At 64.5% G+C, this 54,988-nt stretch carries 55 protein-coding genes and 1 pseudogene (1 of these 56 only partly in view); 20 read left to right on the forward strand and 36 right to left on the reverse strand.

Annotated features, from left to right (window positions below; translation table 11 throughout):
• The 4 genes from ABIB99_RS16495 to ABIB99_RS16510 form a co-directional block, all read left to right on the forward strand.
• Positions 1–652, forward strand: partial view of a type III PLP-dependent enzyme gene (locus ABIB99_RS16495; RefSeq protein WP_354176625.1) — the 3' portion only. The gene continues 491 nt to the left of window position 1, outside the view; only the last 652 of its 1,143 coding nucleotides appear in the window; its start codon lies off the left edge, out of view; the stop codon is at positions 650–652.
• Positions 653–784: 132 nt separating this feature from the next.
• A complete protein-coding gene (locus ABIB99_RS16500) occupies positions 785–1,372 on the forward strand; it encodes a GNAT family N-acetyltransferase (RefSeq protein ID WP_354176626.1) in 588 nt (195 codons plus the stop codon).
• 135 nt (positions 1,373–1,507) lie between these two features.
• Positions 1,508–1,897: a RidA family protein gene (locus ABIB99_RS16505; protein WP_354176628.1), complete on the forward strand. Its 390-nt coding sequence runs from the start codon at positions 1,508–1,510 to the stop codon at positions 1,895–1,897.
• Positions 1,898–1,945: 48 nt separating this feature from the next.
• The gene (locus ABIB99_RS16510; RefSeq protein ID WP_354176629.1) at positions 1,946–3,388 is read left to right on the forward strand and encodes a homospermidine synthase; all 1,443 of its coding nucleotides are present in this window, start codon (positions 1,946–1,948) and stop codon (positions 3,386–3,388) included.
• A 63-nt stretch (positions 3,389–3,451) separates the two neighbouring features.
• Here the strand turns inward: ABIB99_RS16510 and ABIB99_RS16515 are convergent, their stop codons facing one another.
• From ABIB99_RS16515 to ABIB99_RS16575, 13 genes are all read right to left on the reverse strand, one after another.
• On the reverse strand, positions 3,452–4,192 hold the full coding sequence (locus ABIB99_RS16515; RefSeq protein ID WP_063985719.1) for an acetoacetate decarboxylase: 741 nt from the start codon (positions 4,190–4,192) through the stop codon (positions 3,452–3,454).
• 94 nt (positions 4,193–4,286) lie between these two features.
• On the reverse strand, positions 4,287–4,619 hold the full coding sequence (locus ABIB99_RS16520) for a hypothetical protein (RefSeq protein WP_354176630.1): 333 nt from the start codon (positions 4,617–4,619) through the stop codon (positions 4,287–4,289).
• 101 nt (positions 4,620–4,720) lie between these two features.
• On the reverse strand, positions 4,721–5,437 hold the full coding sequence (locus ABIB99_RS16525; RefSeq protein WP_354176632.1) for an MgtC/SapB family protein: 717 nt from the start codon (positions 5,435–5,437) through the stop codon (positions 4,721–4,723).
• A gap of 108 nt (positions 5,438–5,545) precedes the next feature.
• Positions 5,546–8,695, reverse strand: coding sequence for a beta strand repeat-containing protein (locus ABIB99_RS16530; RefSeq protein WP_354176634.1), 3,150 nt, complete (start codon positions 8,693–8,695; stop codon positions 5,546–5,548).
• 321 nt (positions 8,696–9,016) lie between these two features.
• Positions 9,017–12,559 carry an FG-GAP-like repeat-containing protein gene (locus ABIB99_RS16535; RefSeq protein WP_354176635.1) on the reverse strand — a complete coding sequence of 1,181 codons (3,543 nt, stop codon included), beginning with the start codon at positions 12,557–12,559 and terminating at the stop codon, positions 9,017–9,019.
• A gap of 211 nt (positions 12,560–12,770) precedes the next feature.
• Positions 12,771–13,790, reverse strand: a complete 1,020-nt coding sequence (locus tag ABIB99_RS16540; protein WP_354176636.1) for a WD40 repeat domain-containing protein — start codon at positions 13,788–13,790, stop codon at positions 12,771–12,773.
• Positions 13,790–14,833, reverse strand: a complete 1,044-nt coding sequence (locus ABIB99_RS16545; RefSeq protein WP_354176638.1) for a CobW family GTP-binding protein — start codon at positions 14,831–14,833, stop codon at positions 13,790–13,792. Before ABIB99_RS16545 ends, ABIB99_RS16540 begins: the two co-directional genes overlap by 1 nt.
• Positions 14,834–14,887: 54 nt before the next feature.
• Entirely contained in the window at positions 14,888–15,751 is an 864-nt protein-coding gene (locus tag ABIB99_RS16550; protein ID WP_354176639.1) for a metal ABC transporter solute-binding protein, Zn/Mn family, read from the reverse strand.
• A gap of 2 nt (positions 15,752–15,753) precedes the next feature.
• Positions 15,754–16,623, reverse strand: a complete 870-nt coding sequence (locus tag ABIB99_RS16555; protein WP_354176640.1) for a metal ABC transporter permease — start codon at positions 16,621–16,623, stop codon at positions 15,754–15,756.
• Between the two features lie 6 nt (positions 16,624–16,629).
• Positions 16,630–17,382, reverse strand: coding sequence for a metal ABC transporter ATP-binding protein (locus ABIB99_RS16560; RefSeq protein WP_071909401.1), 753 nt, complete (start codon positions 17,380–17,382; stop codon positions 16,630–16,632).
• Between the two features lie 2 nt (positions 17,383–17,384).
• Positions 17,385–17,633, reverse strand: coding sequence for a hypothetical protein (locus tag ABIB99_RS16565; RefSeq protein WP_063985728.1), 249 nt, complete (start codon positions 17,631–17,633; stop codon positions 17,385–17,387).
• A 44-nt stretch (positions 17,634–17,677) separates the two neighbouring features.
• Positions 17,678–18,178 carry a hypothetical protein gene (locus tag ABIB99_RS16570; protein ID WP_008138982.1) on the reverse strand — a complete coding sequence of 167 codons (501 nt, stop codon included), beginning with the start codon at positions 18,176–18,178 and terminating at the stop codon, positions 17,678–17,680.
• Positions 18,175–18,786 carry a permease gene (locus ABIB99_RS16575; protein ID WP_354176643.1) on the reverse strand — a complete coding sequence of 204 codons (612 nt, stop codon included), beginning with the start codon at positions 18,784–18,786 and terminating at the stop codon, positions 18,175–18,177. The genes ABIB99_RS16570 and ABIB99_RS16575 overlap by 4 nt, the downstream gene beginning before the upstream one ends.
• 70 nt (positions 18,787–18,856) lie before the next feature.
• Between ABIB99_RS16575 and ABIB99_RS16580 the strand changes: the two genes are divergently transcribed.
• The gene (locus ABIB99_RS16580; RefSeq protein WP_354176644.1) at positions 18,857–18,997 is read left to right on the forward strand and encodes a hypothetical protein; all 141 of its coding nucleotides are present in this window, start codon (positions 18,857–18,859) and stop codon (positions 18,995–18,997) included.
• 4 nt (positions 18,998–19,001) lie between these two features.
• Here ABIB99_RS16580 and ABIB99_RS16585 read toward each other — a convergent pair whose 3' ends face one another.
• Positions 19,002–19,598 carry a superoxide dismutase gene (locus ABIB99_RS16585; RefSeq protein ID WP_063985730.1) on the reverse strand — a complete coding sequence of 199 codons (597 nt, stop codon included), beginning with the start codon at positions 19,596–19,598 and terminating at the stop codon, positions 19,002–19,004.
• Between the two features lie 232 nt (positions 19,599–19,830).
• Between ABIB99_RS16585 and ABIB99_RS16590 the strand changes: the two genes are divergently transcribed.
• From ABIB99_RS16590 to ABIB99_RS16600, 3 genes are all read left to right on the forward strand, one after another.
• On the forward strand, positions 19,831–20,358 hold the full coding sequence (locus tag ABIB99_RS16590) for a GNAT family N-acetyltransferase (protein ID WP_354176646.1): 528 nt from the start codon (positions 19,831–19,833) through the stop codon (positions 20,356–20,358).
• An 82-nt stretch (positions 20,359–20,440) separates the two neighbouring features.
• Entirely contained in the window at positions 20,441–21,826 is a 1,386-nt protein-coding gene (locus ABIB99_RS16595; protein WP_354176647.1) for an MATE family efflux transporter, read from the forward strand.
• Positions 21,827–21,922: 96 nt separating this feature from the next.
• Complete coding sequence (locus tag ABIB99_RS16600; RefSeq protein WP_354176648.1) at positions 21,923–22,357, forward strand: DUF2147 domain-containing protein; 435 nt, start codon at positions 21,923–21,925, stop codon at positions 22,355–22,357.
• Here ABIB99_RS16600 and ABIB99_RS16605 read toward each other — a convergent pair.
• Positions 22,354–23,508, reverse strand: a complete 1,155-nt coding sequence (locus ABIB99_RS16605; RefSeq protein WP_354176650.1) for a DUF3095 domain-containing protein — start codon at positions 23,506–23,508, stop codon at positions 22,354–22,356. The two genes, ABIB99_RS16600 and ABIB99_RS16605, sit on opposite strands and share 4 nt — an antisense overlap.
• A gap of 225 nt (positions 23,509–23,733) precedes the next feature.
• Between ABIB99_RS16605 and ABIB99_RS16610 the strand changes: the two genes are divergently transcribed.
• Positions 23,734–24,111: a hypothetical protein gene (locus ABIB99_RS16610; RefSeq protein WP_354176652.1), complete on the forward strand. Its 378-nt coding sequence runs from the start codon at positions 23,734–23,736 to the stop codon at positions 24,109–24,111.
• 4 nt (positions 24,112–24,115) lie between these two features.
• On the opposite strand, the pseudogene ABIB99_RS16615 reads toward ABIB99_RS16610, so the two are convergent.
• The 5 genes and pseudogenes from ABIB99_RS16615 to ABIB99_RS16635 all read right to left on the reverse strand — a co-directional run bounded on the left by ABIB99_RS16615 (position 24,116) and on the right by ABIB99_RS16635 (position 28,838).
• A pseudogene (locus ABIB99_RS16615) lies at positions 24,116–24,327 on the reverse strand (hypothetical protein).
• Positions 24,328–24,453: 126 nt separating this feature from the next.
• Positions 24,454–25,176, reverse strand: coding sequence for an SDR family NAD(P)-dependent oxidoreductase (locus ABIB99_RS16620; protein WP_354176653.1), 723 nt, complete (start codon positions 25,174–25,176; stop codon positions 24,454–24,456).
• Entirely contained in the window at positions 25,169–26,551 is a 1,383-nt protein-coding gene (locus ABIB99_RS16625; RefSeq protein ID WP_354176655.1) for a class I adenylate-forming enzyme family protein, read from the reverse strand. The genes ABIB99_RS16620 and ABIB99_RS16625 overlap by 8 nt, the downstream gene beginning before the upstream one ends.
• The gene (locus ABIB99_RS16630; RefSeq protein ID WP_014491754.1) at positions 26,538–26,783 is read right to left on the reverse strand and encodes an acyl carrier protein; all 246 of its coding nucleotides are present in this window, start codon (positions 26,781–26,783) and stop codon (positions 26,538–26,540) included. The genes ABIB99_RS16625 and ABIB99_RS16630 overlap by 14 nt, the downstream gene beginning before the upstream one ends.
• Positions 26,784–27,023: 240 nt before the next feature.
• On the reverse strand, positions 27,024–28,838 hold the full coding sequence (locus ABIB99_RS16635) for a long-chain-acyl-CoA synthetase (protein WP_354176656.1): 1,815 nt from the start codon (positions 28,836–28,838) through the stop codon (positions 27,024–27,026).
• A gap of 286 nt (positions 28,839–29,124) precedes the next feature.
• On the opposite strand from ABIB99_RS16635, the gene ABIB99_RS16640 reads away from it, so the two are divergent.
• Positions 29,125–29,829: an SGNH/GDSL hydrolase family protein gene (locus ABIB99_RS16640; protein WP_354176657.1), complete on the forward strand. Its 705-nt coding sequence runs from the start codon at positions 29,125–29,127 to the stop codon at positions 29,827–29,829.
• 44 nt (positions 29,830–29,873) lie between these two features.
• Here ABIB99_RS16640 and ABIB99_RS16645 read toward each other — a convergent pair whose 3' ends face one another.
• The 5 genes from ABIB99_RS16645 to ABIB99_RS16665 form a co-directional block, all read right to left on the reverse strand.
• Complete coding sequence (locus ABIB99_RS16645) at positions 29,874–30,143, reverse strand: DUF3551 domain-containing protein (RefSeq protein ID WP_085398975.1); 270 nt, start codon at positions 30,141–30,143, stop codon at positions 29,874–29,876.
• 33 nt (positions 30,144–30,176) lie between these two features.
• On the reverse strand, positions 30,177–30,455 hold the full coding sequence (locus tag ABIB99_RS16650; protein ID WP_063985742.1) for a DUF3551 domain-containing protein: 279 nt from the start codon (positions 30,453–30,455) through the stop codon (positions 30,177–30,179).
• A 127-nt stretch (positions 30,456–30,582) separates the two neighbouring features.
• The gene (gene htpG / locus ABIB99_RS16655) at positions 30,583–32,460 is read right to left on the reverse strand and encodes a molecular chaperone HtpG (RefSeq protein ID WP_354176660.1); all 1,878 of its coding nucleotides are present in this window, start codon (positions 32,458–32,460) and stop codon (positions 30,583–30,585) included.
• A 135-nt stretch (positions 32,461–32,595) separates the two neighbouring features.
• Positions 32,596–33,021 carry a hypothetical protein gene (locus ABIB99_RS16660; RefSeq protein ID WP_071909388.1) on the reverse strand — a complete coding sequence of 142 codons (426 nt, stop codon included), beginning with the start codon at positions 33,019–33,021 and terminating at the stop codon, positions 32,596–32,598.
• A 264-nt stretch (positions 33,022–33,285) separates the two neighbouring features.
• A complete protein-coding gene (locus tag ABIB99_RS16665; RefSeq protein WP_354176662.1) occupies positions 33,286–33,900 on the reverse strand; it encodes a nuclear transport factor 2 family protein in 615 nt (204 codons plus the stop codon).
• A 185-nt stretch (positions 33,901–34,085) separates the two neighbouring features.
• Between ABIB99_RS16665 and ABIB99_RS16670 the strand changes: the two genes are divergently transcribed.
• The gene (locus ABIB99_RS16670) at positions 34,086–34,589 is read left to right on the forward strand and encodes an energy transducer TonB family protein (RefSeq protein WP_354176664.1); all 504 of its coding nucleotides are present in this window, start codon (positions 34,086–34,088) and stop codon (positions 34,587–34,589) included.
• A 26-nt stretch (positions 34,590–34,615) separates the two neighbouring features.
• Positions 34,616–35,119, forward strand: coding sequence for an energy transducer TonB family protein (locus ABIB99_RS16675; RefSeq protein ID WP_354176665.1), 504 nt, complete (start codon positions 34,616–34,618; stop codon positions 35,117–35,119).
• A gap of 82 nt (positions 35,120–35,201) precedes the next feature.
• Here ABIB99_RS16675 and ABIB99_RS16680 read toward each other — a convergent pair whose 3' ends face one another.
• The gene (locus ABIB99_RS16680; RefSeq protein ID WP_014491706.1) at positions 35,202–36,008 is read right to left on the reverse strand and encodes a response regulator; all 807 of its coding nucleotides are present in this window, start codon (positions 36,006–36,008) and stop codon (positions 35,202–35,204) included.
• Positions 36,009–36,229: 221 nt separating this feature from the next.
• Here ABIB99_RS16680 and ABIB99_RS16685 point away from each other — a divergent pair, with 221 nt between their 5' ends.
• Together ABIB99_RS16685 and ABIB99_RS16690 are read left to right on the forward strand one after the other, a co-directional pair.
• The gene (locus tag ABIB99_RS16685) at positions 36,230–36,460 is read left to right on the forward strand and encodes a NepR family anti-sigma factor (RefSeq protein ID WP_063986724.1); all 231 of its coding nucleotides are present in this window, start codon (positions 36,230–36,232) and stop codon (positions 36,458–36,460) included.
• Complete coding sequence (locus ABIB99_RS16690) at positions 36,460–37,008, forward strand: sigma-70 family RNA polymerase sigma factor (protein WP_014491704.1); 549 nt, start codon at positions 36,460–36,462, stop codon at positions 37,006–37,008. Before ABIB99_RS16685 ends, ABIB99_RS16690 begins: the two co-directional genes overlap by 1 nt.
• Before the next feature lie 97 nt (positions 37,009–37,105).
• Here the strand turns inward: ABIB99_RS16690 and ABIB99_RS16695 are convergent, their stop codons facing one another.
• The 8 genes from ABIB99_RS16695 to ABIB99_RS16730 form a co-directional block, all read right to left on the reverse strand.
• Complete coding sequence (locus tag ABIB99_RS16695) at positions 37,106–37,807, reverse strand: nitroreductase (RefSeq protein WP_354176667.1); 702 nt, start codon at positions 37,805–37,807, stop codon at positions 37,106–37,108.
• Positions 37,808–37,943: 136 nt separating this feature from the next.
• The gene (locus ABIB99_RS16700) at positions 37,944–39,188 is read right to left on the reverse strand and encodes an acyl-CoA dehydrogenase (RefSeq protein ID WP_354176669.1); all 1,245 of its coding nucleotides are present in this window, start codon (positions 39,186–39,188) and stop codon (positions 37,944–37,946) included.
• 123 nt (positions 39,189–39,311) lie between these two features.
• A complete protein-coding gene (locus tag ABIB99_RS16705) occupies positions 39,312–40,556 on the reverse strand; it encodes an acyl-CoA dehydrogenase (protein ID WP_354176670.1) in 1,245 nt (414 codons plus the stop codon).
• A gap of 119 nt (positions 40,557–40,675) precedes the next feature.
• Complete coding sequence (locus tag ABIB99_RS16710; RefSeq protein WP_231143662.1) at positions 40,676–41,803, reverse strand: acyl-CoA dehydrogenase family protein; 1,128 nt, start codon at positions 41,801–41,803, stop codon at positions 40,676–40,678.
• A 152-nt stretch (positions 41,804–41,955) separates the two neighbouring features.
• Positions 41,956–43,827: an AMP-binding protein gene (locus tag ABIB99_RS16715; protein WP_063985751.1), complete on the reverse strand. Its 1,872-nt coding sequence runs from the start codon at positions 43,825–43,827 to the stop codon at positions 41,956–41,958.
• Positions 43,828–43,871: 44 nt separating this feature from the next.
• Positions 43,872–44,678 carry an enoyl-CoA hydratase/isomerase family protein gene (locus ABIB99_RS16720; protein WP_063985752.1) on the reverse strand — a complete coding sequence of 269 codons (807 nt, stop codon included), beginning with the start codon at positions 44,676–44,678 and terminating at the stop codon, positions 43,872–43,874.
• A gap of 185 nt (positions 44,679–44,863) precedes the next feature.
• Complete coding sequence (locus ABIB99_RS16725; protein WP_063985753.1) at positions 44,864–45,622, reverse strand: SDR family NAD(P)-dependent oxidoreductase; 759 nt, start codon at positions 45,620–45,622, stop codon at positions 44,864–44,866.
• 55 nt (positions 45,623–45,677) lie between these two features.
• On the reverse strand, positions 45,678–46,256 hold the full coding sequence (locus tag ABIB99_RS16730; RefSeq protein WP_231143663.1) for a TetR family transcriptional regulator: 579 nt from the start codon (positions 46,254–46,256) through the stop codon (positions 45,678–45,680).
• A gap of 238 nt (positions 46,257–46,494) precedes the next feature.
• Here ABIB99_RS16730 and ABIB99_RS16735 point away from each other — a divergent pair, with 238 nt between their 5' ends.
• Both ABIB99_RS16735 and ABIB99_RS16740 read left to right on the forward strand, forming a co-directional pair.
• Positions 46,495–47,667: an acetyl-CoA C-acetyltransferase gene (locus tag ABIB99_RS16735; RefSeq protein WP_063985755.1), complete on the forward strand. Its 1,173-nt coding sequence runs from the start codon at positions 46,495–46,497 to the stop codon at positions 47,665–47,667.
• Between the two features lie 177 nt (positions 47,668–47,844).
• The gene (locus tag ABIB99_RS16740; protein WP_063985756.1) at positions 47,845–49,389 is read left to right on the forward strand and encodes an acyl-CoA synthetase; all 1,545 of its coding nucleotides are present in this window, start codon (positions 47,845–47,847) and stop codon (positions 49,387–49,389) included.
• Between the two features lie 173 nt (positions 49,390–49,562).
• Here ABIB99_RS16740 and ABIB99_RS16745 read toward each other — a convergent pair whose 3' ends face one another.
• Positions 49,563–50,105, reverse strand: coding sequence for a methylated-DNA--[protein]-cysteine S-methyltransferase (locus ABIB99_RS16745; RefSeq protein ID WP_063985757.1), 543 nt, complete (start codon positions 50,103–50,105; stop codon positions 49,563–49,565).
• A gap of 138 nt (positions 50,106–50,243) precedes the next feature.
• On the opposite strand from ABIB99_RS16745, the gene ABIB99_RS16750 reads away from it, so the two are divergent.
• Positions 50,244–51,062, forward strand: a complete 819-nt coding sequence (locus tag ABIB99_RS16750) for an alpha/beta fold hydrolase (RefSeq protein ID WP_063985758.1) — start codon at positions 50,244–50,246, stop codon at positions 51,060–51,062.
• A 2-nt stretch (positions 51,063–51,064) separates the two neighbouring features.
• Positions 51,065–51,877: an alpha/beta fold hydrolase gene (locus ABIB99_RS16755; protein WP_063985759.1), complete on the forward strand. Its 813-nt coding sequence runs from the start codon at positions 51,065–51,067 to the stop codon at positions 51,875–51,877.
• Between the two features lie 167 nt (positions 51,878–52,044).
• Here the strand turns inward: ABIB99_RS16755 and ABIB99_RS16760 are convergent, their stop codons facing one another.
• Complete coding sequence (locus ABIB99_RS16760) at positions 52,045–52,500, reverse strand: carboxymuconolactone decarboxylase family protein (protein WP_063986725.1); 456 nt, start codon at positions 52,498–52,500, stop codon at positions 52,045–52,047.
• Between the two features lie 99 nt (positions 52,501–52,599).
• Here ABIB99_RS16760 and ABIB99_RS16765 point away from each other — a divergent pair, with 99 nt between their 5' ends.
• Together ABIB99_RS16765 and ABIB99_RS16770 are read left to right on the forward strand one after the other, a co-directional pair.
• Positions 52,600–53,469 carry a sigma-70 family RNA polymerase sigma factor gene (locus ABIB99_RS16765; RefSeq protein ID WP_063985760.1) on the forward strand — a complete coding sequence of 290 codons (870 nt, stop codon included), beginning with the start codon at positions 52,600–52,602 and terminating at the stop codon, positions 53,467–53,469.
• An 83-nt stretch (positions 53,470–53,552) separates the two neighbouring features.
• The gene (locus ABIB99_RS16770; RefSeq protein WP_354176672.1) at positions 53,553–54,809 is read left to right on the forward strand and encodes a M20/M25/M40 family metallo-hydrolase; all 1,257 of its coding nucleotides are present in this window, start codon (positions 53,553–53,555) and stop codon (positions 54,807–54,809) included.
• The last annotated feature ends 179 nt before the right edge of the window (positions 54,810–54,988 follow it).

A 54,988-nucleotide genomic window follows, 5' to 3' on the forward strand; every position in this document is an offset into this window, starting at 1 on the left:
CGTTGCCAAGCGCCTGGGCCTGGAGCCGTGCGGCATCTCCTTCCATGTCGGCTCGCAGCAGCGCAAGGTGAAGGCGTGGGACCGTGCGCTGGCGATGGCCTCGCAGGTGTTCCGCGACTGCGCCGAGCGCGGCATCAACCTCTCCATGGTCAACATGGGCGGCGGCTTCCCGACCAAGTACCTGAAGGACGTGCCGCCGGTGGTCACCTACGGCCGCTCGATCTTCCGCGCGCTGCGCAAGCACTTCGGCAACCAGATTCCGGAGACCATCATCGAGCCGGGTCGCGGCATGGTGGGCAATGCCGGCATCATCGAATCCGAAGTCGTGCTCATCTCGAAGAAGAGCGACGAGGACGAGGTGCGCTGGGTATACCTGGACATCGGCAAGTTCGGCGGTCTCGCCGAGACGATGGACGAGTCGATCCGCTACGCCATCCGCACCCCGCATGACGGCGCGGACATGACCCCGTGTGTGCTCGCCGGCCCGACCTGCGACAGCGCCGACGTGCTGTACGAGAAGAGCCCGTATCCGCTTCCCGTCACGCTCGAGATCGGCGACAAGCTGCTGATCGAAGGCACCGGGGCCTATACGTCGACCTACTCGGCGGTGGCGTTCAACGGCATCCCGCCGCTGAAGACCTACCACATCTAAACAGCCTCTCTTTTCCGAGGCCTGACGAACCCGGGAGCCGGCTTGCCGGCTCCTTCCCTGACATTGCCATTCTGACGACGCCTTGGACCGGCGTGCCGCGCGCACGTCGGCTCAAGCGGGGACTGACGCGCCATGACTGCTTTTCGGAAGCCACAAGTCGCCCTCACTTCGAAAGCCGCTCCGTTCGCGATCCGTGCGGAACGTGCTGCCGACGTCGCCGCCCGTGAAGCGCTGCTGGATGCAAGCTTTGGCGAGAACCGCCATGATCGCACCTGCCAGCGCCTGCGCGACGGACGTGCACCTGCCGCAGGCCTTGCCCTGTCGGCTGTGCGCGAGAGGACACTCGTGGGAACCGTGCGGCTGTGGCACGTCAGCGCCGGAGGCAGACCCGCTTTGGTCCTCGGACCGCTGGCGGTGGACCCTGCCTTCCGCGAGCTCGGGATCGGCGCCGCGCTGATGCATCAAGCGCTGGCCGCCGCCCGGGCACGCGGGCATGCCGCCGTGATCCTGCTCGGCGATGCCCCCTACTACGCCCGCTTCGGCTTCTCACCCGAGAAGACCGGCGCATTGATGCTGCCCGGCCCGTTCGAGCGCGATCGCCTGCTGGCGATCGAATTCCAGGCCGGTGCGCTGGATGGCGTTGAGGGGATGATCGTCCCGACCGGCGCGGCCCTGCCCAAACGGAGGGTAGTTCGCGCCCTCCAGGCGCACGCGGCCTAAGGGATTGCCATGATGGCGACGACTTAAGCCGCATTCCGCGGCGACGCCCGCGCGTGCCCATTCCTTTAGGGTTGCGCGAGCCTGAGAAACGCCCTTTAACCCGCCAAACACCCCCTTCAGTCGAGGCCCACGACCATGTCCCGTCGCCTGATCTCCACCGGCTCTCCCCTCGAGAAGACCGTCGGCTACAGCCGCGCCGTGATCGACGGCGAGTTCGCCTTCGTCGCCGGAACCACCGGCTATGACTACACGACGATGACGATGCAATCAGATGTCACGAGCCAGTCACGCAACTGCTTCAAGACCATCGAAGCCGCCCTGAAGGAGGGCGGATTCGAGATGGCCGATATCGTCCGTGCGACCTACTACGTCACCGACGCCAGCTACATCGATGCCCACTTCGCCGTCTGCGGCGAGGTTCTCGGCGACATCAGGCCGGCTGCGACGCTGCTTGTCGTCTCCGCCCTCGCCAAGCCCGAGATGAAGGTCGAGATCGAAGTCACCGCCAAGCGCCGCAGCGCCTGATCCACCCCCCACCCTTTGTCTGCCAGCACGTTCCGGAGAAACCATCCCATGAGCCACCCCTCGCAGATCTACGCGAAGATCACTGGTCCCATCGTCATGGTCGGCTTCGGCTCCATCGGCAAAGGCACGCTGCCGATGATCGAGCGGCATCTCGATTATGACAAGTCGCGCGTCACCGTGATCGATCCCAAGGACGAGGGCCGCAAGGCGCATTGCGAGAAGCAGAACGTCCGCTTCATCCAGAAGGCCGTGACCCGGGACAATTACCGGGAGTTGCTGACCCCGCTGCTCACCGAAGGCGGCGGCCAGGGTTTTTGCGTCAATCTCTCGGTCGATACCGGCTCGACCGACATCATGGAGCTCTGCAACGAGCTCGGCGCTCTCTATATCGACACCGTCAACGAGCCCTGGCTCGGCTTCTATTTCGATTCCTCGAAGGGCCCGGAAGCGCGTTCCAACTACGCGCTTCGCGAAGTGACGCTGGCCGCCAAGAAGGCGCGCCCGGCGGGCTCGACGACGGCCGTCTCCTGCTGTGGCGCCAATCCCGGCATGGTCTCCTTTTTCGTCAAGCAGGCGCTGCTCAACGTCGCCGCCGATCTGAAGCTCAATGCCCCCAAGCCGAAGACCAAGGCCGAGTGGGCGGACCTGATGCGGCAGGCCGGCATCAAGGGCATCCACATCGCCGAACGCGACACCCAGCGCTCCAAGTCGCCGAAAGAGCCTGACGTCTTCGTCAACACCTGGTCGGTGGAAGGTTTCCTGTCGGAAGGCGTGCAGCCGTCCGAACTCGGCTGGGGCACCCATGAAAAATGGATGCCCGAGAATGCGCGGACCCACGAAGCCGGCTGCGGCGCAGCCATCTATCTGATGCAGCCCGGTGCCAACACGCGCGTGCGCACCTGGTGCCCGACCCGCGGCGCGCAGTACGGCTTCCTCGTCACCCACAACGAGTCGATCTCGATCTCCGATTACTTCACGGTGCGCGACGCATCGGGCACGTCGGTCTACCGGCCGACCTGCCACTACGCCTACCATCCGGCCGACGATGCCGTGCTGTCGCTGCACGAAATGTTCGGCCGTGCCGCGAAGATGCAGGAAAAGCACCACATCCTCGATGAGAACGAGATCGTCGACGGCATCGACGAGCTCGGCGTGCTGCTGTTCGGCCACGACAACAATGCCTATTGGTACGGCTCGCAGCTCTCCATCGAAGAGACCCGCCAACTCGCGCCCTATCAGAACGCCACCGGCCTGCAGGTGACCTCCGCCGTGCTCGGCGGCATGGTGTGGGCGCTGGAAAACCCGAACGAAGGCATCGTCGAAGCCGACGAGATGGATTTCGATCGTCTGCTGGAGATCCAGCTGCCGTATCTCGGCCCGGTGAAGGGTTTCTACACCGACTGGACGCCGCTGACGGATCGTCCGGGACTGTTCCCGGAAGACATCGACACGAGCGATCCCTGGCAGTTCCGGAATGTCCTGGTGCGTTGACCTCTCAGCGCTTCCAGTTGATAGCGATGCCCGGCCTTGTGCCGGGCATTTCTTTTTGCCGACCTATTTCGCCAAGTAATCGAACGCCACGCTACCGAGCCCGAGCGTCAGGTCCGCTTTGAAATGCAGCGCCGAGACCACCTCGCGCACCGGAAGGCGGGCGACGTCGCAGAGTGCGTGGGGAAACAGGCCGAGCGCGGCAGGGCCGGTCCAAGCTTCCTTCAGCACGACGTCGTCGAGATGAAACCGCACCAGCTCGCAGATCCGCGGGCTGCCGTCGACATGCGGGATGATCTTCAGGATGAAGTTCGGCGCCGCCATCGATTTCAGCACCATGTCGTGGTCGACCTTGCGGTGCTTGTAACCCATCGTGGCCGAAGCACAGAGGACCGAGCCGTAATGCAGCGAACCGACCAGGACGTCGCTCTCGATCTCGATCTTGGGCCTTGCGAGCTTCTTCGGAAAGCCCCACAGCTCGCGGCCACCGGCGATCGGGGCCTCGTCGTCCAGATACATCGCGTGGGTGTAGCCGCCCTCCTCGCCCTTGAAGCGAACCGGAATCACCTGCCCGGTTTCGGTGTAATCGCCGAATCCGGTCGAGTCGGGCATGCGAATGAATTCGTATTTCACCACCGGCTCCGCCACCTCGAGCGGCTCGGGCACGATGGCGGCGAGGGCTTCGGGATCGGTCCTGTAGGTGATGATGAAATATTCGCGGTCGAAGAAGCGATATGGCCCCGGCGGGAATGCCGGGTTGGTAAGCGGCATCGAATAAGCGGTGCGGCGGACGTCTTCGATCTTCATGGGAGGCCCCATCTGTCGTTGGCGCGACAGATTATGGATCGGGCCGTCTGCCGAGGCGAGATCAAATGCGCGTCACAATGCGCCGGCCGCCGGGCTACCTCTCCTTGATCGGCGGCGCGATCTTCTCCGCGGGCGCCGCCGGCAGTGCCGGCTTGGTCGCCGCGCCCTGAGTCTGCGGGTCGGGGCGCGCGGGCTCGGGGGCCGGCGTGGTCGGCCGGTCGCCGCCGGGCTTGGCTTCCGCGGGCGTCTTGTCCTGATCGCCGGATGGCGTGCCTTGGAGCGGTTGCGTCGCCTGCGCCGTCTGCGTCCGGCTCTCGGCCCGGATCTGCGCCAGCGAGAGGCCTGACACCACGACGCCTGCTGCGAACAGCGAGCAGGCGATCATCAGGTCGCGTTTCAGTCTGCGCTTGTCATTTGGGCCGGGCATGTCGATCACCGCCTTTATCCGCGGGATCAACGAACTTGCCCGACTGCGGTTCCGTGCCGGACGAGGCGGGAACCGTGCCTTCGCACGCCAAAACGCCGCGCTCAGTCTGAGGTGTTAACCTCCCAGGTGGCGTGGCGCACGCCCGGCAGGTGCTGGAGATCGGTCGCCACCGCGTTCAGCTCGTTCGGATCGACCGCGGTCGCAACCAGCTTTGTGACGACCTCGAGAATATCATCCCCGATCTCAACCACGTCGATATCGGCCACCGGATATTTCGCGGCCTCCAGCTTTTCAACGAGCCGGTCGCGCATGTCGGGCAAGGCGTCGGCCGCGACGGCGAGCTTGAAATAGTAGGTCGCCTCCGAGGCCTTCTCGTTCAGCGGAATGCGGTTGATGGCGTTGACCAGCGGGCGCAGCATGGTGTTGCCGGCGATGACGAACACGGTCAGCGCGGCCGCCTGCGCGACCATGTCGGCGCCGGCACAGGAGCCGACCGCGGCGGAGGCCCACAGCGTCGCCGCGGTGTTGAGCCCGCGCACGTCCATGCCCTGCTTCATGATGACGCCGGCGCCGAGGAAGCCGATGCCGGATACGACATAGGAGATCACGCGGACTGCGCCGTCGGCGCCGGTCAGATGCATGGCGAGATCGACGAAGGCGGCGGCGCCGACCGCGACCAGCACGTTGGTGCGCAGGCCCGCGGTGCGCTGGCGGTACTGCCGCTCGGCGCCGATCAGCGTGCCCAGCACGAAGGCCGTGAACAGGCTGACCAGCGTGTCCGCGAAGTCAGCAATCTGGAAGGTCGTCAAAAACCGCATGGTCCCTCGCACGGGTTGGCAAACGATCTATGCGAGAGTGCCGACGAGGTCAATTTGAACGGGCACCGGCTGTGGAAGCCGATGCCCGGTCGTCTTGTTTTCTCCGCCTTAGTGAGCGGCCGCGAGCAACGTCTGCTGGGGCGGCGCATAGCTCAGCACGGTGCCGCCATTGCCGTCGGCGGAGAGCGCGAAGGACGAGGCCGAGTATTGCGCCAGCAGAGCCCAGGAGTAGCTCTGGCCGCCGTCGGTCGTGACCGTCAGATTGTTCGCGCTATCGACATCGAGGCTGCTGATCACAGTGTTGCGGAAGTCGATGGTGTCATCGGCGCCGAAATTGGCGATCGAGCCGGCCAGGCCCGCCGGCATGTCCAGCACCAGCGTCGCGCCGTCGGAGCCGCCGAAATCGACGTTCGGGAGCAGGCCGCCAGCGTAGACATGCTCGCTGCCGCCATCCAGATGCGCGTTCGAGACGTTGCCGCCCGCCCCCACTTCCTGCTCGCCACCACCGCTGACGGTCGTTGCGGTCGCAGCACCTGCGACGAACTGGTAGCCGCCATTGATCGTCGCGCTGCCGTCGGTGGCGCCGGCGTCCACGTACTGGAAGCCGCCGGCTGCGATCGTCGTGCCCGTTGTCGCGCCACCGGAGCCGACATATTGCCGCCCGCCGGCATTGATGACGGTGCCGGCAGCGTGGCCATTGCCGAGCACCTGCTGATTGCCGTCGAGCACGGTGTCGGTGACGGTACCTTGATAAACATCCTGGTAGCCACCCGCCGCAACCGTCGTTCCGGCGGCGCTACCGCCCTGATAGACGTGCTGGGAGCCGCCACTCGCGACGAGGACGCCGTTCGCCGTGCCGTAGTCGTATTGATTGCCGCCGGCGCCCACCGTCGTACCCGTCGCCGTTCCGCTCAGATATTGCGTTCCGCCGTCGATCGTCGAGTTGATGTCGCGGCCGCCGGCGGCAACGGACTGCTGTCCGCCAGCCTTGATCGTGGTGTGGGCCGAGGTGCCGTTAGCGTAGACCTGCCCGAAACCGTACAACAGGGTATCTGTCGCACGCCCACCAGCGCGGATGTCCTGATAGCCGCCGGCTTCGATCGTCGCGCCGGTCGTGCCGGTGCCAAAAACATGCTGCTGGCCGCCGTTCTTGACCACCGATCCGGTCGAGATGCCGTAGTCTTCTTCGATTCCGTTGCGCAAGACGGTCGCCCCGACCGAGGTGCCGCGGACAACAAGGCTCGAGTTGAAGGACGAGGAGGCCGCCGCGACGATCGCGTTCTCAAGTGAGGCGCCGCTCGCTAGCGTGTAGCCAAAGGCGAGAGGGATCGATTGCGACACGCCGGTATTGCCGGCGGCGTCGCGCAGACGGGCCGTCACATAGGAAAGTCCGGTTGCCGGAGACAGATTGTCCAGCCGCCAGGTGCCGTCGGCGGCGCTGGTGACTGCGTGATCCGTTGGACCAAACGACAAGGTGAGCGCGGAGGTCGCGTCAGCCAGGTCGAGCGTGCCCCGGACGGTGATCGAAAAGGGCGTTGCATCGGAATTTTCGATGCTCGTGATCGCGAGGACGGGGGCGGTCGCATCGACCGTAAAGGTGAATGCGGGCCCGGGGTTGCTATGGTTGCCCAGGCTATCCGTGGCGGTCGCGGCGTAGCTATAGGTCGAGCCGTCCTGGAGGCCGGACACGCCGAGGCTCCAGCTGCCGTCGCTGCCAACCGTGGTGACGCCAACGACGGAATTGTCGCCGGCATTCGTGACCGTGACGGTGTCTCCGGCATTGCCGGAGCCGGACAGGGTCGTCATCCCGCCATGGAAGTGCGCCGCGTTGATGTAATTGTTGCCGTCCGCACCCGGCGTCACGTCCGCATCGACGATGGTCAGAGCCGGAGGCGTGCGGCTGATCGTGTATTGCGTGGTGGTCACATTGGGCGCGGTGAGGAGGACATCCTCGCCGGTCGAGGAGTTGCTCGTTGACCACTCCACCACAACGTCGGCTTTTCCGTCTCCATTGAGGTCACCGACGGTGATTCCGTTGACGCCCGTGTCGAGCGGCAACGTCAGCGCCGGACCGAACGTGCCGTCACCGCGACTGTAAAAGGTCGAAAGCGTGTTGTTGCTGCTAGCGACCACGGCGAGGTCTGTTTTACCGTCGCCATTGAAGTCCGCGGCCGCCAAGTTCCAGATGGGCGCCGGTGTCAGGAAGGTCTGTGGCGACGCGAAGGTGCCGTCGCCGTTGCCGAGCAGGATCGCAATCGAGTTGTTGGTTCCGAGTGCAAGATCAAGCTTGCCGTCGCCGTTGAAGTCGCCGCTGATCGTTCTGGATGAGGTGCCGGCCGTGATCGGGGATTGGAACGTGCCATCCCCGTTGCCAAGCCGCACGGCAACCGGCGAACTTGACGAGTCCTGCACAAGCAGATCGATCTTTCCATCGCCGTTGAAATCTCCGCTCGCGAAGGCGTTGGAGGCATTCGTGGCAATGGGCGATCCGAAAGAACCATCGCCGTTACCGAGCAGCAGCGACGTGCCGATGTTGTTCGACATGATCACGTCGGCCCTGCCGTCGCCGTTGAAGTCGGCAAACGCCCTGATATTGCCGCCAGTGCTGCCACCCGTCGCATACTTCGTCGCCGCCGCGAACGTGCCGTCGCCATTGCCCAGCCTGACGTCCAGGGTCCCGGTGAAGATGTTGCCCATCAGGACGTCCAGCTTGCCGTCGCCGTTGACGTCGCCGAGTCGAATCGACGATTCCAGCTCCGAGGCGCCGGTCAGCGAGGTTTGCGTGAACTGGCCCGTGCCGTCATTGGTCCTGACATCAAGAAAGTATGCGGAAGCGCTGACGGTTCGGATGTACACCATATCCTGCTTGCCATCGCCGTTGACGTCGCCGACCGCCGCCGTGTTGATGATGCTGAAGCGCGGACCGCTCATCTGCGTTTCGGACTGGAACGGCCCGACATAATAGCCGCTGGAATCGTGCACATTGGTGCCGGTCAGTTGCAGCCCCAGCGAACCGCTGCCCGAGCCGGTGTTGACCGTGACCGTGTAGCTCGCGCCGTTGCTGCCAGCCACCGGCGTGATGTCCGTGATGCCGGCACCATTGATGCTCCCCGTCGTGGCGAGGGTGAACTGATCGACCGTGACGCCGGACACCGGCTTCGAAAAGGTGACGGTGTAGTGCACGACGGACGCGTCGGTCGACGACGGATCGGTGCCTGTGATGCTGACGAGCGTCGGAAGAACGGGGATGAGTGGCATGGGGATTCCCTGGCGTGGCGCTTGATGCGAGGATTCGAATTGCACGCCGGCTCCGGACAGGCCGACGCCAAGCGCAACTGATCGCGCGGCAGCAATTCGAAATTGCACGCCGTGCTCTCTACATCTGCGACCCTACAGGGACTGCTTGTCGGTTATGTTACACATTAACGATAAGCAACATAACGCAGGGAGCCTGTGCCTCGCAGAAACCGGTCCCTCGCAAGATCGACAGACGATCCATGCGAGAGTTGCGCCGCGGTCAATTTGAACGGGCATCGGCGCTATGGAAGCCAATGCCCGTCCGTCTTGGTTTTGCCTGCCTTAGTGAGCGGCCGCGAGCAAGGTCTGCTGTGGCGGCACATAGCTCAGCATCGTTCCGCCGTTGCCGTCGGCCGCGAGCACGAAGGACGAAGCTGCGTACTGCGCCAGCAGCGCCCAGGAGTAGCTCTGGCCGCCGTCGGTCGTGACCGTCAGATTGTTCGCGCTGTCGACATCGACACTACTGACCACCGTGTTGCGGAAGTCGATGGTGTCGTCAGCGCCGAAATTGGCGATCGCGCCAGACAGGCCCGTCGGCGCGTCGAGCACCAGCGTTGCGCCGTTCGAGCCGCCGAAATCGACGTTCTGGAGCAGGCCCCCGGCGTAGACATGCTCGCTACCGCCGTCGAGATGCGAATTCGCAGCGATGCCGGTTGCGCCGACATCCTGCTCGCCGCCGCCGCTGACGGTGGCGCCGGTCGCCGTGCCCGCCACGAACTGGTAGCCGCCGCTGATCGTGGCACTGCCGTCGGTGGCGCCGGAGTCCACATACTGGAAGCCGCCGGTCTCGATGGTCGTGGCGGTGGTTGCGCCGCCCGAACCGACATATTGCCGCCCGCCGGCATTGATGGTGGTGCCGGTGGCATGGCCGTCCGTGAGCACCTGCTGCTCACCGTCGAGCACGGTGTTGGTGACTGTCCCCTGGGAAACGTCCTGATAGCCGCCCGCCGCAACGGTCGTGCCATCCGCACTGCCGCCCTGATAGACATGCTGGATGCCGCCGCTCTCGACAAGAACCGCGATAGACGTCCCGTAGTCGTACTGAACGCCGCCTGCGCCAACGGTCGCGCTCGTCGTTGACCCGACGATGTACTGCCGGCCACCAGCGATGGTCGCACCGCTGTCGGTGGCGCCGGCGTCGACATACTGGAAGCCGCCGATCGCGATGGTCGTATTGGTGGTCGCGCCACCGGAGCCGACATATTGCCGGCCACCGGCATTGATGACGGTGCCGGCAGCCTGGCCACCGGCAAGCACCTGCTGATTGCCGGCGAGCACGGTGTTGGTGGCCGTCCCCTGGTAGACGTCCTGATAGCCGCCCGCAGCAACGGTGGTGCCGCTGGCACTGCCGCCCTGATAGACGTGTTGGGAGCCGCCGCTCTGGACCATTGCGCCGGTCGCTGTGCCGTAATCGTATTGATTGCCACCCGAGCCGATCGTGGCATTCGCGCTGCTGCCCGTCACATATTGCGTACCGAAGACAGTCGCATCGTGGTCGGCGCCGGCCGTGCTTTGGGTGCCAAGAGCCTCGATGACGGTGCCGTAGGTGCTGCCGTTGACGTAGATGTTCTGGAGTCCGCCCGACTTGATCGTGGTGTGGATCGCCGTGTTGCCGACCGTTTGCGTGCCATAAAGCACCGTGTCCTTGGCGGTCCCCTGGAAGCTCACGAGCTGAGTGGCGCCAGCCTGCACCAGGGTCCCGGTCGCCGTGCCGTATTCGAGCCCTTGGCTCCCACCATTGTATATCGTTGCCCCGGTCGAGGTCCCGCGGACGATTTCGCCCGCGCCAGAGAGAACGATCGCGCCGGTCTCCGCGGCGTTGGAATCCACGGTGAAGAAACTGTCGACAACCACCGCGTTGGCGAGCTGCGTGCTGGAGACAAGCGTATAGTTGCCCCTGATGAGCGTATAGGTCGGCGAGGCGCCGACATTGCCTGCGGCATCCGAGAATCTAGCCACGATCGTCGTCAATCCGTATGGCACGACCTGGCTATTGAACTGCCACGATCCGGTCGCGCTGGAGACGATCACGTCGGTCCCTCCGATCGAGACGGTCACCTGCGCCGGCACGTCGGTCGTCGCCTGCAGGGTGACCTTCGGGTTTGACACCGACGAGTCGGCCGACAAATTGATGCCCGTGATCCCGAGCGATGCGGTCGCATCGACCGTGAAGGTGAACGCCGGGCCGACGCTGCTGTTGCCGTGGGAGTCGGTCGCAGCCGCGACATAGCTGTAAGTGGTGCCGTCCTGCAGGCCGGACACGCCGAGGCTCCACGTGCCGTTCTGGCCGACCGTGGCCGTGCCGACGACTGCGTGAGTCATGGCGTCGGTGACCGAGATGGTGTCGCCGGCATTGCCGGTGCCGGCCAACGTCGTCGCTCCACCATGGAAATGCGCCGCGTTGATGTAATTGTTGCCGTCGGCGCCGAGGGTGACGTCCCCGTCGGTGATGGTCAGAGCCGGCGACGTCCGTACGATCGTGTACGCCGGTCCCGTCTCGCTGGATGAACCGGTCAGCAGGATATCGGTGCCCGAACTTTGAGTGAAAGGATTGGTGCCGAATTGATATCCGACCAGAACGTCGGCCTTGCCGTCGCCGTTCAGGTCACCGGCGCCGATCTGCCCGGCGGTCTTGTCGAGCGGCGAGATCCTCACTTGCCCGAACGTGCCGTCGCCGTGACCGAAGAAGGTCGAGAGCGTGTTGTTGGTTCCGACGACCACGAGATCAGCCACGCCATCGCCGTTGATGTCGGCGACGGCGCCGGATCCGATCGTACCCGCCGCCTGAAGAGTCGTCCCGGACGAGGTGAAAGTGCCGTCGCCGTTGCCGAGCAGGATCGAGATTGTGGCGCTGCTGACGGCCGCCATGTCGAGCTTGCCGTCACCGTTGAAATCGCCGGTGAGGACAGATGTCGCCGTCCCGACCGGGGACGACGGAGCCTGGAACGTGCCGTCACCATTGCCGAAGCTCAGCGCTATTGCCAGATTGGTCGAATTCCTCGTCACGAGGTCGAGCTTGCCGTCTCTATTGAAGTCGCCATAGGCGATGGAGCCGACGCCGAGATTCGTGGTGATGGCAGTCCCAAACGTACCGTTGCCATTTCCTGGCAGGACCGTGCTGCCGACGACGATGTCGAGCACGCCATCGCCGGTCACGTCGATCACTTTAGGTGTTTGATAGACGCCGCTGCCGGCGGAATAGCTCGTGTTGGCCCCGAACGTGCCGTTACCGTTGCCGAGACGAACAGTCACGGTACCGTCGAGGGTGACCTGTGCGATGTCCAGCTTGCCGTCGCCATTCAGATCGGCAAGCGCCAGCAAGGGCAATAGGCCTGGGCTCGAGGTGTTCGAGGCTGAGGAGAAGTGACCGGTGCCGTCGTTCAGCGCCACGCTGACGTAGCTCGGGTTGACGAAAAAGTTTGTCCCCATCACGACGTCCAGCTTCCCGTCTCCGTTGACGTCGCCGATCGCGAAGGACGTCGGGCTGTTTACGGTCAGCTTCGATTCGGATTGGTACGGTCCGACATAGTAACCATTGGTATCGTGGACGTTGCTTCCCGTGAACTGGAGCGCCACCGAGCCGGAGCCGAATCCGGTATTCACCGTGACCGTATAGCTCGAAAGATTGCTGCCGGCGACCGGTGTCACGTCGGTGATGCCCGCGCCGCCGATGCTGCCACTCGTTGCAAGGCTGAACTGATCAATCGTGACGCCAAGAACAGGCTTCGAGAACGTGACGGTGTAGTGCACCGTTCCGGCGTCGGTCTGGGTCGGATCGGTCGCTGTGATGCTGGTGATGGTCGGAAGATCGGGGATGACGGGCATCTGAATTCCCTGCGGTGGCGCGTGTTGATGCGAGGATTCGAAATGCACACTGGCCCCGGACAAACCGGCGCCAGGCACATTCGATCGCGCGGCAGCAATTCGAAATTGCACGCCGTGCTCTCTACATCTGCGACCCTACAGAGGCTGCTTGTCGGTTATGTTACGCGATAACAAAAATAACATAACAGGGAGAGGCTGTGGATAGTCGGCCTCATAGCTCCAGTAGACCGCCGTCCCCATTTTCGTCGGCGAAGGCCAGCAGCGTGCCCTTGGCGTTCCAGGCAATCGCGGCGACCGGAGGCGTGCCATTGCGGCGAACGAGGATCTCGGCGCCGTCCTCGAGCCGCACCATCAGCACGGTGCCATCGCTGTAGCCGGCGGCGAGGATGTCGTTCTTCGGATGGCAGGCGACCACGGACACGCGCGCCTGCAGCGGCGCGAGCATCGCGGGCTCCTTGCCCATCGGGCCGTCCTTGCTGCCGAACGGCCAGATGATGACTGTGTCGGCACCCGAAGTCGCCAATCCTTTGCCGCCCGCGCTCCATGACATCGAGCGGACGCGGCCGGGATAGCCGGTCATGCGCATGTGCCTGTTGTCGGCAAGCCGCCAGCCGTGCAGCGCCGCCTCGTGCATCGTGGTGACCAGGAACTTGTTGTCCGGGCTGAAGGTGACGCCGAGATGCGAGCCGGCCCAGGGCAGGAATTCGGCCGATCCTTCCATGTTCGGAAACCACAGCGTCGCGCCGTTGTAATGGGCAATCGCGAGCCGCAGGCCCTTTGGCGCGAAGGCGAGGCCGCCGACGGTCGAGGGCACCTCGATCGACTTCTCCTCGGTCTTGCCGCTCTTGACGGTGGCCGTCTTGCCGGCCGACCAGGCATAGGCACCGTCGGGATGCAGCGCCACCGCGTCGATCCAGCGCCGCTTGGGGTCGGTCGCGAGCAGCGCCACCTCACCCTTGGCGTCGAGCGACACGACCTTGCCGTCGTCGCCGCCCATGACGAGGCGCTTGCCATCGGAGGCGGTCGACAGAATGCCGCTACTATGCACGGCGACCGTCGTGATCTCGCCCTTGGCGTCGACGAACGCGACATTCTCCTCGCCACCGACGAAGGCGGCGCGGGGCCCAAGGAAATACACCGAGGTCACGCCCATCCCGAGCGTAACAGGCTTGACGCGATCGGTGACGGAGACGATCGAGGCGGAATCGGGGGCCGGCGTAAACTCTTTCATCACGAGACGATGCAGCTCTCAAAACCCTCGCGAATGGCCTTTTCCGGCAATTCGCGACCGATGAAGACGAGGCGGCTCTCGCGCGGCTCGCCGTCCTTCCACTTCCGCTGGTGGTTGCCCTCCAGCATCATGTGGACGCCCTGGAAGACATAGCGGTCATCATCGTCGTGGAAGGCGAGGATGCCCTTCGAGCGCAGGATCTTGCCGCCCTCCACCTGCACCAGGTTCTGGAGCCAGGGCATGAACACGTTCGGATCGAGCGGCTTGTCGGTCTTGAGCGACAGCGATTGCATGTCCTCGTCGTGATAGTGCTTCAGGCCGTGGCCGTGATCATGGTGGTGATGGTCATGGCCATGATGGTGATGATCATGGTCGTGGTCATGATCATCGGCCTCCAGGAAATCCGGCTCGATGTCGAGGATGCGGTCGAGGTCGAAGGCGCCGCGGTCGAGCACGTCCGCCAGGGCGACCGAGCAGCGCTCGGTGCGATGTAGCTTGGCATAGGGGTTGATGGCGCGGATGCGGGCCTCGACTTCGGCGAGCTCCGGCTTGGTGACCAGATCGGTCTTGTTCAGCACGATGACGTCGGCGAACGCGATCTGGTTCTTGGCCTCGGGCGCATCCTTGAGCCGGTCCGACAGCCATTTGGCGTCGGCAACCGTGACGACGGCGTCGAGCCGCGCGTTCTTCTGCACGTCCTCGTCGACGAAGAAGGTCTGGGCGACCGGCGCCGGATCGGCAAGGCCGGTGGTCTCGACGATGATGGCGTCGAACTTGCCCTTGCGCTTCATCAGGCCGTCCATGATGCGCACGAGGTCGCCGCGCACGGTGCAGCAGATGCAGCCGTTGTTCATCTCGAACACTTCCTCATCGGCGCCGATGATGAGGTCGTTGTCGATGCCGATCTCGCCGAATTCGTTGACGATGACGGCGTATTTCTTGCCGTGGTTTTCCGACAGGATGCGGTTCAACAGCGTGGTCTTGCCGGCGCCGAGATAGCCGGTCAGCACGGTCACGGGAATTTTTGGGGACGCTTCAGACATGACAACTCCGGGTCGGGCTTTTTCGCGCGACGCACGGCGGGGTGGCCCCCTGCCCTAGTGGTCAAGCGCGCTGGTCAGGGCCTTTATATTGTGCCTGACCATATCAATGTAAGTGGGTGCAAGGCCCTTTTCGCCGGTCAAACCGTCCGAAATCAGGGTCCCGCCGACCTTGGCCCCGGTCTCGGCCGCGATCCGCCGGATCAGGCGGTCATCACTGATGTTTTCCAGGAACACGGCCGGGATCTTTTGGGCCTTGATCTGGCCGATGATGGCCGCGATGTCCCGCGCGCTGGGCTCGGTCTCCGTGGAGACCCCCAAGGGGGCCACGAACTGGACACCGTATTCGGCGGCGAAATAGCCGAAGGCGTCGTGGGTGGAGATCACCTTGCGCCGGCCCAGTGGGATTTTCACCACGGCCTCCCGCACCTCGCGGTCGAGCGCTTCGAGCGTGTCCAGATAGGCCTTTGCCCGGGCGCGGAAGAACTCGGCGTCGTCGGGGTCGGCCGCGGCCAGCGCATTGGCGATGTCGCTCACGTAGATCTTGGCGTTGGGGACGGACTGCCAGGCGTGCGGATCCGCGGCCGAGCCGAGCTTCAGCGGTGCGATGCCGGCACTCACGGTGACCACCTGCGCCTTGCTTCCTGCGGACTGCACCAGACGGGGCAGCCAGCCTTCGAGGCCGAGCCCGTTGACGATGACGAGCTTTGCATCCGCAATCCGCTTCGCATCGCTTGGCGCGGGCGTGTAGACGTGGACGTCGCTGTCGGGACCGACCAGCGTCGTGACGTTGACCCGATCGCCGCCAACGTTCCGGACGAAATCGCCGAGGATCGAGAAGCTCGCGACGACGTTAAGCCGCTCGGCCGCATGCAGCGGCGAGGCGATCAGCAGGAGCACACAAAGCAGGAGGCGCCGCATCGTCACGCTTCCAGATGCCGGCCGGGAAACATCTGCCGGACGATACCACCGACGCGGCCGAACAGCACCGAGACCATGTAAAGCACCGTCGCCACCAGAATGATCGCAGGCCCCGACGGCACGCGGGTCTGGAACGACAGCACAAGGCCCAAATAGCCCGCGACGGCGGCAGCGACGACGGCGATGCAGATCATGACCGTGAGATCGCGCGACCAGAACCGGGCAATGCCGGCCGGCAAGATCATCAGGCCCACCGCGAGCAGCGTGCCGAGCGCCTGAAAGCCGTTGACGAGGTTGATCACGACGAGCGCGAGGAAGGCGAGATGCGCGGGGCCGCCGGCACGGCTGACGGTGCGCAGGAACAAGGGATCGACGCTCTCGATCACCAGCGGGCGATAGATCACCGCGAGCACCAGCAGCGTCACCGTGGCGTTGAAGGCCACTACCAGCAGGGTCTGGTCGTCCATCGCGAGGATGTTGCCGAACAGCACGTGCAAGAGGTCGATATTGGTGCCCTTGATCGAGACGATGGTCACACCCAGCGCCAGCGACGCTAGATAGAAGGTCGCAAGCGAAGCGTCCTCCTTGAGCCCGGTCGAGCGCGCGACCACACCGGCGAGGATTGCGACGGCAAAGCCTGCAACCAGGCCGCCGGCCGTCATCGCGAACAAATTGAGGCCGGAGAGCAGGAAGCCGACCGCAGCGCCAGGGAGGATCGCATGCGCCATGGCATCGCCGACGAGGCTCATCCGCCGCAGCATCAGGAACACGCCGATCGGCGCCCCCGCCAGCGACAGCGCGATCACGGCCGCAAGCGCGCGCCGCATGAACTCGAATTCGGTGAACGGGCCGATCAGCGCGTCATAGATCATCTGCGATCACGCCGCCCGCGAGTGTCCGTCCTCGGCGCAAGCCGTGGCACTATCGTCAAAAGCCTCGCACATCCGCATCGCGACCAGCAGGTTTTCCGGCGTCAGCACCTCCGCCGTCGGCCCCCAGGCCACGGGACCGCGCGCCAACACCAGCGTTTCGGTGAAATGGTTGCGCACCATTTCCATGTCGTGCAGCGCGGCGAGCACGGTGCGGCCCTCGCCGTGCCAGTGCTTCACCAGCGCGAGCAGATCGGCCGTGGTCTTGCTGTCGATGGCGTTGAAGGGCTCGTCGAGCACGATCAGGCGCGCGTCCTGGAGCAGCACGCGCGCGAACAAGATGCGCTGCATCTGCCCGCCCGAGAGCGTTCCGATGGGGCGGTTCTCGAAGCCGTTGAGGCCGACGGAAGCGATCGCGCGCAGGATCTTCTCCCGCGCAGCCTTGCCGATGCCCCCGAACAGGCCCGCGTCGCGCCACAGCCCGGTGCCGACGAAGTCGAACACCGAGATCGGGAAGCTGCGGTCGATCTCCGCGCTCTGCGGCAGATAGGCGATATCGCGGCTATCGAGCCCGCCGAGATGGATGCTGCCGTCGAGCGGCCGGAGGATGCCGACGATGCCGCGCAACAGCGTCGACTTGCCGGCGCCGTTCGGGCCGATCACGGCGACCAGCGCACCGGAGGCGACCTCGCCGTTGAGATGATGCACGGCCGGATGCCGGTCGTAGCCGAGCGTGACATTATGGAAGTGCACGGCCGCCATGGTCACCTCATCGCCAGGAAGACCACGCCCCAGAGCACGGCGCAGACGGCAAGCGCGGCCGCGAGGCGGCCGGCCATGGTCATGCGCAGGATCGACCAAGGCGCGTCCTGGGCCGGATGGGGCGAGGCCGCATCATGGACATGGGCGTGGGTATGATCGTGCCCATGCGAATGCCCGTCGCCATGAGAATGGTCATGGGACTGGCCATGAACGTGGTCGTGGTGATGAGCGTGGGACGCGGCGGGAACCATACCAGCGACGTTATATTATAACATTACCCCTGTCCACGGCCGGCTCAGGGCTTGCCGATCACCATCGCGATGGCGGCGGCGACGAACGGGAACGGCACCGAGACGGCGCAGCGGAACCAGACGAACCGGGCCGGCATGAACGGGATTTCCCATAAAATCACCCGCTGGAAGGCAAATAAGGCCCAGGCGACGACGTAGGCAACCACCTGCGGCACCCCGCCGCCCGACTTCAGCGCCACCGTGCCGATGGAGAAGCCGATCACGGGTCCGCCGGGCGTGGCGGCGCCGGCGACCACGGCGGTCGCAACCCCGAGCCAGCCGCTGTCCGGCCCGAGCCAGCCGGTGATCACCTCCTGCGGGATGATGGCGGCGATGTAGCCGGAGCCGATCACGCCGAGCGCAATGCGCGGCACGATGTTGATGAAGTCCATGGAGCCTTCGCGGAGCGAGGCCTTGAACACCGGCGGGCCGCGGCGGAAGGCGATCAGGCCGACGCCGAACACCGAGCCCCACAGCAGGATGTCGATGAGAAGCGCGGCGCTCAATTCTCGTCGTCCTTCGCGGCCGGCTGCGGATAGATCCGGACATAGACGAAGCGGCCGAGCGCGCCGGCGAGCACCGGCAGCGGCAACGAGATCAGGATCCGCCACAGCGTGAAGTCGGTGCCCATGATCGGGATTTCCCAGGCCACCGCGCGGCCGTACCCGATCAGGGTCCAGCTCACGACCATGGCGATGGTGGCGCCGAAATCGGCGCCGACGGCGAGCAGCGCGCTCGCCACCGGATAGGCGGTGAAGGGTCCGCCCGGCAGGATCGCGCCGAAGGCGGTGCCGATCAAAAGGCCCATCAGGCCAGATTTCGGCCCGAGCGAGCGCGAGACTTTTTCGTGCGGCAGGATTTCGGAGATGAAGGCCCCGAGCAGGCAGCCCGCCAGCACGCGCGGCAGGATGCCGCCGAACAGCGAGAGGTCGTGCGTGAGAATCTCCAGGACACCGTCGGTGCCATCACGCCGCCAGACGAGGCCCGCGCTCACCGCCACCAGCACCGCGATGATGATGGTCGACCAGCCGATCGGCTTGCGCACACGCCCCGGCCGCGGCTCGGACTCCGTGTCCTCGGCAGGCGCCGGATTGTTCGGGGAAGGCTCTGACAACGGGCTCGGTGGGCTCGAGGGTGATGCCCATCCTGATTAAGGGCGCCGCCCATGCGATGCAAACAGTACGATGACCGGAAGCGATGCGCACCTCGCGCAGGGCCATGCGAAGCAGCAGTCGAATTCCGCACAGCAAAAAGGCGGCCGCGCATGCGACCGCCTTTTCGAGTTCGTCATCCCGGAGCGGCGACGCCGCACCCGGAAAGTGTGATGGCTCAGGCCTTGTCGAACAGGGACTCGACGTATTCCCAGTTCACGAGGTTCTCGACGAACGCCTTCAGATAGTCCGGACGGCGGTTGCGATAGTCGATGTAGTAGGAGTGCTCCCAGACGTCCACGCCGAGGATCGGGGTGGCGCCGTGCACCAGCGGATTCTCGCCGTTCGGGGTCTTGGCGATCTCGAGCTTGCCGTTCTTGACCTGGAGCCAGGCCCAGCCGGAGCCGAACTGGCCGACGCCGGCCGCCTGGAAGTCCGTCTTGAACTTCTCGAAGCCGCCGAGGTCCTCGTTGATCTTCTTCTCGAGCTTGCCCGGCAGCTTGGTGCCGCCGCCATTGGGCTTCATCCAGCTCCAGAAGTGGATGTGGTTGTAGTGCTGGCCGGCATTGTTGAACACGGCCGGGTTCTTGCCGAACGAGCCCTTGACGATCTCCTCAAGGGACTTGCCTTCCCATTCGGTGCCCTTAAGCGCGTTGTTGCCGTTGGTGACGTAGGCCTGATGATGCTTGTCGTGGTGGAATTCCAGCGTCTCCTTCGACATGAACTGGCCGAGGGCGTCATAGGCGTAAGGGAGTGGGGGCAGCGTAAAGGTCATGGGTTGTTGTCCGCGACTGATGGGGAACTGGCTTAACGGGGACTCTTATAGAAGGTTCCACCGCCGTTAAATACCGCCAATTTGCGAAATTGCGTGATGCGGCCGATTGGCCGGATTGCATAAAATCGACGCATCGTGGGGCGCGCTTCGACAGGCCGTAAAATATCATTGCCTTTGAGGCGCTTAAGGCAGAACGAACGCACCACGGCGCGGAGATGCGGAAGAGAGAGCGATGAGCATCGAAATCGACATTCTGAACGGCGACGCTTCGTGGCGGATCGCACAGCCCCTGCTCAGTGCGGTCTGGGGACGCGACGCCGCCGAGAAGCCGTCGTGGGGCCACGTTAAATGGGCCAATGCCGACCTTCGCGTGCTGATCGAGACGCCCGAGGACGGCCTCGTCTGCCACGTCGGCATCTACTTCCGTACCGTCACCTGGAATGGACAGAAGGTTCACATCGGCGGCATCGGCGGGGTCTGCACCCGCGAGGACCGACGCGGCCGCGGCTACGCGACCATGGCGATCGACGCAGCCATCCACACCATGCGCGCCAACGAGGCGGTCCGTTTCGGGCTGCTGTTCTCCGAACTGAACAATTTTGCGTTCTACGAAGCCCGCAGCTGGCTGCCCTTCAAGGGCGAGGTCTATTGCGAGCAGCCGGAGGGTCGGATCCGCTTCGACTACATGGCGCCGTACGTCTTCAACATCGTCCGCGCGCCGACGCTGGGCACCATCGACCTATGCGGCCTGCCCTGGTGAGCCCTGCGTGAGGGGAGGACTGGCGCGAAGATGCTGCGCCCTATAAGATGTCGACCATCATCCAATATTCCGCCCGGTGGACATGACGATCGACGCCTCCGCAGACGCCGCGCCGCCACGTGCACCGGTCGCTTCCCCCATTGCGAGCCTGCTGACGGCGCCGATCCTGCCGACACTGCTGCGGCTCGCGATCCCCAACATGATCGCGATGGTCGGCAGCACGCTGGTTGCGATTGCCGAGACCTCCTATATCGGCCGGCTCGGCACCATTCCGCTGGCGGCGATCGCGCTGGTGTTTCCGTTCGCGATGCTGACGCAGATGATGAGCGCGGGCGCAATGGGCGGCGGCGTTTCGTCCGCGATCAGCCGCGCGCTCGGCGCAGGCGATCGTGACCGCGCTGCGACGCTGGCGCTGCATGCCGCCATCATCGGCCTCTGCGGCGGGCTGTTCTTCACGGTGATGATGCTCGCCTTCGGCCGCAGCTTCTTCACGCTGCTCGGCGGACGCGAGCGCGTGCTCGAGGAAGCCAGCGGCTATTCGCAAATGCTGTTCTCCGGCGCGGTCGCGATCTGGCTCGTCAACACGCTGGCCTCGGTGATCCGCGGCACCGGCGACATGCGCCTGCCTTCGATGATTCTGATCGGGGCGAGCGCGCTCCAGATCGCGCTCGGCGGCACGCTGGGGCTCGGCCTGTTCGGCGTGAAGCAATTCGGCATGCCCGGTGTCGCCGCCGGCCAGCTGATCGCCTTCACCTGCGCGGCGATCTTCTTCCTCTGGTATCTCCTGTCCGGCCGCAGCCGGCTGCCGCTGAGGGTCCGCGCCTTCCATTTCGAACGCGCGATGTTCCTGGACATCCTCAAGGTCGGCGCGGTCGCCTGTCTGTCGCCGCTCCAGACCGTGCTCACGATTCTGATCTTCACAAAAATCCTCGCGACCTTCGGCACCGAGATGCTGGCCGGCTACGGCATCGGCTCACGGCTGGAATTCCTGCTGATCCCGATCACCTTCGCCTTCGGCATCGCCTCGGTGCCTATGGTCGGCATGGCGATGGGCGCCGGACATGTGAAACGCGCGCGGCGTGTCGCCTGGACCGCGGCCGCGGCTTCAGGATTGACCGTCGGCCTGATCGGCCTCGTCATCGCGCTTGATCCGGCGTTGTGGGTATCGCTCTTCACCGGGGATCCCGGCGTCACCGCGGCGGCGCACAGCTATTTCCACTGGGCAGGGCCGGCCTTCGCGTTCTTCGGCATGGGCGTGTCGCTGTATTTTTCCTCGCAAGGCGCAGCGCGCGTCGGCGGTCCGGTGCTCGCCTCCACGGCGCGGCTTCTGATCGTCGCGATCGGCGGCGTCGGCCTGATGATGGCGCAGGCGCCGGCCTGGACGTTGTTCGCGCTGGTCGGCGGCGCCATGGTCGTGTTCGGGCTTTCGACCGCGGCCTCGGTCGCCTTCGCACGCTGGGGCAAATGAGCGCAGGCAAATAAGCGCGGGAATGTGATTCCATCCAGCGTTGCACTATCCTGCCGGACTGCTATGGAGGCGCCTCCATTTTCGGGGGCACTTTCCATGTTCGGCAGATTCGCCATCCTTTCCGTCATCCTGACTGCACTGTTTGGTGCGACCGCCGCCCACGCGCAGAGCGCCGATGGGACCTGGCTGACGCAGGCCGGCGATGCACGCGTCAAAATCAGCAAATGCGGCGGCGGCATCTGCGGCCATATCGTCTGGCTGCGCGAGCCCTATGACACCGCGACCGGCCAGCCTGCGACCGACAGCAAGAATCCCAATCCTGCGCTCGCCAAACGCGCGATGATCGGGCTGCCGCTGTTCAGCGGCATGGAGCCCTCAGGGGCAAACAAATGGTCGGGCCAGATCTACAATGCCGATGACGGCAGCACCTATGCGAGCAACGTCTCCGTGACTGGTGCGGATTCGCTGCGGGTCGAAGGTTGCGTCGGCGCGCTCTGCGGTGGCGAGACCTGGACCCGCGCGGGACGCTAGCTCGCGCCCGCCATCATCGCCTTCAACGCCGTCGCCGCCGACGCGTAGCCGCCGCGCGCGCCGTCGATGAAATGGACATGGTCGCTGCGCAGCGCCGACGGCGTGAAACAGGTCATCATCGCGGCGTCCTGCGGGTAGAGGCCGTAGCGCACGACGCCGTCGCGCGCCGCAGCCGCGAGACGGTCGCTCAGCGCGCGCTCGAGCTGCGGGGTGCAGTCGAGGATCATGCGCAGGCCGTCGTCATATTTGCGGAAGTCTGAATTCTCGACCACCTGGCGCTTATAGATGTTGGGTACGAAGCCGCCGACGTTGAGGTCGAAGCGCATGATCAGGTAGACGAACAGCGTGTAGGCCAGCACGCGGGCGCGGCGCGCGACCAGCGGACCGCCGCGTTTGGTGCGGGCTTCGAATTCCAGCCCCTGCGGCGGCCATTTCAGCGGCGGCCCCTGCGGCGGCACCGGGCGGCCGCCATCAGGGCTGCGCTCGACGAGATGGATGATGTCCTCGATCACCTTGCGGAAGGCGTGCGGATCGACACCGCGCGCCGGCATCACCAGCACCGACAGGATCAGGCCGCGCGCGGACGGCATCACCTCGAAGCGGCAGGACAGGCCGGAAAGATCGGGCTGCGTGCCGGCGGGCGCCTCGGCGACCGCGAACTCGCCGCGCTTCATGGCGGCGTCGGCCCAGGCGAGCCCGCCGCCGGAAAACATCGCATAGGACAAATTGGCTGACGGACCGAAGCGCGCGACGCGTACGTCGAGCCCTTGCGCGCGGATCGCACTCACCGGCACCAGCGCGACGCGCATCTTCAGATCGAGATCTTCCCGCACCCAGGTCGCGGTCGCAGCCAGCGCCTCGCGGGCGCGTTCGACATCGGAAGGCGCGACCGCAAAGCTCGCGCCGTCGCCGCCGAACACGAAGGGGAATTCGCGTCCCTCGAGCGCGTTGGTCACCGCCGCGATCACGGCGGCACCGGCCATGTTGACCGCCTTGTAGCGCTGCGCCGCAATCGCCTTGGTGGAATCGACGATGTCGGCAACGCCGATGCTCCAGTCGTCAGGCAATGGCGAATAGAGCGCGGGGTCCATCAGGCTGGTGAAGCCGCGAAAGACGGGAATGCTGCCGTAGAAGGATTCGCCTGATGTCATCGACTGATGCCGGATGGTTGGGAAGCGCGTCCGAGGAAGATACGAGGCAGGATCGATCCGGGTTCGCCGCCCGGCGTCCCCTCTTTCGATTCCCGATCATTGGCCGAAATGCACCCGGACAACAAGATCGCGCACGCTGCAAATGCCGCAGTCCGTCATTGATCGGCGTCAAAGAGCCGGCCGGAAGAGCGGCTATGGTCGGGGCATATCCAGAGATTACATGGGATGATCGAAGTGCCCTACTTCGGCAACAAGGACTCGACGGCTCCGGTGCGCCGGCGCACGGGGCTCGATCCGCTCAGCGCGGTGAAGATGCCGGAAGCACTGACCGCGGCCGTGGACGCCTGGGCTGAAGCTCATCACTTGTCGCGTTCGGCTGCGATCTGCAAGCTGGTCGAACTGGGGCTGAAGGTCGCGCCCCCGGCATTCTCGTCGGCCCAGCCGGTCGCATCCGACGCCACCAGGATCGAGGCGCTGGCCGTGCACGAGATCGAGCGGCTGCTCGACCCCGCATTGCCAACGGACGAACGCGAACGCCGCATACGCCGCCTGACCGAAGGGCCGCCGGAATTTTCACGCGAGCGGATTGACCTGCCGAAGTGAACGCCTAGTGGAGCTTTTCGTCCTCGCGCTTGCGCAGGGCGTCGAGAGAGAGAGATCGTGGCAGCCGACCAGGCGCACGAATTGCTGCGGATACATTTCATGACCGTGTCCGCCGGAATTCTGATGCGTCATCGGGGGGCAATGGACATCGTCCGGCTTCGCGCGAGGCTCCTCGATCCGGGCGTGGTTTGAAGCGGTCATGTTTGAAGTGGCCATCGACTGCTCCCTCTCGATTAGGGCAGATCGATTGACGTAAGCCAATCGATTGCGGGGCATCTTACGACCAAATCCGGCTCGATGTCATTGCGTCGGATCAACTCAATTGTCGCGGCGGAGTTCCGCTTACGCCGTATTCCCCGCATCGATCGTGAATACGGTGCCGGTGACGTTGCGGCCGCCCTCGCCGAGCAGATATTCCACCATGCGCGCGACATCGTCGGTCTCCGGCAGGCGACGCAGCGCGCTGCGGCCGGCGATGCGCTTGCGTCCTCCGTCGGAGAGATTGTGGGTCAGCTCGGTGTCGATGAAACCGGGCGCGATCGCGTTCACGGTGATGCCGAGCTTGCCGACCTCGCGCGCGAGCGAGCGGGTGAAGCCTGTGGCGGCGGCCTTGGTCGCGCCGTAGACGGACAGGCCGTTGTAGCCCGTGGTCGCGATGATCGAGGAGATGTTGATGATGCGGCCGGCGCCGTCCGCCATCATCTGGCGCGCGACATATTTGGTGAGAATGATCGGCGACAGCACGTTGAGCTGCACCAGCGCCTCGATCTCGGAATTGTGCATGGTGGCGAGCAGGCCTTCGGTGCCGAGGCCGGCATTGTTGACGAGGCCGTAGATCGGGCCGAACTCGTCGCGGATTAGCTTTGCGAACGCCGGGATCGCGTCGATCACGGCGAGATCGCAGGCGCGGAAATGCAGGCGCCCTTCGGAGGGGCCGATCGCCGCCCTGAGCTCGTCGCTCTCGCGCCGTGCCGCCGCAATCACGTTATAGCCGGCATCAGCCAGCCGCTTGCCGATCGCAAGGCCGATGCCGCGGCTGCCGCCGGTGACGAGGACATTATGCATCGGTGCGCGCCAGTTTTCCGGCCGGGGTGACGTCGAGCGCCTCGACGAAGCGGATCACCGCCGGCACCTTGTGGGACGCGAGCTGCGCGCGGCACTGATCCAGGATCTGGTCGCGGATCTCCTTTGCCCGCGCCTGATCGGTGCCGTCGGCAAGGATCACGTCGGCGACGACGATGCCGCCGGTGATCGGGCTGCGGCGCGACTTCGCCCGCGACATCCGCACGTCGGCATGGCGGTTGATGACCGCCTCGATCTCCTCGGGATGAACCTTCAGCCCGCCGATATTGATGATGCCGCCGCGGCGGCCGACGAAATAATAGCGGTCACCGCGCAGCTCGACGATGTCGCCGCTATCGACGAACCCGTCGTCATCGGTCAGCGCGGCCGCATTGCGGCCGATGTAAGCATGCGCCGTGCGCGTCGAGCGGATGCGCAGCGAGCCATCCACGACCTTCATCTCGACGCCGTTGCGGTTGCCGAGATAATCGGCCGGAAAGCCCTCCAGCCCGTCATTGACGGCAAAGCCGACGCCCGCCTCGGTCGAGGCATAGGCGTGACCGACGGAGGAATTGGGGAACGCGGCCTTCAGGCCGTCGAGCACCGCCTGATCGGCGATCTCGCCGGATAGACGGACGTATCCCGGCATGAACTGTGCAGCCGAGCCGCTCATCAAGAGCTTGCGCCAATGCGATGGCGTGCCGGAGATATGGGAGACGCGACGCGCGTTCAGGCGCGCGACGTGGTCGCCGAGCGCTTCATGCGGATCGGACAGCACCATCGAGCCGCCGGAGAGAACCGCGCGCAGGAAAATCTGCAGGCCGCCATAGCGGCGAATATCGTAGAATGTCGCCCAGACCGGCGCGGGTCCGCGCGCAGGGCCTTCGGCGACGATGGCGCCCGTCAATGCTTCCAGCGTATGGCCGGCGATTTTTGGTACGCCCGACGTGCCGGACGTCAGCATCAGCCATTCGGTGGCGCGTTCGGTCCTGGCCGGCGTGGCGGCCTGAAGCGGCAATTGCGCGGTGACGACGAGCGCGATTGTCTTTGCGGCCCATTGCGCGGGCTCGTCGGTGACAACAGCATCGATCTCGGCGTCCGCGATCAGCGCGTCGAGATGCGCCGGATTGAGATCGGGCGGGCACAGCAGCATGCGCCGCGCGACACCATCGAGCTCGATCATGGCGAGGCCCGATTTGAGCTGGTCCGACAGCTTCAGCAGGACAGAGCGGCCCGCCAGCTCACGCAGGCGGCCGCCCAGAACCGTATGCGGCAGCACGTCCGTCAGCGACACCACATGATGGGCGTCGGAGATCGTGCGGCTCTTGAGCTCCGGGCTTAGATAGTCGCGAAGCGCGAAAATCTCACGCGGGGACATTTTCGTAGGCCCGCACGAAATCGCCCACGGTGGCGGGGAACGCTACGTCCTCAGAAATGGTGAAGGGATCGACGCCGGTCTCGTCCTCGAGGCGCGCCACCAGAATTGCGAAGGCGAGGGAATCGAAACCCGTCTCGTGCAGGGACAGATCGTCCGAGAGTGCAGGAAGCGTGACGTGCTGCTCCTTGGCGATCTGCTGGATCGCTTCGATGACCTTAGACCTTACCGACATGGCTGGCTCACTCTTGTTATTGATGGTTCGTGTTGCAGCGGCTCTTGATGACCGCCTCCCCAAGGCCCGTGTTGTTTACCCGACAGAAGTAAATGGCTTCTTGGACAATTCAGATAAAATTGGACCTATCTGGCGGATTTTGCTGCGTGTTGCAGTGAGGTGAGCACGCTGCTCGCATTCCCTCCCCCCTTGCGGGGGAGGGAACGCAGCGACCGCGTGGAGATATTGTTGGCTCATAAGTTACAGCCTGATCGCGCAGTCGATGACCTTCGAGTGCATCTCTGAATCAAGCGCAACATAGGCGCCGGATTTCGGGTCGAGCATGAACAGCGGATCGCTTATCAGCCCCGGATCAAAGCCCTCGCGAGCCAGCTCGCCCTTCTTCTGCTTGAACGTCTCGGTCGCATCGAGCTCGCGGGAGATGCGAATGAAGACGGGGCGGGCGTAAGCCGGCAAACGCTGCGCGAGATGGGTGGGCAGCCCCTCGATGTCAAACCCCTCGTTGACGACGATGGCGCTCATGCCGGCGCGGCCATCGGTGCCGGGGATGCTGACGCCATAGGTGGTGGCATCGATCACGCCGGTGAAATCGCGCACGGCGTCGTTGACTTCCGATGTCGCGACGTTCTCACCCTTCCAACGAAAGGTGTCGCCGATGCGGTCGACGAAATGGAAGAAACCCTTGTCGTCGAGCCGCATCAGATCGCCGGTGCGGAACCAGGCATCGCCCTTGGCAAAGACATCGCGCAGGATTTTCTTCTCGGTTTCGCCCGCGTCGGTATAGCCCTCGAAACGGCCGCCGCCTTCATCCGCGGCGCCGATACGGCCGATGGCTTCGCCAGCCTCGCCCCTGGCGCAGGCAACGCAAAAGCCCTCTTCGTTGCGCAAGGGTGTACCGCTATCAGGATCGAGCTTGACGAGCCCCGCCGGAAAGCGATGCGCGAGCAATGGCGGAACGCGGCCAATCGCACCCGGCTGGCCCTCGACGTTGAACAGCGAGAAATTGCCTTCCGTCGCCGCATAGAATTCGAGGATGCGCGGAATGGCGAAGCGGTTCTGGAAATCCTCCCAGATGTCGCCGCGCAGGCCGTTGCCGCAGACGAGTCGCAGGCGGTGACGGTTCTCGTATTCGGACGGCGCCGCCTTCAGCAGGTAGCGGCAGAGCTCGCCGATGTACTGGAACAGCGTGCAATCGTGCCGCACGATGTCGGGCCAGAAATTCGAGGCCGAGAATTTTTCCGCGATCACCACCGAACCGCCGGCGGCGAGCATGCTGCACGGCGCGACAATGCCGCCGACCGAGTGGAACAGCGGCAGGCAGTCATAGAGCCGGTCCTGCGGGGTGGCGCCGGTGAGGCCGGCGAACCAGAAGCCCCAGTTGAGGATGCGGCGGTGGCTGATGCTCGCCGCCTTCGGCAGGCCGGTGGTCCCGGAGGTGTAGATCAGCAGGGCCCGGTCGTTGATCGTCACGTCGCCATGCTCGTCCGGCGAGAGCGGCCCGTCCTCGAGCGCGGCAAGTGCGACGTCGATCGCGCGCTCGCTGCGGGCATCGCCATGGGTCCAGATTCTTGCTTCTGTCTTCAGGTGCGGCGACGCGCCGTCCAAGGCTTCCATGAGCTCGTGCGCGACGACGACATGCGACGGCCTGGCTACATCGACGCAATGTGCGAGCGACTGGCCGACGAGCCTGGTGTTGATCAGCGCGACCACGCCGCCGACCCGGCTGATGCCGAGCCACGCGGCAACATAGTCGATGCCGTTCGGCATAATCAGCGCGACGGTATCCCCCTTGGCCACGCCGGCCGAGCGCGCCCAGCGCGCATAGCGGTTGATGCGCTTCGAGAGGCCTGCGTAGTCGATCGTTGTCTCATCTGCGACCAGCGCGGTGCGAGCGGGCTGACGCTGCGCCCAATCGTCGACGACGTCGGCGAACAGCCGGCCCGGCAGCGTCTCGATGCGCGCGGTGAGCTCGATCGCCTTCAGCCAGATCTTTGAAGCCGAAGGTGCGCGCGCGACTTTCGGTTGCTCGATGACGCCGGTGGTCATGCCGTCCAATCTTTCGGAACGTATCTGCTGTTTCCCCAAGCTTAGCTCGCACGCCCTGCCCAGTTGTTAAGAGACAAGGTAAAGCCAGGTTAGTACGTGATTAACTCTGGCCATCCGACGCGGGCGAGTTCGGTGGCATGCAGACGGCGGCGACCGACCACTGGCGCAAGGTGATCGAGTTGTCGGGGATCAGGAAGGCGTAGCGATCCGGCCTCGCCGAGGCTAGGCGCCCCCTGGTAAACGGGCTATGCTTTTCTACCCTGCGTTGTCATGGCTAACGAAAGGGAGACGTCCCGTGGCTCACGATCCGTCAGAGTTTCCGGTCCAGGCCGCGCCGTTCGACCAGCGCCTGAAGAATTTCGCCGGCCGCGTGGAGGGTGGGCAGGCCAGGGTGGTTGCGATCGGCTCGTCGACCACGGCGGGCGAAGGAGGCATCGCTCCCTATCCGCAACGGCTGCTGGCGGATCTTCGGATCAAATTTCCAAATGTCGGAATCGAGGTGATCAACCGGGGCGTCGGCGGCGAAGACGCTCCTTTGGAGCTGAAGCGGTTCGAGCACGACGTCTTCGATCTCAATCCCGATCTCGTCATCTGGCAGGTCGGCACCAATTCGGTGTGGCAAGCCGACGGTCCCTCGTTCGCGGACACCACGAAGGCCATCCGCGAAGGTGTCGAGCAGCTGCTCGGCGCCGAGCGGATCGACGTGATCCTGATGGACCTTCAATATGTGCCTGCGGTGCTGACACCGGCCAAACGCCAGAAAGCGGACGCCATGGTCGAGGCGATCAGCCAGATCGCCTACGAGAAACAGGTCAACGTCTTCCGCCGCTTCGCGCTGATGAAGGCCTGGCACGAGGTCGCAAGGATCTCGTTCGACCGTTTGGTCGACCCGGGCGATGACACCAGGCTGCACGCCAGCGACTGGACCACGGACAAGATGACCTGGCAATTGACCGACGCGATCTTCGCGGCTGCCAACAAGGCACCTCACGGCACCTAGTTCTGCATGCTCCGCCGGATTCGCAGCTGAACGGGTGGTGGGCGCTAGCCGCTTCGCCTGTAGCGTGGGCGCGGCGGCGCAACGTTGACCGGATAATACGGATTGAGATCGCAGGTCGCGGCGCGGCCCGACGCCGTGGCGCGGCACTGCGGCAGCGACGTGAAGGAGCAATCGTACCACTCCCCGCCGCCGCCGTTCGCGCCGGAATAGACGTGCATGCAGACGGGAAAGCTGGGATCAAAGGTCTGCGCATGCGACGGCGCAGCTGCGGTCAGCGCGCCGACGGTGATGATCAGGCCGGATGAGAAACGCATGAGGGATGTTGCTGCGTGCCGCATCGCGAACAACTACTGCACCTTCTTGTGACGCTTGCGCGGGGGCGGCGGCGGTTCGTTGTAGGCGTAATAGGGATTGACATCGCAGCTCGCCGCGCGGCCCGACGCCGTGGCCCGGCACTGCGGGATCGAGGTGAAGGAGCAGTCGTAATAGTCGCCGCCACCGCCCCGGCCGCCCGAAGTATAGACGTGCATGCACACCGGATAGCGCGGATCATAGGTCTGGGCGTCGGCATCTGCCGCCACGAACAGCGTGGCAATCGCGGTGAGGGTCAGGACAGGCAGGCGCATGGAGACATCCTCGAATCGATGGCGGCGTCGGATCTGATGCCGACGTCCTCCTATGGCATAACACCACGCCGGAGGCGACTGTTCCTCCGGCGGATGACGGCAAGGTGAGCAGGGTGCGCTGCGCGCGCTACCCGCCCAGCCCCTGCAGGACCAGCCGGTTGAGCCTTGCCGCAAACGCGGCAGGGTCTTCGGGCAATTCGCCGTCCAGGATCTGCGCCTGTTCGAGCAGGATCAGACTGAGATCGTCGACCGCCCTGGAGCCGGCCTGCGCTCTGGTGATCGCCGTCACCAGCGGATGGCGCAGATTGATCTCGAGGATCGGCTTGGTGCGCATGCCGCGGTTCTGCTGCGACAAGATGCGCTCGAGCTCGCGGCTTGGGCCCTGGCTGTCGGCGACGAGGCAGGAGGCGGAGCTGGTGAGGCGCGTCGAGACCTTGACGTCGCTGACGCGCTCGCCGAGCGCGGCCTTGATCACCGCGATGGTGGCGGCCTCGTCGGCTTGCGGCTCGTCCTTCTTCGCCTCGTCGGCCTCGTCGGTGCGCGGGATCAGGTCGAGATTGAGATCGCCCTGGCTCAGCGATTTCAGCGGCTTGCCGTCGAACTCCGATGGCATCGAGGTCCAGAAGGCATCGACCGGATCCGACAGCAGCAGCACCTCGATGCCGCGCGCGGTCGCGGCTTCCAGCCGCGGATTGGACTTCAGCCGCTCGATGCTGTCGCCGACGAGATAATAGATCTCGGTCTGGTTCGGCTTGAAACCGGCGATGACGTCCTTCAGCGAACGCTTCTCGCCCGAGGTGGTGGTGAAGCGCGACAAGGACAGCAGCTTTTCGCGCCGCTCGAAATCCTCGTAGATGCCTTCTTTCAGCACTGCGCCGAAGGCGTCCCAGATCCTGGCAAAATTCTCCGGGTCCTTGTCGGCAAGGCTTTCCAGCTCGGACACGACTCGGGTCGCCACGGCTTTCCGGATCTGCACGAGCTGCGGATTGTTCTGGAGCATCTCGCGCGAGATGTTGAGCGGGAGATCTTCGCTGTCGACCACGCCGCGGATGAAGCGGAGATAGCCGGGCAGCAGATCGGCATCGTCGGTGATGAAGACGCGGCGGACGTAAAGCTTCACCCGGCCCTTGCGGTTCGGCTCGAACAGGTCGAACGGCTTCGTCGACGGCGCGAACAGCAGCACGGCGTAGGAATAGCGGCCTTCCGCGCGGTAGTGCAGCGTCATCGCGGGATCGTCGAAGGCGGAGGCGATCTGCTGATAGGCCTTCTTGTAGTCCTCGGCCGTCAGCTCGGACTTGGAGCGCTGCCACAGCGCGCTCGCCGAGTTGATCTGGCGCGGCTCACCCTCTTCCGGCACCAGCTCGATGGGGAACAGGATGTTGTCGGAATAGGCACTGACGATGCGCTCGATCTCGTAGGTCTCGAGATACTTCTTGGCGTCGTCCTTCAGGTGCAGGACGATCTCGGTGCCGCGTGCCACGCGCGCCACTTCCTCATCGCTTGCGTGCGCGATCTCGAAGCCGGAGCCGCCGGAGGACGTCCAGCTCCACACGTCGCTCTCGCCGGCACGCCGGCTGACAACGACGATCTTCTCGGCGACCATGAAGGCGGAATAGAAGCCGACCCCGAACTGGCCGATCAGGCCGAGGCCGTCCTTGGCCTCCTTCAGCTTCGAGACGAACGCCTTGGTGCCGGAGCGGGCAATGGTGCCGAGATGGTCGATCAGCTCCTGGCGCTCCATGCCGATGCCGTTGTCGGCGATCGTGAGCGTTCCGGCCGTCTTGTTGGGGATGATCCGGATCTTGAGCGCGTCGCCCTCGCCCAGCAGCGCCGGGCTGGCGATGGCTTCATAGCGCAGTTTGTCGCAGGCGTCCGATGCGTTGGAGACGAGCTCGCGCAGGAAGATGTCGGTCTCGGAATAGACGGAGTGCACCATGAGGTGCAAAAGCTCGGAAACCTCGGCCTGGAAAGGCTGCGTATGCGCGGCCGTATCTGACGTCGTCATGCGTTTACCCGGTCAATCAAAGGGGAAAGAAACCCGGGATATAACGCGAGGGGATAGGGGATCAAGTGGACGTGAACTATCGCCCTCCCGGCGGGAAGGCATTTGTCCGTGGCGGCCAAGGGCGGCGAAGACGAATCAGGTCACACAGCGGCCGGGCTGGAGCAGCTTTGCGACCTCGGTCAGGGAGCTGACCATCGGCTCGCAGGCAATCGTCGGCCTCTTGGGACCCTGCTTCCGGTTCTGGAGCAGCACCGGCGGCTTGGCGTTGCCGGTCTCGATGACCGCGCGGACCCGCAGCAGCACCGACGTCTCGGCCAGATCGTTCAGCCGCATCGACACGGTGCGGGTGGGAACCGGGGCCTGCTTGACGTCGGCGAACCGGTCGGCCTTGCCGGAACGGTTGACGTTGTGACCCGCATCTTGCGTGGGCCTGTCGGCGACCGCCTGCCAGCGGTCGGCCAGATCATGGCCAGAGGCCAGCTGGACGGCACCGACCTGGACGGCACCAAGCGTCGCGGCAATCGCGACAACACCCAAAAATACCTTTTGCATCTGCAACATGGCTGTCGATCCCTCGCCCCATGGCGATCGCGGGAACAACGCGATGGGAGGACCGGCAGTTCTCAGCCGTTAAGATCACTTAACCGTGTGCGAAATTCACGGCAGGGCGCATAAAAAGGCCGCACAAAAAAATTTTCACCCGCCTGGAACGACTCTCAGGCCCGAGAGTCGTCTCAACAGCCGGCTATTCCCCCCTGCCCCATAAGCCGGCGACGTAGGGCGCGACTGTGGTGATGCCAGTCGCGCCTTACTTTTGTCTGAGCCTCACTTCGGCTTCCCCGCGAGCCAGTCCCGCCCCTCGCCATAGAGCTTCTCGACTTCAGTGCCGATCAGGCCCGGCATGTCGCGCTTGACCTTGTAGCCGATCAGCTCCTGCATGTAGGCGAGATGGCGGTAGCCTTCGGGCAGTGCGGCGAGCGCTTTTTGATCGAGTTGAAGCGTTGCGGCGGGATCGACCGGATCGATCCGGTCCTTCTCGTAGATCGGCTGGCGGCGGACGATGCCCCATTTGCCAATACCTGATTGGTCATGCCGCTTCTCCAGGAAATCGTAGAAGCGTCCGGTGCAGACGACGTCGCAGAGCACGTCGTGCACCGGGGCACGCTGCGAGATCGTCATCTTGGTTTGCGCAATGGCGCGCGCGCCTGCGAGATCGATGCTGGTGCCGCCGAGGAAATGCAGGATGCGCACGCCCTTGGCAAACCCCTCCTGACTGACCCGCATGAAATCCCGCGCCGGTCCCTGAAACCAGGTGGCGGACATCCAGCCCTCGTCATGCCAGACCGTGGCAAAACGCTCCCAGTCACCGGCGTCGCGCCACACCGCCCAGTTCTCGACGAGGTCGCGGATGGCGAGGCGATCGAGGAGTTGCTGGTCCATGATGCGAAATCTCCTGACGGCTTGAAGCTGCGATGGGGGTGTCATCGGCCCGACGTATCAACGGGGCAATTTGGTTGCCGTCAAGCACGCGAAGCTTCGCGGCCCTTCGATTGCCCACAGCCGCGCAAGCGTGATACGAGCAACAATCCTTGCAATCAACCGGACCGCGATTAGTATCCGCGCCAATGCAGATGAAATTCCCTTTGCTAGCCGCCGCCTTACTCGGATTGCTGTTGGCTGTGCCAACCTCCTCGTATGCGGACAAACCCGCCACCAAGGCTTGGATACAAAGACTGGCAGCGCACATAGAGAGCAACAAAGTGTTTCCGCCCGAGGCGACAGGTCAAACGGGCGAGGCCAAGGTTAGGGTTGCCATCGACCGGTCCGGCAAATTGATCTCTCGAGTGCTGATTGAGAGCACCGGCTCCCCGCCGCTCGATGCCGCAGCCTTGGCGATCGTCGAGCGTGCCGCGCCATTCCCCGAGCCACCTCCCGAGGTGAAGGAAGACATGCTTGGATTCATCGTGCCGATTGTCTTCAGGGGCTACCCGCAGCCATCGCCCGAGAACGAAAAAAGGCTCCAGTCCTGGATCGAGGACCAGGCCAAAGAGAATGCAAAAGCGCCGAGGTCGGACAAGGACGATGCCCGATTGAATTCCACGCTGCGCAGCATCTGCCGCGGCTGCTGAGACATCCCGGGCACGCGCGGTAAAAGATGCAGATCAAACATCTCTTGATCGCCGGCCTCTTCGGATTGGCGCTGGGCGCGTCAGTGCCTGCCGTAGCGGAATCCGATACCATGGCCGCCTGGCGCAAGACGGTCACCCAACACGTCTGGCGCCACAGGGCATTTCCTCCGGAGGCGATCGGTCAGAAGGGCGATACCGGCGTCACGTTCGTGGTCGATCGTTCAGGCAAATTGATCTCGAACGTGCTGGTAGAAAGCACAGGCTTCGCGCCGCTAGATGCCGCAACGCTCGCCATGGTCGAGCGATCCGTGCCATTCCCGAAACCGCCCGCTGAGGCGAAGGACGACCTGCAGAGAGTGACCGTCCTCATGAGCTTCGACGGGACGCGGCTAAACCCAGGGCCGTCGCCGGAACGAGAAAAATTGCTCAAATCCTGGATCGAGGACCAGGCCAGGCTGAATGCAAAGTCCCCTGGGCCAGACGATACCAAGCTGAATTCCATGCTTCGCAGCATCTGCCGCGGCTGCTGAAGCAGAGCAGAACAACTCTCTGCCACATGCAAAAACGGCGCGCCTTGCGACGCGCCGTTTCCTTAGTCCGATAGAGGCTTGCTTACGCCGCCGGCGCCTTGGGCGCGCGGTTGCGCGAGTTGCGCTGGAAGAACAGCGCCTGGCTCGCCACCGCCGACACCATCGCGGGCTGGAACGGCTTCGAGATCAGGAACGCCGGCTCGGGGCGCTCGCCGGTCAGGAAGCGCTCCGGATAGGCGGTGATGAACACCACCGGCACCTCGAAGGTCCGGAGCAGCTCGTTGACGGCGTCCAGGCCCGACGAGCCGTCGGCAAGCTGGATGTCGGCGAGAATCAGGCCCGGCCGCTTGTTCTTGGCCAGCGCCACCGCATCGGCATGGGTGCGCGCGACGCCGACGACATTGTGACCGAGATTCTTCACCAGGCTTTCGAGGTCCATGGCGATGAAGGTCTCGTCCTCGATGATCAGCACGTCGGTCGCGATCTCGGCCGCCATCTCGCGTCCCGCGGCATCAGCAAGCCGCCGCGTCTCGGCGACGTCGGTGCCGAGGATGTAGCCGACTTCCTCTTCCGAGAATCCTTCGAGTGAGAGCAGCAGGAACGCCTGCCGCGGCAGCGGCGTGATGTTCGACAGCCGCCGCTCCGGCGGCATCGGCAAGGTCGTCACCTCGGCATCGTCGTTGACGGAGACCGAATTCCATATCTGGGTGAACAGCCGGAACAGGCCGGCGCGCGGACCATGGCTCTCGTCGAGCACGGACGGATCTCCGAGCATCGCTTCCAACATGGCTGCGACATAGGCGTCACCGGAGGCCTGGCTGCCCGTCAGGGCGCGCGCGTACCGGCGCAACAACGGCAAGTGTTCAGCAACAAGCTGCGAACGGGACATCCCCACTCCATTCATCTTCGGGCCGACCTTGACGAACCACGCAACAAGCGGGGAGGCCCGGGTTCCCCTGCTGGGCTGTCTACGCCTCACGCCAAGAAAAGTTCCGCTTATCTGGGAACTTTTTGTCGAACCTGGAATTGTGCCTATTCAGGGAACGGCTCCCGGTTGAGAGAACTTCTCGATTTTACAGTTACTTAACTCGGGGAAACGTGGAACAGGTCATGAAAGATCTCAAGTCTCAAGCCAGCAAAAGCACGACCCCCGGCAAGGGAGGCCTCACTCCGGAGATTCAGTCCCGGATCGGCCACCAGCTGCGCGCCATGTACGACGACGTGGTGCGGCAGGGGGTTCCGGACCGGTTCGCGGAACTGATCAAGAAGCTTGATGCGCCGGGAGGCGCACCCCAAGTGGAACCTGACAGGGGCTCCAACGACAACAATGGGAGGGATTAATGCCTCTCACGGACTCCCTTCGTGACGACATCCTCGCGGCCGTGCCCAGTCTGCGCGCGTTCGCGATCTCGTTGAGCGGCAATGCGGATCGCGCCGACGATCTGGTGCAGGAAACGCTTCTGCGTGCGCTCGCCAACATCGACTCGTTCCAGCCCGGCTCAAACCTGCCGGCGTGGCTGTTCACGATCCTTCGCAATCTGTTCCGCTCCGACTATCGCAAGCGGCGGCGGGAGGTGGAGGATGCCGAGGGCAACTATGCCAAGACGCTGAAGACGCAGCCGTCGCAGAACGCGCATCTCGAGTTCGAGGAGTTCCGCGGCGCGCTCGAAAAGCTTCCGCAGGACCAGCGCGAGGCCTTGATCCTCGTCGGCGCCTCCGGCTTCTCCTATGAGGACGCAGCTTCGATCTGCGGCTGTGCCGTCGGCACGATCAAGAGCCGCGTCAATCGCGCGCGCTCGAAGCTCGCTGCGCTGCTTTATGTCGATGGTGCCGAGGACTTCGGGCCCGACGAGACCGTGCGCGCCGTGATCGGCGGCAGCGGCGGATAACGGCCGCGTCAATCGGACCGCGACGAATGTGAAGGCGGCCGTTTCTGCGGCCGCCTTTGCGCGTGTGTGAAAGCCGGATGGCGCGCGCGAGACGGGCTCATTCGTCCGCGAACGTGGCGGTGTCGGCGACGCTCGCGCGCGAGGTGCGGTAGCTGTTGACCTTGTGGGCATCGTCGGCATAGCCGAACGAGATGCCGCAGACCACGCGGCGATCGTCGGGCAGATTGAAGTGGCGGCGGATCAGGCCGGAGTGGCGCGCCAGTGCCGCCTGCGGAATGGTGCCGAGCCCGAGCGCCTGCGCGGCCAGCATGAAATTCGAGACATAGGCGCCGCAATCGATCGCGCCGTAGATGCCGAGCGGCTCGTTGGTGTGAATGATCGCGACATGCGGCGCACCGAAGAAATTGTAATTCTCCAGCGCCTGTTTTGCGTAGGCGCCTCTGTCGCCGCGCGCGATGCCGAGCGTGTTGTAGAGCTGAAAACCGCTCTCGCGGCGGCGCTCGAGATAGACGCCGACGTATTCGCGAGGCGGGGTGAAGTCGTAATCGTCACCCAATCCGCCTGACGCTTCCTGGTAGATCGCCTGGCGGAAGCGCTCCTTGGCCGCGCCACTGGCGATGATGATCTGCCAGGGCTGGCTGTTGCACCAGGACGCGGTGCGCTGCGCGGTGGCCAGCACATGCTCGATGGTCGCGCGGTCGACTTGCTTGGGCAGGAAGGCACGGACGGAGTAGCGCTCGTTGAGGAGCTCTTCGAGCACGCCGATGCGGTCTTGGGTCTGGCTCACTTTTGCATCCATGAATTAGCTCGCGCTCTTCGTAGGGTGGGCAAAGGCGCGATAGCGCCGTGCCCACCGACAGACTTACCCCGGCGCATCTGCATATGGTGGGCACGCTTCGCTTTGCCCACCCTACGAGATACAGCGAGAGGCTGGATCACCGCCCCTTGGTCGGGATCTTGTTATACGGCACATCCTTGTCGACGCGAATGTCGCCCGGCAATCCCAGCACGCGCTCGGCGATGATGTTGCGCAAGATCTCGTCGGTGCCGCCAGCGATGCGCATCGAGGGCGAGGACAGCAGCATCTGCTGGAACTGCCCCTGCACCGTCTCCTCGTCGGTGCCGGTGAGAACACCGGCCGCGCCCTGGAGGTCCATGGCGTAGGTCGCGATGTCCTGGAGCATCATGCCCGACACCAACTTGCCGATCGAATTCTCCGACCCCGGCCGATCGCCCTTCGAGAGCGCCGAGATCGCGCGGTAGCTGGTGTATTTCAGCCCGCTCGACTTCACCGCCCAGCTCGCGAGCTTCGAGCGCACGGCGGGATCGTCGATGGCGAGCCCGTCCTCGAGCATCAGATTGGAGCAGAACTCGAACATTTCAGGGACGCCGGTCGCAAGCCGCGAGCCGATCGACATCCGCTCGTTCATCAGCGTCGTCAGTGACACGCTCCAGCCCTCGCCGACGGCGCCGAGGCGCTGGCTGTCGGGGATCACCACATCGGTGAAATAGACCTCGTTGAACTCCTGCATGCCGTTGGCCTGCTTGATCGGGCGAACCTCGACGCCCGGGCTCTTCATGTCCAGGAAGAACATGGTGAGGCCCTTGTGCTTGGGCACGTTCGGATCGGTCCGCGCGATCAACAGACCGAAGTCGGAATAATGCGCGCCGGAGGTCCAGATCTTCTGGCCGTTGACGACCCAATTGTCGCCCTTCTTCTCCGCGCGGGTGCGCAGCCCCGCGACGTCGGAGCCGGCGGACGGCTCGGAAAACAGCTGGCACCAGATCTCCTCGCCGGAGGCGAGCTTCGGCAGATGGCGGCGCTTGGCGTCCTCGCTGCCAAAAGCCATCACGGTCGGGCCGCACATGCCCTCGCCGATCTGGAACGGTTGCGTCAGCTTGCCGTAGACGCCCTCCTCCTGCTGCCAGATCACCTTCTCGATCGGCGTGGCGTCGCGGCCGCCATATTCCTTCGGCCAGTGCAGGCAGGCCCAATTGCCTTCGAACTTCTTCTTCTGCCAGGCCTTGCCGACATCGACGATGTCATGATTGGCCAGCCGGATGCGGCCGAGCGAGGATTTTGACAGCTCGGCATGCAACTCCCTCGGCGCATTGGCCTCGACCCATTTGCGCGCGGTCTCGCGGAAAGCGGCTTCCTGCGGGGTGTCGTCGAAATTCATGGCGAACCTCTCAATTCTTGCTCGGTGCGTAGGGTGGGCAAAGCGAAGCGTGCCCACCACCTTCCCTCGTTCTCGACAGAATTGGTGGGCACGGCGCTACGCGCCTTTGCCCACCCTACGACTCTAGCCTCTTCCCTTCGTCGGGATCTTGTTGAACGGCACGTCCTTGTCGACCCTGATATCGCCGGGCAGGCCCAGCACCCGCTCGGCGATGATGTTGCGCATGATCTCGTCGGTGCCGCCTTCGACGCGCGTGCCCGGCGCGCGCAAGAGCATCGCCTGGAAACGGCCGGCGAGTTCGCCATCCTCGCCGCTGATCACGCCGTTCGCACCCTGCAGGTCCAGCGCGTAGGTCGCGACGTCCTGGATCATCGAGCCCGCCACCAGCTTGCCGATGGAATTCTCCGGACCCGGGCGCTCGCCCTTCGACAGCGCCGAGATCGCGCGCATGCTGGTGTACTTCAGCCCGCTCGCCTTCACCGCCCAGTTCGCGAGCTTCGAGCGTACAGCGCGATCCTCGATCGCCGGGCCGTCGTCGAGCATCAGGCTGGAGCAATATTCGAACAGCTCCGGGAAGCCGGTCGAGACGGCCGCGCCGATCGCGCTGCGCTCGTTCATCAGCGTGGTCAGCGAGACGTTCCAGCCGTCACCGACCTCGCCGAGGCGCTGATGGTCGGGAATACGGACATTGGTGAAATAGACCTCGTTGAAGTCGGATGCACCGCTCGCCTGCTTGATCGGCCGCACCTCGACGCCCGGGCTCTTCATGTCCAGGAAGAACATGGTGAGGCCCTTGTGCTTGGGCACGGTCGGATCGGTGCGGGTCAGCAGGATGCCATAGTCGGAATAATGCGCGCCCGACGTCCAGATCTTCTGGCCGTTGATGACCCAGTCGTCGCCGTCCTTTTCCGCGCGCGTGCGCAGGCCCGCGACGTCGGAGCCGCCGGCCGGCTCGGAGAACAGCTGGCACCAGACCTTTTCGCCGGATGCGAGCGGCGGGAGGTACGTGCGCTTATGCTCCTCGCGGGCGAACGCCATCATGGTCGGCCCGCACATGCCATGGCCGATGATGAACATGCGGGACAGCTGGCCGAACGGCCCCTCTTCCTGCTGCCAGATCACGCGCTCGATCGGCGACGAGCCGCGCCCGCCATACTCCTTCGGCCAGTGCAGGCAGGCCCAGCCGGCATCGGCCTTCTTCTTCTGCCAGGCCTTGGCGACCTCGAGAATATTGGCGTTCTTGAGCTGGGTGCGGCCGAGCGAGGATTTGCGCAGCTCTTCCTCGTACTGCCTGGGCGCGTTCGCGCCGATCCAGGCGCGGGCGGTGGCGCGGAATTCGGCTTCCTGCGGGGTGTCGTCGAAATTCATGGTCTGTCATCCTTCGCCGGCGTCGTAGGATGGGTAGAGCGAAGCGAAACCCATCTGTCAGACCACCCGCGTCATGATGGGTTTCGCTACGCTCTACCCATCCTACAAATCACCTGTCGTTACGCCGCGTTCTTCTTGCGCATGCGGTCGATCAACTGGTCTTCCCAATAGGACAGGCTGCCGAGCCCGAGCGCCATGGCGTTGGCGCGGCGGTAGTACATGTGACAGTCGAACTCCCAGGTGAATCCCATACCGCCGTGAACCTGGATGTTGTTCTTGGCGCAATGCTGGAACGCCTGCGTCGCGCTGATGCGCGCGGCGGCGGCGGCTTCCGGCAGCTCGGCCGCGTTGGTCGAGAGCGCCCAGGCGCCGTAATAGCTGTTGGAGCGCGCCAGCGTCGCCGACACATACATGTCCGCGAGCATGTGCTTGACCGCCTGGAACGAGCCGATCTGGCGGCCGAAGGCGATGCGGTCGAGCGCGTAGTCGCGGCCCATTTCGAGCGCGCGGTCGGAGCCGCCGACCTGCTCGAATGCGCACAGCACCGCCGCGCGATCGAGCACCTGGGTCAAAATGCTCCAGCCTTCACCCGCAGCTCCCAGCGGCTCGGCCTTGCAATCCTTAAACGTGATCTCGGCCTGTCCGCGGGTCGGATCGAGATTGGTGAGGCTCTTCACCTCGACGCCACCGGCCTTGAGGTCGACGAGGAACAGCGAGATGTCGCCGTCGCGACCGCCCGATCCGGTGCGCGCGGCGACGACAGCGAAGTCGGCGATCGCACCATCCGCGACCGGCTTCTTCACGCCGTTGAGCACGCCATTCGCAGCGGTGAGCTTGACGTTCTTCGGCGACGGATTGCCCTTGCCCTCGAACAGCGCCAGCGTGCCGATCGCCTCGCCCGAGGCAATCGCCGGCAGCCATTTCTTCTTCTGGGCATCACTGCCCGCGATCAGCAGCGCTTCGGCGGCAAGATACACTGTCGAGGAGAACGGCACCGGCGCATTCGCCCGGCCCATCTCCTCCGCGATCACGCAGAGCTCGAGATGGCCCGCGCCAGCGCCACCGAACTCCTCTGGGATCGCGACACCGAGAAAGCCCATCTCGGCGAGGCCTTTCCAGAGGTCCTTGTCGTAGGGCGCCTTGCCGTCGAGCACGACGCGCACCGCCTTCGGCGAGCATTTTTCGGTGAGGAATTTGCGCGCCTGGTCGCGGAGCTGTTTCTGGTCGTCGGAGAAATCGAAGTTCATGGCGGGCTACCCTTATTTATTCGTTGTCATTTATTTGCGCCGTCATTCCGGGGCGCGCGGAGCGCGAGCCCGGAATCCATATCCACCAGCCGGGGTTATGGATTCCGGGCCTGGCCCTTCGGGCCATCCCGGAATGACGAGTTGTTGCGCATTCATCGCAGCACGATCACATCCTGATCAGGCTTGTCCGCATAGAGCCGCTTCACCAGCGCCGCACGGCGCTCCAGGCCGGCGCGCTGGTTGATGTAGCCCTTGTCGGTGAGTTCATTGCCGTCGATGGAGGGCGGCTCGGCCATCAGCATTGCGCGCGCGATAGCGCGGCTGCTGGCGCCGCCACACTCCGTGTTGTGTGCTTCGAGGCCACGTCTGAAGCAGGCGATCACCTCGGGATGTTTCACCGCGTCCTCGAAGCTCAGCTCGAGATTGCCGACGAGCTGGCGACAGGCGTGCAGGTTCGGCCATGCCAGCAGACCGATCGAGCATTGATCCTGCCCGGCAACCAGCGCGTCATGCACAACGGGCGTCGCCGCGGCGATCGCGTCAGTGCGGAGCGATCCGACATGGACGAAGGTGCCGGTGGTGAGCTTGAAGTCCTCTACGACGCGGCCGGCGAAGATGATGCCCTTCACCGGATCGGCATCGTCGACGAAGATGCCGGCATCGCCGATGCAGTAAAAACCTTCCTCGTCGAACATCTTCTTCGTCAGGTCCGGCTGGCCGAAATAGCCGGGCGTGACGTTGACGCCGCGCAGGCGCAGCTCGTATTTTGAGCCGCACGGCACCATCTTCAATTCGACGCCGGGGAACGGCAGGCCGATCAGGCCGACGCGCTCGGTGTCCCAATAGGTGCCGGTCGAGGTCGGCGCCGTCTCGGTCGAGCCCCAGCCGGTGTAGAACACGATGCGCTCGCCGGTCGTCTTCACCGCGAGCGCCTGCATGCGCTCATAGAGATCGTCGGGCAGCCGCGCGCCGCCATAGGCCATGATCGACAGGTTCTTGAAGAACGAGCGGCACAGCGCATCGTCCTTCTCCATGGCCGCCGCGAGCGCGGCATAGCCGGCCGGCACGTTGGCGTAATAGGTCGGCGAGATCTCGCGCAGATTCCGCAGCGTCTCCTCGAACTGGCCCGGCATCGGCCGGCCGTCATCGATATAGAGCGTGCCACCGTCGACCAGCACCGGGTGAAACGCCGCATTGCCGCCCATGGTGTGGTTCCATGGCATCCAGTCCAGCATGGTCGAGATCGGACCGCCGGGATCGCGCGGCCGCACCTGCATCATCATCGCCGCATTGGCGCACATCATCTCTTGCGTGTTGATGACCGCCTTGGGCATGCCGGTCGAGCCGGAGGTGAACAACAGCTTGCCCACGGTCTGCGGCGTGATCTTCGCGATCGATGCTTCGACATCGGCGGTCACGGACGTTGCCGCGAGCTCGGCAAAGCTGACGCTCGTGATGCCGTCGCAGGGACGAGCGACGTGAACGACGGTGACGCCGGTGAGGTCGAGTGCGTTCAGCGCCTTCTCGAAGGTCGGGCCGTCCTGCACCATCACCACGGCCGGCTTGATCAGGTCGAACAGATACTTCAGCTTGACGTGGTCATGGCTCATCAGCGAGTAGGCCGGCGACACCGGCGCTGCTGGCAAGCGCGCCTGCATCGCGGCCTGCGTCATCAGCGCGTGCTCGATCGAATTGCCGGAGAGGATCGTGACCGGGCGTCCCTCGAGCCTGAGATTAAGCAGCGCCTGCGTCAGCGCATCCACGGTGCGCTTGGCCTCACCGTAGGAGACCTTGCGCCATTCGCGGTTCGCTCCGCCGCGCTGCGCGAGCCAGATGCGCTCAGGCGCTTGCCTGGCCCATTTCGCCAGCGAGGCCGGAAGATGCGTCTCGTAGGCTTGCAGCGGAATGCGCGACTTCAGCACCACCGTGCCGTCGTCGCGCCGCTCGACGTCGATGTCGCGCGCGAGCCACTCGACCTTGCGAAAGGCGGGCTTCGTCATCACGGCCGCCGCACTTCCACTCATTTTGCGTCTCCCGGAATTATCGTCCTTTGCGGATCGTTCTCGTTTCAGCGCCTGATATAGACAGGCTTTCGCTTCTCAAGGAAGGCCCTGATGCCTTCCGAAAATTCCTCGGAGCGACTGCACAGGACCTGGTTGCGGTCCTCTATCGCGATAACGGTTTCCAGCGATCCCGCATCGACGCTCATGTTGAGACATTCTTTTGACAGGCGCAGTCCCACGGGCGACGCCGTCATCATCGCATCGACATAGGGCGCAGCAGCAGCATCGAGCTTATCTTCATCGACGACCTCGGACACGAGCCCAACCGCGAGCGCGCGCTCGGCGCCGATGAAACGTCCGGTCAGGATCAATTCGGACGCCACAGAGACGCCGACGAGCCGCGGCAGAAAGTAGCTGGTGCCGATGTCGCAGCCGCCGAGGCCGAGCTTGATGAAGGCGCAGTTCATCCGCGCCGACTTCGTCGCGATGCGGATGTCGGAGGCAAGCGCCAGCGCGAACCCGCCGCCGGCCGCCGCGCCCTGTACCAGAGCGATGATCGGCTGCGGACAACGCCGCATCAGCATCACGATGTCGGCGATGCGGCGCTGCGAGTCGAGCGACTCGGTGACACCGGGCGGCTCCTGCTGCCCGGCGCGGCGGGCCATCGCCGCTTTGAGGTCGAGGCCGGCGCAAAAATTCTTGCCGGCGCCTTTCAGCACGACGACGCGCGTGTCGCGGTTGCGCTGGAGGCCCTGGAAATAGACGTTGAGCGCATCGATCAGCGCGGGATCGAGGGCATTGAGGTTTTCAGGACGATTGAGCGTCACCGTATCGACGCCGTCGTTGTGCTCGATCAGCAGCGGTTGGGACATGGTGCGCTCCTGCTTACCGGTCTTGGCGGTGCCGATTATTGTGCCCTCTCCCCTTGCGGGAGAGGGCATGTACATCGCTAGCCACATACTCGCCGGGGTGAGGGGTCTGTCTCCGCGGATAGAGACCCCTCATCCGGCGCTTCGCGCCACCTTCTCCCACGAGGGGAGAAGGAAGAGCGCATCTACTACCGCGGCGCCATACGGATGGCTCCGTCGAGACGGATGGTCTCGCCGTTGAGCATCGCGTTCTCGACGATATGCACCGCGAGCGAGCCGTATTCCTTGGCATCGCCGAGGCGCGAGGGATGCGGCACCTGGGCACCGAGGCTCTTGCGGGCTTCTTCATTCAGACCCATCAACAACGGCGTGAAGAACAGGCCGGGCGCAATGGTGTTGACGCGGATCTTCTGGCTGGCGAGGTCGCGCGCGGCCGGCAGCGTTAGGCCGACGACGCCGCCCTTCGAGGCCGAGTAGGCGATCTGGCCGATCTGGCCTTCATAGGCGGCCACCGAGGCAGTGTTGATAATGACGCCGCGCTCTTCTCCGACGGGCTCGATCGTGACGAGGCGCTCGGCGAACAGACGCAGGCAGTTGAAGGTGCCGATCAGATTGACGTTGATGATGCGCGCAAACTTTTCGAGCGGATAGATGCCGTCGCGGCCGACGATGCGCTGCGAGCCGCCGATGCCGGCGCAGTTCATCAGCACGCGCGCGACGCCGTGCGCGGCTTCCGCCTTCGCGATTGCTGCCTTGATCTGCTCCTCGCTGGTGACGTCGGCATGAAGCGCGACGCCCTTCACTTCGGTAGCGACCTTCTCTGCATTGTCCTTGTTCTGATCGATCACACCAATCTTGGCGCCCTTGGCGGCCATGGCGCGCGCGGTCGCTTCACCAAGACCCGAACCACCACCGGTGATGAGAACGGCTACGTCTTTCAATTCCATGACAGGCTACCTTTCCTTGGGCGTTTCTTCTCTAGACTTGTACGTCTCGGCCGGATTATCCGGCCGCGGCAGCTTCCTCGGCTTGCGTGAGGATGCCACCGCAAATCAGCGTTTCCATGTGCTTGATGTATTGCCGGCATACGTCATCGGTGACCGGACCGACGCCGGTCGCGCGAGACATCGCGTGCCGGCCAAAGAACAGGTGATCGCAGGCGCCGATCAGGCTGGTGTAGAACAGCACCGGATCGGTGGCACGGAACTCGCCGCGGCTGACGCCCTCAGTGAGCAGGCGGCGATGGAAATCCAGCAGCGGCGCGACGAAGAACTTTGAGACTTCGTCGGCAGAGCCGGCATTGGTCTCATGCAGCAGATAGTGAATCAGCCGATTCATGTAGGGGAACCGGTAATAGGCGCGGATGATGCCGGCGATGTGCAGCTTCAGCTTCGCCGTCGATGTGATCGGTTGCGCCAGCAGATATTCGAGATTTGACATCTCGGTCGCGGCATCGCGCGCGAGCAGCGCCAGCAAGAGGCCGTCCTTGTTGCCGAAATGATATTTGACCAGCGCGGCATTGGCGCCCGACTTCTGGGCGATGTCGGACAGCGAGATCTCGATCGACGAGCGTTCGATCATCAGCTCGCTCGCGGCCACGAGCAATTTCTCTGCCGTGGAATTCTTTCCGCTGGGGAGCCTGTTCGGTACGCTGGTAGTCACGGAGTTCCCTGTTCTCGCCGCTTGAAGCGGCCGCAGATAAGCCGAAGCAGCGCCTCATCACAAGAGTTAATTGATCGATTGACTAAACGATATCGCGCCCATTAAATCCGCCGCGACAATCCAAACTCGATAGAGAACAATCCAGGGAGAGACCGACATGGCCGAGGCTTACATCGTCGCCGCTGCGCGTACCGCGGGCGGGCGCAAGGGGGGCCGCCTCGCCGGCTGGCATCCGGCCGATCTCGCCGCGAAGGTGCTGGACGAACTGGTCGATCGCACCAAGGTCGATCCCGCCCTGGTCGAGGACGTGATCATGGGCTGCGTGATGCAGGTCGGCGAGCAGTCCAACAACGTCGCGCGCAACGCGATCATGGCCTCGAAGCTGCCGGAGAGCGTTCCGGGCACCTCGATCGACCGGCAGTGCGGCTCCTCGCAGCAGGCGCTGCACTTCGCCGCGCAAGCCGTGATGTCCGGCACGATGGACGTGGTGATCGCCGCCGGCGTGGAATCGATGACGCGCGTGCCGATGGGCCTGTCCTCGCAGCTTCCGGCCAAGAACGGCTTTGGCAATTACAAGAGCCCGGGCATCGAGCACAAATATCCGAACATCGTGTTCAGCCAGTTCACCGGCGCGGAGATGATGGCCGAGAAGTACGGCCTGTCGAAGAATGATCTCGACGAATACTCCTACAACAGCCATCAGCGCGCGATCGCAGCGACGCAAGCCGGCCACTTCAAGAAGGAGATCGTGCCGCTCGAGATCACCCGCGCCGACGGCAGCAAGGACACCCATCACATCGACGAAGGCATCCGCTTCGACGCCACGCTCGACGGCATCAAGGGCGTCAAGCTGATTGCCGAGAACGGCAAGCTGACGGCGGCGAGCGCCAGCCAGATCTGCGACGGCGCCTCCGGTGTCATGGTGGTGAACGAGCGCGGCCTCAAGCAGCTCGGCCTCACGCCGCTGGCGCGCATCCATCACATGACCATGACCGGCGGCGATCCCGTCATCATGCTCGATGCTCCGCTGCACGCCACCAAGCGCGCGCTGGAGAAGGCCGGCATGACGATCGACGACATCGACCTGTTCGAGGTCAACGAGGCCTTCGCCTCGGTGCCGACCGGCTGGCTCAAGACCACCGGCGCCGATCCAGCCCGCCTCAACGTCAATGGCGGCGCCATCGCGCTCGGTCATCCGCTCGGCGGCTCCGGCACCAAGTTGATGACCACACTGGTCCACGCCCTGCACCAGCGCGGCAAGCGCTATGGTCTTCAGACCATGTGCGAAGGCGGCGGCATGGCGAATGTAACGATCGTGGAGCGGCTGTAAGCTGCTGCTGCCACACTAACGGTGTCGTCCCGGCGAAAGCCGGGACCCATACCGCGAAATCTATCGATTGTGGTTGGTCGCAGTACCGAACGACAATCCTCTGCCAAACGACGCCCTGTGGTTATGGGTCCCGGCTTTCGCCGGGACGACATCTCGTGTGCCTTGGGACCTACGCTTATGACCCATCCGTCCGTCTACGCCAAAACCACGCCCGACAAGATCGCCTACCAGATGGCCGGGACCGGCAAGGCGATCACCTATCGCGAGCTCGACGAGCTCTCGAACCAGGGCGCAAACCTGTTCCGCTCGCTCGGCCTGAAGGCCGGCGACCACATCGCGCTCTTGATGGAAAACCGTCTCGCGTTCATGGAGATCTGCTGGGCCGCGCAACGCAGCGGGCTCTATTACACCGCCATCAGCCGCTATCTGAAGCAGGACGAGATCGACTACATCATCGGCGATTGCGGCGCCAAGGTCGTGATCACCACGCCGAAATGCGCCGACCAGATCAGGGCCCTGATCAAGGGGACCGCAGGCGAGCCGATCTTCTACATGGTCGACGAACCCCAGCCCGGCTTCCGCTCCTACGACAAGGAAGCGTCGGCACAGCCGACAACGCCGATTGCGGACGAGGTCGCCGGCTACGACATGCTGTATTCGTCCGGCACCACCGGCCGACCGAAGGGCATCAAGAGGGCCTTCGAAGGCAACAAGATCGACGTGCCGAACGCCTTCCTGCGCGTCCTCTGCGCCGACATGTGCGGCATGAATGCGGAGAGCACCTATCTCTCGCCGGCGCCGCTCTATCACGCGGCTCCGCTGCGCTTCAACATGATGGCGATCGTGCTGGGCGGCACCTCCATCATCATGGAGCATTTTGACGCCGAGGATTTTCTCAAGCTCGTCGAGAAGTACAAGGTCACGCAGTCACAGCTTGTACCGACCATGTTCGTGCGCATGCTGAAGCTGCCGGACGAGGTTCGCGGCAAGTACAACGTCTCCACGCTGAAGGGCGCGATCCACGCCGCTGCCCCCTGCCCTGTCGACGTCAAGGCAAAAATGATCGAATGGTGGGGACCGATCCTGATCGAGTATTACGCCGGCTCGGAAGGCAACGGCGTCACCGTCTGCAATTCGCAGCAATGGCTGGAGCATCGCGGCAGCGTCGGCCGCGCCGTGGTCGGCAAGATCAAGATCCTGGACGAGAACGACGAGGAGCAGCCGGTGGGCGAGATCGGCACGGTCTATTTCGCCGATGCGCCTGTTTTCACCTATCACAACGATCCAGAGAAAACGAAGAAGGCCTACAACGCCAAGGGTTGGTCGACGCTTGGCGACGTCGGCTACCTCGACAAGGACGGTTTTCTGTTCCTCACCGACCGCAAGTCCTACATGATCATCTCCGGCGGGGTGAACATCTACCCGCAGGAGACCGAGGACGTGCTCATCACTCACCCTGATATCGCCGACGTCGCCGTGTTCGGCGTGCCGAACGAGGAGATGGGCGAAGAGGTGAAGGCGGTGGTGCAGCCACACGACATGAGCCGCGCCGGCAAGGCGCTCGAAGCCGACCTGATCGCCTACTGCAAGACACGTCTCTCGGCGATCAAATGCCCGCGCTCGATCGATTTCGAAGCCGAGCTGCCGCGCACGCCGACGGGCAAGCTGGTGAAGCGGCATCTGCGCGACCGGTATTGGCCGAAGACGACGGCAAAGATTTAGCCACTTGCTTACCCTCCCCTGGAGGGGGAGGGTCGGCGCGAAGCGACGGGGTGGGGTGATCTCTCCACTCGGGCACTGTTCCACTCGGAGAGACTGTCACCCCGCCCCGCTGCGCATTCCGCTTCGCTGCATGCGCATCGACCCTCCCCCTCCAGGGGAGGGTGAAGCGGAGATTAATCAAACAAACTCGGCGTGTGGTTCACCAGCGCGCCTTCGATCTCGAGCATCTTCAGCTTCGTCACCACGCCGCCATTGGCCGAGAAGCCGCCGGGCTTGTTGCCGGCGGCCAGCACGCGATGGCAGGGCACGACGATCGGGCACGGGTTGCGGCCGAGCGCCTGACCGACATCGCGCGACAGCTGGACGCCGCCGAGCTGCTTGGCGATGTCGCCATAGGTGATGGTCTTGCCGGGCGGGATGGCGCGGGCGATCTCGTAGACGCCGCGGTTGAAGTCGGGCACGCCGTCGAGATCGAGCGGGATGTCGGTGAGATCGTCCGGCTCGCCCGCGAGCAATTTTGTGATGCGGTCGATCGCCTCTCGCACCTCGGCGGTCGGCTCGGCCTCGGTGGCATCGGCATGGCGCTGGCTGATGCGGGTGCGGATCTTCTCCTCGCCGCCCATGGGCAGTTGCGTGCCGTTGATACCACGCGGGCCCCAGGCGATGGCACAGAGGCCGATCCTGGTGTCGAACAGGGCAAAATGCTGGTCGGTCATGGCTTGGTTCCTGGCTTGCGCCCTCGTCGCATGCCCCCATTGTGATCCATGCCTAAATCTAGGCTTGGAAATAGTTGCGATCCACCCGGTTTCCGGGAATCTTGCACAGGAGTTCCTGCCCCCTCCCGCGAGCCCCGAATGCAAAGCCTCCACGTCAACGGATACGACATGCCCTATCTCGACGTGGGCGAAGACAGGAGCCGGCCGCCGCTGGTCTGTGTACATGGCTCGCTCAATGACTTCCGCGTCTGGGGCTGCGTGCTCGGACCGCTGACGCAGCGGCATCGGGTGATCGCCGTCAGCTTGCGGCACTTCTTCCCGGACCGCTGGGATGGCGTCGGCGACACCTATTCGATCGCCCAGCATGTCCAGGACGTCATCGCCTTCATCGAGAAGCTCGACGTCGGCCCGGTCGATCTGATGGGCCATTCCCGCGGCGGGCACATCTGCTTCCGCGTGGCACAGGCGCGCCCCGACCTGTTGCGGCGGCTGATCCTGGCCGAACCCGGCGGCGAGCTCGATGCGAGCCTCGATCCCGATTACGTCGGCGGCCCCTCGCCGCTGTTGGCGCGGTTCACGGCCTCGGCCGAGAAGATCGCGGCCGGCGATGTCGACGGCGGCCTTGCCGTCTTCGTGGACACGCTGGAGGGCGCCGGCACCTGGCCGCGGCTGCCGGCGATGGTGAAGCAGAATCTGCGCGACAACGCCTATACCCTGATCGGGCAGGTCCGCGACAACCGTCCGCCCTTCTCGAAGGCGGATGCGGAATCGATCAGGATGCCGACGCTGTTCATCCTGGGTGCGCGGACCAAAGGCCTGCTGCCAAAGGTGCTGCATGCGCTGGCCGCGCACGTACCCTATTCCAAGACGGCGATCATCCCGAACGCGACCCATCCGATGTTCGAGCAGGCGCCGCAAAAATACTCCGAACTGGTTCTGGATTTCCTGGCGAGCTGATCATGCAGAGCTTTCGCGTCAACGGTTACGACATGGCCTATCTCGAAGTCGGGGACGGCCCGCCGCTGGTCTGCGTCCATGGCACGCTAGGTGATTTCCGCACCTGGTATTCAGTGCTCGGCCCACTGTCGAAGTCCCATCGCGTGATCTCGGTCAGCCTGCGGCATTTCTTTCCCGAGCATTGGGACGCCATCGGCGACGATTACAAGATGGCGCAGCACGTCGCGGACACGATCGCCTTCATCGAGCAGGTCAAACCCGGGCCGGTCGACCTGATGGGGCATTCGCGCGGCGGCCACATCGCGTTTCGCGTCGCGCAAGCGCGGCCTGACCTGCTGCGCAAGCTGGTGCTGGCCGAGCCGGGCGGCGATCTCGACGCCAGCCTGTCGGTGCCCGAAGGCACGCCCGCGCATCCGCCGCTCGCTGCGAAGACGATACGCTCGGTCGAGATGATCCGCGCCGGCGATCTCGACGGCGCGCTGCAGAATTTCTACGAGGGCATCGAAGGCGACGGCTCGTGGCGGCGCGTGCCGGCGGCGGCGAAGCAACAGCTGCGCGACAACACGCTCACCTTCCTCGGCCAGATCAACGAGCAGCGCCGGCCCTACACGCTCGCTGATGCGCAGGCGATCAGGACGCCGACGCTGCTGATCGGCGGCGGTGCAACCACCGGCAGCCTCTCGGTGATGTGGCGCGTGCTGGCCGAGCACATCGCGGGCAGCAAGACCGCGGTGATCCCCAATGCCGGCCACTGGATGTTCGAGCAGGCGCCGCTTGAGTTCGGCGAGGTGGTGAACAGGTTTTTGGCGGAGTAGCTTTCTTTTTTCCTTCTCCCCTCTTGTCCGCCGAAGCCTTCAGGCGAAGGCGGATGTGGGAGAGATCACATCTGCAAATGAGTCTGCGGAGAAATACCCCTCACCCAAGTGAGTTCGTGTCTCCCAGCGGCGCTGCCCTCTCCCGCAAGGGGAGAGGGCACAGAAACTCACACCTTCCAAACGCCGACCGGCATCTTGATCGTCGCATTCAGCCGGTTCCAGACGTTGATGGTCGCGATCGAGAGGATCAGGGTTGCGAGCTCGCGCTCGTCAAAATGCTTGGAGGCCTCGTTCCAGATCGCATCCGGCACCGGGTCCTCGCGATCGGCAAGGCGCGTGACGGCTTCGGTCAGCGCCAGCGCGGCGCGTTCGGCGTCGCTGAAATAGGGCGCATCGCGCCAGGCCGAGACGGCGAACAGGCGCTCGTCGGTTTCACCCAGCTTGCGGGCGATCTTCGGATGCATGTCGACGCAGACGCTGCAGCCGTTGATCTGGCTGGCGCGCAGGTGCACCAGTTCCAGGAGCTTTTCCGGCAGCCCCTGCTTGGTCAAATTGCCGAGGGATTGAAGGTGGTTCATGGCTTCAGGCAGGACCATGACGGGGTGGTTCATGCGCGCGTGCATCATCTTGCGTCTCCGTTAGAGAATTTGGACGGTTCCGGTCACATCGGCCGGATTGGCTTCGTCATGGGCATGACGGATTGCGATGAGGGAATGTGACCGATGACCCAGAAAAACTTCGAAGAAAATTTTCTTAGCCGCCAATTCGAGGCCAGCAGGGACCATCTGCGCGCGGTCGCCTACCGGATGCTGGGTTCCAGTGCCGAGGTCGACGATGCCGTGCAGGAGGCCTGGCTGCGGGTCAGCCGCTACGACACGTCCGATGTCGCGAACCTGCGCGGCTGGCTGACCACCGTGGTCGCGCGCATCTGCCTCGACATGCTGCGCGCGCGCAAATCGCGCCGCGAGGACCCGATGGGCCCGCACGTGCCCGAGCCGGTCGACGAGACGCGGGAGCGCGAGGCGGAGATGGCCGATTCCGTCGGCGCGGCCCTCCTCGTCGTGCTCGAGACATTGCAGCCGGCAGAGCGGCTCGCCTTCGTGCTGCACGACATGTTCGCAGTCCCGTTCGAGGAGATCGCGCCGATCGTGGGACGCTCGGTCGACGCCTCGCGGCAGTTGGCGAGCCGCGCGCGACGGCGCGTCCAGGGGGCGCCGGTGCCCGAGGCGGACATCTCGCACCAGCGCGCGATCGTCGATGCCTTCCTCAGGGCTTCGCGCGAGGGCAATTTCGAGGGCCTGCTGGCCCTGCTCGATCCCGACGTCGTGTTCCGTGCCGACCAGGCTGCGGTGCGGCTCGGCACGCTGCCGGAGATCCGCGGCGCGGATGCGGTCGCACAGCTCTACAAGGGCCGTGCGCAGGCTGCACGGACGGCGCTGGTCGATGGCGAGATCGGCGTCGCCGTCATCTTCGGCGGACGTCTGCGCATCGCGCTGCGCGTGACGTTCAACGGCGACCGGATCGCGGGGATCGAGGCGGTGGCCGATGCGGACCAGATCGCGACGATGGAGGTGGAGGTGCTGGAGCGCTAGCGGGACGTGGCATCCGGACGGCCCGGATGTTACGCTGAAGTCCAATCGCGCGCGGTGCGCTCAAGACGCGAAAGGACGATTCCATGACAGCCCGCTTCATCCCCCTGCTCGTCTTGTCCCTGCTCGGCCTCGCCGCCGGCAGCACCATCGCGCTTGCGGCCGCCGACGAGAAGCTCAAAGCCGCGGCCGAGCAGGAGAAGGCGCCGCTGATCGAGACCCTGCATGACATGGTGATGATCGAAAGCGGCAGCAGCGATGCCGAGGGCCTGAAGAAGATGGCCGAATTCACCGAGGCGCGCCTGAAGGCGCTGGGCGCCACCATCGAGCGGCGCAAGACCACCGCGGGTACGGGCGCCGACATGGTGATCGCCACCTTCCAGGGCACCGGCTCGCGAAAGCTGATGCTGATCGCGCATATGGACACGGTCTATCAGCGCGGCATTCTCGCAAGCGAGCCGTACCGCGTCGACGGCAACCGCATCTACGGCCCCGGCATCGCCGACGACAAGGGCGGCATCGCCGTGGTCCTGCATGCGCTCAAGATCCTGAAGGACGCCGGCTGGCAGGACTACGCCAAGCTTACCGTGGCCTTCAATCCGGATGAAGAGGTCGGCTCGATCGGGTCGGGCGAGATCATCGCCGAGCTCGCCGACCAGCACGACGTCGTGCTCTCCTGCGAACCCACCGTCGCCGCGCCGATCGCCAAGAATGACGGGCTGTTGCTGGGCGCGAGCGGCACCGCCACCGCGAAGATGGAGGTGAAGGGCCGCGCCTCGCATGCCGGCGCCGCGCCCGATCTCGGCCGCAACGCGCTGATCGAGCTCGCGCACCAATTGCAGCAGACGAAGGACGTCGCGAAGTCGATCCCAGGCACGCAGCTGAACTGGACCACGGCGCAGGCCGGCACGGTGCGCAACCAGATTCCGGAAAAGGCCGAGGCCGGCGCCGACATCCGCCTGACCATCCCCGATGGCATCGCCAAATTGCAGGCGGCGCTCGACGCGAAGGTGAAGGACAAGTTCGTGCCCGACACCGAAACCACGGTGACGATTATGGCGGGCCGCCCGCCCTTCGTCGCTAGCGATCGCGGCCGTGCGCTCGCGCAGGAGGGGCAGGCGATCTATGCCGAGATCGACCGCAAGCTCGACATCGCCGAGATGACCGGCGGCGCCACCGATGCCGGCTATGCCAACCGCAGCGGCAAGGCGGTCGTGGTCGAGAGCTTCGGCCTCGCCGGCTTCGGCTATCACGCCCGGGACGAGTTCATCGACACCAACTCGATCGTGCCGCGGCTCTATCTGGTGAGCCGGATACTGATCGAGCAGGGCAAGAAGAAGTAGGCGCCGGGGCCGGCCAAGCCATTTCGGCGAAAACAACCCCATGCACAGTAGACGGCCCTAGCGATATCAATGGCTTAGCGAGGCCAAAACGGCGGCTTGAGGACCGCCTTGACGCCCTCCCCCTCCTGCGATACCTTCGAATACGGAATTCCGTATTCCCTTTTGTGTCTCGGAGCTGC

Origin of the sequence: Bradyrhizobium sp. LA6.1, assembly GCF_040547805.1 — a bacterium.
Lineage (GTDB): Bacteria > Pseudomonadota > Alphaproteobacteria > Rhizobiales > Xanthobacteraceae > Bradyrhizobium > Bradyrhizobium barranii.

What these genes read in the sequence shown, in the direction of transcription:
- ABIB99_RS16500 (WP_354176626.1), top strand. Translation starts at nt 785, where the DNA reads ATGACTGCTTTTCGGAAGCCACAAGTCGCCCTCACTTCGAAAGCCGCT.
- ABIB99_RS16505 (WP_354176628.1), top strand. Translation starts at nt 1,508, where the DNA reads ATGTCCCGTCGCCTGATCTCCACCGGCTCTCCCCTCGAGAAGACCGTC.
- ABIB99_RS16510 (WP_354176629.1), top strand. Translation starts at nt 1,946, where the DNA reads ATGAGCCACCCCTCGCAGATCTACGCGAAGATCACTGGTCCCATCGTC.
- ABIB99_RS16515 (WP_063985719.1), bottom strand. Translation starts at nt 4,192, where the DNA reads ATGAAGATCGAAGACGTCCGCCGCACCGCTTATTCGATGCCGCTTACC.
- ABIB99_RS16520 (WP_354176630.1), bottom strand. Translation starts at nt 4,619, where the DNA reads ATGCCCGGCCCAAATGACAAGCGCAGACTGAAACGCGACCTGATGATC.
- ABIB99_RS16525 (WP_354176632.1), bottom strand. Translation starts at nt 5,437, where the DNA reads ATGCGGTTTTTGACGACCTTCCAGATTGCTGACTTCGCGGACACGCTG.
- ABIB99_RS16530 (WP_354176634.1), bottom strand. Translation starts at nt 8,695, where the DNA reads ATGCCACTCATCCCCGTTCTTCCGACGCTCGTCAGCATCACAGGCACC.
- ABIB99_RS16535 (WP_354176635.1), bottom strand. Translation starts at nt 12,559, where the DNA reads ATGCCCGTCATCCCCGATCTTCCGACCATCACCAGCATCACAGCGACC.
- ABIB99_RS16540 (WP_354176636.1), bottom strand. Translation starts at nt 13,790, where the DNA reads ATGAAAGAGTTTACGCCGGCCCCCGATTCCGCCTCGATCGTCTCCGTC.
- ABIB99_RS16545 (WP_354176638.1), bottom strand. Translation starts at nt 14,833, where the DNA reads ATGTCTGAAGCGTCCCCAAAAATTCCCGTGACCGTGCTGACCGGCTAT.
- ABIB99_RS16550 (WP_354176639.1), bottom strand. Translation starts at nt 15,751, where the DNA reads ATGCGGCGCCTCCTGCTTTGTGTGCTCCTGCTGATCGCCTCGCCGCTG.
- ABIB99_RS16555 (WP_354176640.1), bottom strand. Translation starts at nt 16,623, where the DNA reads ATGATCTATGACGCGCTGATCGGCCCGTTCACCGAATTCGAGTTCATG.
- ABIB99_RS16560 (WP_071909401.1), bottom strand. Translation starts at nt 17,382, where the DNA reads ATGGCGGCCGTGCACTTCCATAATGTCACGCTCGGCTACGACCGGCAT.
- ABIB99_RS16565 (WP_063985728.1), bottom strand. Translation starts at nt 17,633, where the DNA reads ATGGTTCCCGCCGCGTCCCACGCTCATCACCACGACCACGTTCATGGC.
- ABIB99_RS16580 (WP_354176644.1), top strand. Translation starts at nt 18,857, where the DNA reads ATGACCGGAAGCGATGCGCACCTCGCGCAGGGCCATGCGAAGCAGCAG.
- ABIB99_RS16585 (WP_063985730.1), bottom strand. Translation starts at nt 19,598, where the DNA reads ATGACCTTTACGCTGCCCCCACTCCCTTACGCCTATGACGCCCTCGGC.
- ABIB99_RS16590 (WP_354176646.1), top strand. Translation starts at nt 19,831, where the DNA reads ATGAGCATCGAAATCGACATTCTGAACGGCGACGCTTCGTGGCGGATC.
- ABIB99_RS16595 (WP_354176647.1), top strand. Translation starts at nt 20,441, where the DNA reads ATGACGATCGACGCCTCCGCAGACGCCGCGCCGCCACGTGCACCGGTC.
- ABIB99_RS16600 (WP_354176648.1), top strand. Translation starts at nt 21,923, where the DNA reads ATGTTCGGCAGATTCGCCATCCTTTCCGTCATCCTGACTGCACTGTTT.
- ABIB99_RS16605 (WP_354176650.1), bottom strand. Translation starts at nt 23,508, where the DNA reads ATGACATCAGGCGAATCCTTCTACGGCAGCATTCCCGTCTTTCGCGGC.
- ABIB99_RS16610 (WP_354176652.1), top strand. Translation starts at nt 23,734, where the DNA reads ATGATCGAAGTGCCCTACTTCGGCAACAAGGACTCGACGGCTCCGGTG.
- ABIB99_RS16620 (WP_354176653.1), bottom strand. Translation starts at nt 25,176, where the DNA reads ATGCATAATGTCCTCGTCACCGGCGGCAGCCGCGGCATCGGCCTTGCG.
- ABIB99_RS16625 (WP_354176655.1), bottom strand. Translation starts at nt 26,551, where the DNA reads ATGTCCCCGCGTGAGATTTTCGCGCTTCGCGACTATCTAAGCCCGGAG.
- ABIB99_RS16630 (WP_014491754.1), bottom strand. Translation starts at nt 26,783, where the DNA reads ATGTCGGTAAGGTCTAAGGTCATCGAAGCGATCCAGCAGATCGCCAAG.
- ABIB99_RS16645 (WP_085398975.1), bottom strand. Translation starts at nt 30,143, where the DNA reads ATGCGTTTCTCATCCGGCCTGATCATCACCGTCGGCGCGCTGACCGCA.
- ABIB99_RS16650 (WP_063985742.1), bottom strand. Translation starts at nt 30,455, where the DNA reads ATGCGCCTGCCTGTCCTGACCCTCACCGCGATTGCCACGCTGTTCGTG.
- htpG (WP_354176660.1), bottom strand. Translation starts at nt 32,460, where the DNA reads ATGACGACGTCAGATACGGCCGCGCATACGCAGCCTTTCCAGGCCGAG.
- ABIB99_RS16660 (WP_071909388.1), bottom strand. Translation starts at nt 33,021, where the DNA reads ATGTTGCAGATGCAAAAGGTATTTTTGGGTGTTGTCGCGATTGCCGCG.
- ABIB99_RS16665 (WP_354176662.1), bottom strand. Translation starts at nt 33,900, where the DNA reads ATGGACCAGCAACTCCTCGATCGCCTCGCCATCCGCGACCTCGTCGAG.
- ABIB99_RS16670 (WP_354176664.1), top strand. Translation starts at nt 34,086, where the DNA reads ATGCAGATGAAATTCCCTTTGCTAGCCGCCGCCTTACTCGGATTGCTG.
- ABIB99_RS16675 (WP_354176665.1), top strand. Translation starts at nt 34,616, where the DNA reads ATGCAGATCAAACATCTCTTGATCGCCGGCCTCTTCGGATTGGCGCTG.
- ABIB99_RS16680 (WP_014491706.1), bottom strand. Translation starts at nt 36,008, where the DNA reads ATGTCCCGTTCGCAGCTTGTTGCTGAACACTTGCCGTTGTTGCGCCGG.
- ABIB99_RS16685 (WP_063986724.1), top strand. Translation starts at nt 36,230, where the DNA reads ATGAAAGATCTCAAGTCTCAAGCCAGCAAAAGCACGACCCCCGGCAAG.
- ABIB99_RS16690 (WP_014491704.1), top strand. Translation starts at nt 36,460, where the DNA reads ATGCCTCTCACGGACTCCCTTCGTGACGACATCCTCGCGGCCGTGCCC.
- ABIB99_RS16695 (WP_354176667.1), bottom strand. Translation starts at nt 37,807, where the DNA reads ATGGATGCAAAAGTGAGCCAGACCCAAGACCGCATCGGCGTGCTCGAA.
- ABIB99_RS16700 (WP_354176669.1), bottom strand. Translation starts at nt 39,188, where the DNA reads ATGAATTTCGACGACACCCCGCAGGAAGCCGCTTTCCGCGAGACCGCG.
- ABIB99_RS16705 (WP_354176670.1), bottom strand. Translation starts at nt 40,556, where the DNA reads ATGAATTTCGACGACACCCCGCAGGAAGCCGAATTCCGCGCCACCGCC.
- ABIB99_RS16710 (WP_231143662.1), bottom strand. Translation starts at nt 41,803, where the DNA reads ATGAACTTCGATTTCTCCGACGACCAGAAACAGCTCCGCGACCAGGCG.
- ABIB99_RS16715 (WP_063985751.1), bottom strand. Translation starts at nt 43,827, where the DNA reads ATGAGTGGAAGTGCGGCGGCCGTGATGACGAAGCCCGCCTTTCGCAAG.
- ABIB99_RS16720 (WP_063985752.1), bottom strand. Translation starts at nt 44,678, where the DNA reads ATGTCCCAACCGCTGCTGATCGAGCACAACGACGGCGTCGATACGGTG.
- ABIB99_RS16725 (WP_063985753.1), bottom strand. Translation starts at nt 45,622, where the DNA reads ATGGAATTGAAAGACGTAGCCGTTCTCATCACCGGTGGTGGTTCGGGT.
- ABIB99_RS16730 (WP_231143663.1), bottom strand. Translation starts at nt 46,256, where the DNA reads ATGATCGAACGCTCGTCGATCGAGATCTCGCTGTCCGACATCGCCCAG.
- ABIB99_RS16735 (WP_063985755.1), top strand. Translation starts at nt 46,495, where the DNA reads ATGGCCGAGGCTTACATCGTCGCCGCTGCGCGTACCGCGGGCGGGCGC.
- ABIB99_RS16740 (WP_063985756.1), top strand. Translation starts at nt 47,845, where the DNA reads ATGACCCATCCGTCCGTCTACGCCAAAACCACGCCCGACAAGATCGCC.
- ABIB99_RS16745 (WP_063985757.1), bottom strand. Translation starts at nt 50,105, where the DNA reads ATGACCGACCAGCATTTTGCCCTGTTCGACACCAGGATCGGCCTCTGT.
- ABIB99_RS16750 (WP_063985758.1), top strand. Translation starts at nt 50,244, where the DNA reads ATGCAAAGCCTCCACGTCAACGGATACGACATGCCCTATCTCGACGTG.
- ABIB99_RS16755 (WP_063985759.1), top strand. Translation starts at nt 51,065, where the DNA reads ATGCAGAGCTTTCGCGTCAACGGTTACGACATGGCCTATCTCGAAGTC.
- ABIB99_RS16760 (WP_063986725.1), bottom strand. Translation starts at nt 52,500, where the DNA reads ATGCACGCGCGCATGAACCACCCCGTCATGGTCCTGCCTGAAGCCATG.
- ABIB99_RS16765 (WP_063985760.1), top strand. Translation starts at nt 52,600, where the DNA reads ATGACCCAGAAAAACTTCGAAGAAAATTTTCTTAGCCGCCAATTCGAG.
- ABIB99_RS16770 (WP_354176672.1), top strand. Translation starts at nt 53,553, where the DNA reads ATGACAGCCCGCTTCATCCCCCTGCTCGTCTTGTCCCTGCTCGGCCTC.